The sequence below is a fragment of the Candidatus Chlorohelix sp. genome, from assembly GCF_037138995.1.
Classification (GTDB): Bacteria; Chloroflexota; Chloroflexia; order Chloroheliales; family Chloroheliaceae; genus Chlorohelix.
In genome coordinates this window covers 115,343-166,678 of sequence record NZ_JBAXHI010000005.1, presented here as the reverse complement: position 1 = coordinate 166,678, position 51,336 = coordinate 115,343, and the positions used below count along the sequence as shown (strand labels likewise).

Annotated in this window: 45 protein-coding genes, 1 tRNA gene, 1 pseudogene and 1 riboswitch (1 of these 48 running past the window's edge); of the genes and pseudogenes, 28 read left to right on the top strand and 19 right to left on the bottom strand. The window is 44.9% G+C overall.

The features are described from left to right. On the top strand, positions 1-1,328 hold a 1,328-nt coding region (locus WCK19_RS04325; protein WP_342396134.1), incomplete at its 5' end, for a SulP family inorganic anion transporter. 79 nt (positions 1,329-1,407) lie between these two features. Here WCK19_RS04325 and WCK19_RS04320 read toward each other — a convergent pair. Together WCK19_RS04320 and WCK19_RS04315 are read right to left on the bottom strand one after the other, a co-directional pair. Further along, on the bottom strand, positions 1,408-1,728 hold the full coding sequence (locus tag WCK19_RS04320) for a hypothetical protein (protein ID WP_342396133.1): 321 nt from the start codon (positions 1,726-1,728) through the stop codon (positions 1,408-1,410). A gap of 221 nt (positions 1,729-1,949) precedes the next feature. Further along, entirely contained in the window at positions 1,950-2,279 is a 330-nt protein-coding gene (locus WCK19_RS04315; protein ID WP_342396132.1) for a hypothetical protein, read from the bottom strand. Between the two features lie 436 nt (positions 2,280-2,715). Between WCK19_RS04315 and WCK19_RS04310 the strand changes: the two genes are divergently transcribed. The 5 genes from WCK19_RS04310 to WCK19_RS04290 all read left to right on the top strand — a co-directional run bounded on the left by WCK19_RS04310 (position 2,716) and on the right by WCK19_RS04290 (position 7,190). Further along, positions 2,716-4,305, top strand: coding sequence for an SUMF1/EgtB/PvdO family nonheme iron enzyme (locus WCK19_RS04310; protein WP_342396131.1), 1,590 nt, complete (start codon positions 2,716-2,718; stop codon positions 4,303-4,305). A gap of 444 nt (positions 4,306-4,749) precedes the next feature. Next, on the top strand, positions 4,750-5,034 hold the full coding sequence (gene rpsP / locus WCK19_RS04305; RefSeq protein ID WP_342396130.1) for a 30S ribosomal protein S16: 285 nt from the start codon (positions 4,750-4,752) through the stop codon (positions 5,032-5,034). 32 nt (positions 5,035-5,066) lie between these two features. Further along, positions 5,067-5,297 (top strand): KH domain-containing protein, encoded by a 231-nt coding sequence (locus WCK19_RS04300; RefSeq protein ID WP_342396129.1) that lies wholly within the window; start codon positions 5,067-5,069, stop codon positions 5,295-5,297. Positions 5,298-5,317: 20 nt separating this feature from the next. Beyond that, complete coding sequence (gene rimM, locus WCK19_RS04295) at positions 5,318-6,013, top strand: ribosome maturation factor RimM (protein WP_342396128.1); 696 nt, start codon at positions 5,318-5,320, stop codon at positions 6,011-6,013. Between the two features lie 283 nt (positions 6,014-6,296). Beyond that, complete coding sequence (locus WCK19_RS04290) at positions 6,297-7,190, top strand: alpha/beta hydrolase (protein WP_342396127.1); 894 nt, start codon at positions 6,297-6,299, stop codon at positions 7,188-7,190. Here WCK19_RS04290 and WCK19_RS04285 read toward each other — a convergent pair. The 3 genes from WCK19_RS04285 to WCK19_RS04275 are packed head-to-tail and all read right to left on the bottom strand — an operon-like array spanning position 7,180 to position 8,444. Further along, positions 7,180-7,887, bottom strand: coding sequence for a C39 family peptidase (locus WCK19_RS04285; RefSeq protein ID WP_342396126.1), 708 nt, complete (start codon positions 7,885-7,887; stop codon positions 7,180-7,182). The two genes, WCK19_RS04290 and WCK19_RS04285, sit on opposite strands and share 11 nt — an antisense overlap. Then, entirely contained in the window at positions 7,884-8,084 is a 201-nt protein-coding gene (locus WCK19_RS04280) for a hypothetical protein (protein ID WP_342396125.1), read from the bottom strand. The genes WCK19_RS04285 and WCK19_RS04280 overlap by 4 nt, the downstream gene beginning before the upstream one ends. An 18-nt stretch (positions 8,085-8,102) precedes the next feature. Further along, positions 8,103-8,444, bottom strand: coding sequence for a hypothetical protein (locus tag WCK19_RS04275; protein WP_342396124.1), 342 nt, complete (start codon positions 8,442-8,444; stop codon positions 8,103-8,105). An 868-nt stretch (positions 8,445-9,312) separates the two neighbouring features. Between WCK19_RS04275 and WCK19_RS04270 the strand changes: the two genes are divergently transcribed. The 4 genes from WCK19_RS04270 (at position 9,313) to WCK19_RS04255 (ending at position 13,398) form a co-directional block, all read left to right on the top strand. Next, positions 9,313-10,500 (top strand): extracellular solute-binding protein, encoded by a 1,188-nt coding sequence (locus WCK19_RS04270; RefSeq protein WP_342396123.1) that lies wholly within the window; start codon positions 9,313-9,315, stop codon positions 10,498-10,500. A 77-nt stretch (positions 10,501-10,577) separates the two neighbouring features. Next, entirely contained in the window at positions 10,578-11,480 is a 903-nt protein-coding gene (locus tag WCK19_RS04265) for an ABC transporter permease subunit (protein ID WP_342396122.1), read from the top strand. Beyond that, positions 11,477-12,259 (top strand): ABC transporter permease, encoded by a 783-nt coding sequence (locus WCK19_RS04260; protein ID WP_342396121.1) that lies wholly within the window; start codon positions 11,477-11,479, stop codon positions 12,257-12,259. Before WCK19_RS04265 ends, WCK19_RS04260 begins: the two co-directional genes overlap by 4 nt. Before the next feature lie 74 nt (positions 12,260-12,333). Further along, positions 12,334-13,398 (top strand): ABC transporter ATP-binding protein, encoded by a 1,065-nt coding sequence (locus WCK19_RS04255; RefSeq protein ID WP_342396120.1) that lies wholly within the window; start codon positions 12,334-12,336, stop codon positions 13,396-13,398. Between the two features lie 219 nt (positions 13,399-13,617). Here the strand turns inward: WCK19_RS04255 and WCK19_RS04250 are convergent, their stop codons facing one another. Together WCK19_RS04250 and WCK19_RS04245 are read right to left on the bottom strand one after the other, a co-directional pair. Next, positions 13,618-15,885 (bottom strand): glycosyltransferase family 39 protein, encoded by a 2,268-nt coding sequence (locus tag WCK19_RS04250; protein WP_342396119.1) that lies wholly within the window; start codon positions 15,883-15,885, stop codon positions 13,618-13,620. 79 nt (positions 15,886-15,964) lie between these two features. Then, positions 15,965-18,331: a glycosyltransferase family 39 protein gene (locus tag WCK19_RS04245; protein ID WP_342396118.1), complete on the bottom strand. Its 2,367-nt coding sequence runs from the start codon at positions 18,329-18,331 to the stop codon at positions 15,965-15,967. Positions 18,332-18,511: 180 nt separating this feature from the next. On the opposite strand from WCK19_RS04245, the gene WCK19_RS04240 reads away from it, so the two are divergent. Further along, entirely contained in the window at positions 18,512-19,189 is a 678-nt protein-coding gene (locus WCK19_RS04240) for a response regulator transcription factor (protein ID WP_342396117.1), read from the top strand. Positions 19,190-19,316: 127 nt separating this feature from the next. Beyond that, entirely contained in the window at positions 19,317-20,651 is a 1,335-nt protein-coding gene (locus WCK19_RS04235) for an ATP-binding protein (protein ID WP_342396116.1), read from the top strand. Positions 20,652-20,743: 92 nt separating this feature from the next. Here WCK19_RS04235 and WCK19_RS04230 read toward each other — a convergent pair whose 3' ends face one another. The 3 genes from WCK19_RS04230 to rpsO all read right to left on the bottom strand — a co-directional run bounded on the left by WCK19_RS04230 (position 20,744) and on the right by rpsO (position 23,666). Further along, positions 20,744-21,295, bottom strand: coding sequence for a 2Fe-2S iron-sulfur cluster-binding protein (locus tag WCK19_RS04230; protein ID WP_342396115.1), 552 nt, complete (start codon positions 21,293-21,295; stop codon positions 20,744-20,746). A 33-nt stretch (positions 21,296-21,328) separates the two neighbouring features. Then, the gene (locus WCK19_RS04225; protein WP_342396114.1) at positions 21,329-23,008 is read right to left on the bottom strand and encodes an NAD(P)/FAD-dependent oxidoreductase; all 1,680 of its coding nucleotides are present in this window, start codon (positions 23,006-23,008) and stop codon (positions 21,329-21,331) included. A 388-nt stretch (positions 23,009-23,396) separates the two neighbouring features. Beyond that, the gene (gene rpsO, locus WCK19_RS04220) at positions 23,397-23,666 is read right to left on the bottom strand and encodes a 30S ribosomal protein S15 (RefSeq protein WP_341468051.1); all 270 of its coding nucleotides are present in this window, start codon (positions 23,664-23,666) and stop codon (positions 23,397-23,399) included. Between the two features lie 407 nt (positions 23,667-24,073). Here rpsO and WCK19_RS04215 point away from each other — a divergent pair, with 407 nt between their 5' ends. Then, positions 24,074-25,831 (top strand): methyl-accepting chemotaxis protein, encoded by a 1,758-nt coding sequence (locus WCK19_RS04215; protein WP_342396113.1) that lies wholly within the window; start codon positions 24,074-24,076, stop codon positions 25,829-25,831. Positions 25,832-26,252: 421 nt separating this feature from the next. Here the strand turns inward: WCK19_RS04215 and WCK19_RS04210 are convergent. After that, positions 26,253-26,438: pseudogene (locus WCK19_RS04210) on the bottom strand (S-adenosylmethionine synthetase N-terminal domain-containing protein); the annotation flags it as partial. Between the two features lie 197 nt (positions 26,439-26,635). Next, positions 26,636-26,760, bottom strand: a riboswitch (SAM riboswitch). Positions 26,761-26,979: 219 nt separating this feature from the next. Here WCK19_RS04210 and WCK19_RS04205 point away from each other — a divergent pair. After that, the gene (locus WCK19_RS04205) at positions 26,980-27,870 is read left to right on the top strand and encodes an SAM-dependent chlorinase/fluorinase (RefSeq protein ID WP_342396112.1); all 891 of its coding nucleotides are present in this window, start codon (positions 26,980-26,982) and stop codon (positions 27,868-27,870) included. A 223-nt stretch (positions 27,871-28,093) separates the two neighbouring features. Here the strand turns inward: WCK19_RS04205 and WCK19_RS04200 are convergent, their stop codons facing one another. Further along, positions 28,094-28,288 carry a YezD family protein gene (locus WCK19_RS04200; protein WP_342396111.1) on the bottom strand — a complete coding sequence of 65 codons (195 nt, stop codon included), beginning with the start codon at positions 28,286-28,288 and terminating at the stop codon, positions 28,094-28,096. A gap of 569 nt (positions 28,289-28,857) precedes the next feature. Here WCK19_RS04200 and WCK19_RS04195 point away from each other — a divergent pair. Beyond that, positions 28,858-29,343 (top strand): hypothetical protein, encoded by a 486-nt coding sequence (locus WCK19_RS04195; RefSeq protein WP_342396110.1) that lies wholly within the window; start codon positions 28,858-28,860, stop codon positions 29,341-29,343. A 17-nt stretch (positions 29,344-29,360) separates the two neighbouring features. Next, a complete protein-coding gene (locus tag WCK19_RS04190; RefSeq protein ID WP_342396109.1) occupies positions 29,361-30,506 on the top strand; it encodes an FAD-dependent oxidoreductase in 1,146 nt (381 codons plus the stop codon). Positions 30,507-30,709: 203 nt separating this feature from the next. Here WCK19_RS04190 and WCK19_RS04185 read toward each other — a convergent pair whose 3' ends face one another. The 3 genes from WCK19_RS04185 to WCK19_RS04175 are packed head-to-tail and all read right to left on the bottom strand — an operon-like array spanning position 30,710 to position 31,765. After that, entirely contained in the window at positions 30,710-31,012 is a 303-nt protein-coding gene (locus WCK19_RS04185) for an integrase core domain-containing protein (protein WP_342396108.1), read from the bottom strand. After that, positions 31,009-31,479 (bottom strand): IS3 family transposase, encoded by a 471-nt coding sequence (locus tag WCK19_RS04180; RefSeq protein WP_342396107.1) that lies wholly within the window; start codon positions 31,477-31,479, stop codon positions 31,009-31,011. The genes WCK19_RS04185 and WCK19_RS04180 overlap by 4 nt, the downstream gene beginning before the upstream one ends. After that, positions 31,421-31,765, bottom strand: coding sequence for a transposase (locus tag WCK19_RS04175; protein ID WP_342396106.1), 345 nt, complete (start codon positions 31,763-31,765; stop codon positions 31,421-31,423). The genes WCK19_RS04180 and WCK19_RS04175 overlap by 59 nt, the downstream gene beginning before the upstream one ends. 168 nt (positions 31,766-31,933) lie before the next feature. Here WCK19_RS04175 and WCK19_RS04170 point away from each other — a divergent pair, with 168 nt between their 5' ends. Continuing rightward, complete coding sequence (locus WCK19_RS04170) at positions 31,934-32,293, top strand: transposase (RefSeq protein WP_342396105.1); 360 nt, start codon at positions 31,934-31,936, stop codon at positions 32,291-32,293. Positions 32,294-32,331: 38 nt separating this feature from the next. On the opposite strand, the gene WCK19_RS04165 is transcribed toward WCK19_RS04170, so the two are convergent. Beyond that, positions 32,332-32,718, bottom strand: coding sequence for a hypothetical protein (locus WCK19_RS04165; RefSeq protein WP_342396104.1), 387 nt, complete (start codon positions 32,716-32,718; stop codon positions 32,332-32,334). 202 nt (positions 32,719-32,920) lie between these two features. Beyond that, positions 32,921-33,349 carry an OsmC family protein gene (locus WCK19_RS04160; protein ID WP_342396103.1) on the bottom strand — a complete coding sequence of 143 codons (429 nt, stop codon included), beginning with the start codon at positions 33,347-33,349 and terminating at the stop codon, positions 32,921-32,923. Positions 33,350-33,628: 279 nt separating this feature from the next. On the opposite strand from WCK19_RS04160, the gene WCK19_RS04155 reads away from it, so the two are divergent. The 9 genes from WCK19_RS04155 (at position 33,629) to WCK19_RS04115 (ending at position 42,165) form a co-directional block, all read left to right on the top strand. Beyond that, positions 33,629-34,660, top strand: coding sequence for an alpha/beta hydrolase-fold protein (locus WCK19_RS04155; RefSeq protein ID WP_342396102.1), 1,032 nt, complete (start codon positions 33,629-33,631; stop codon positions 34,658-34,660). A 388-nt stretch (positions 34,661-35,048) separates the two neighbouring features. After that, the gene (locus tag WCK19_RS04150; RefSeq protein WP_342396101.1) at positions 35,049-35,630 is read left to right on the top strand and encodes a hypothetical protein; all 582 of its coding nucleotides are present in this window, start codon (positions 35,049-35,051) and stop codon (positions 35,628-35,630) included. A gap of 385 nt (positions 35,631-36,015) precedes the next feature. Next, a tRNA-Pro gene (locus WCK19_RS04145) sits at positions 36,016-36,089 on the top strand. A 193-nt stretch (positions 36,090-36,282) separates the two neighbouring features. Further along, complete coding sequence (locus tag WCK19_RS04140; RefSeq protein WP_342396100.1) at positions 36,283-37,347, top strand: hypothetical protein; 1,065 nt, start codon at positions 36,283-36,285, stop codon at positions 37,345-37,347. A gap of 52 nt (positions 37,348-37,399) precedes the next feature. Next, entirely contained in the window at positions 37,400-37,867 is a 468-nt protein-coding gene (locus tag WCK19_RS04135; RefSeq protein ID WP_342396099.1) for a hypothetical protein, read from the top strand. A gap of 50 nt (positions 37,868-37,917) precedes the next feature. Further along, positions 37,918-38,412, top strand: a complete 495-nt coding sequence (locus tag WCK19_RS04130; protein WP_342396098.1) for a carbon monoxide dehydrogenase subunit G — start codon at positions 37,918-37,920, stop codon at positions 38,410-38,412. Positions 38,413-38,433: 21 nt separating this feature from the next. Continuing rightward, entirely contained in the window at positions 38,434-38,910 is a 477-nt protein-coding gene (locus WCK19_RS04125; protein ID WP_342396097.1) for a (2Fe-2S)-binding protein, read from the top strand. Positions 38,911-38,964: 54 nt separating this feature from the next. Then, entirely contained in the window at positions 38,965-41,292 is a 2,328-nt protein-coding gene (locus WCK19_RS04120) for a xanthine dehydrogenase family protein molybdopterin-binding subunit (RefSeq protein ID WP_342396096.1), read from the top strand. A 12-nt stretch (positions 41,293-41,304) separates the two neighbouring features. Further along, positions 41,305-42,165 (top strand): xanthine dehydrogenase family protein subunit M, encoded by an 861-nt coding sequence (locus WCK19_RS04115; RefSeq protein WP_342396095.1) that lies wholly within the window; start codon positions 41,305-41,307, stop codon positions 42,163-42,165. Between the two features lie 108 nt (positions 42,166-42,273). Here WCK19_RS04115 and WCK19_RS04110 read toward each other — a convergent pair whose 3' ends face one another. Further along, the gene (locus WCK19_RS04110) at positions 42,274-45,375 is read right to left on the bottom strand and encodes an alpha-galactosidase (RefSeq protein ID WP_342396094.1); all 3,102 of its coding nucleotides are present in this window, start codon (positions 45,373-45,375) and stop codon (positions 42,274-42,276) included. A 453-nt stretch (positions 45,376-45,828) separates the two neighbouring features. Between WCK19_RS04110 and WCK19_RS04105 the strand changes: the two genes are divergently transcribed. Both WCK19_RS04105 and WCK19_RS04100 read left to right on the top strand, forming a co-directional pair. Continuing rightward, positions 45,829-47,775: a prolyl oligopeptidase family serine peptidase gene (locus WCK19_RS04105; RefSeq protein WP_342396093.1), complete on the top strand. Its 1,947-nt coding sequence runs from the start codon at positions 45,829-45,831 to the stop codon at positions 47,773-47,775. Positions 47,776-47,841: 66 nt separating this feature from the next. Further along, entirely contained in the window at positions 47,842-50,622 is a 2,781-nt protein-coding gene (locus WCK19_RS04100) for a cation-transporting P-type ATPase (protein ID WP_342396092.1), read from the top strand. A gap of 191 nt (positions 50,623-50,813) precedes the next feature. Here the strand turns inward: WCK19_RS04100 and WCK19_RS04095 are convergent, their stop codons facing one another. Continuing rightward, positions 50,814-51,336, bottom strand: the 3' portion of a protein-coding gene (locus tag WCK19_RS04095) for a class I SAM-dependent methyltransferase (RefSeq protein WP_342396091.1). It continues 248 nt past the right edge of the window; 523 of the gene's 771 nt are visible here — the last part of the coding sequence; the start codon falls outside the window, past its right edge; its stop codon occupies positions 50,814-50,816.

Genomic DNA, 51,336 nt, shown 5'->3' with positions numbered 1-51,336 from the left:
TTTTTGTAGGGCAGATAGATAATTTTCTGGGCGTAAAAACCAAAGGCGCGGATACCACAACGCTGAAAATCATCGGTTATTTCACCGAGACAATACCAAGCATAAACTGGTCTTCGATTGCATGCGGACTAATTGTAATGGCGGTGATGCTTGCGCTTCCCAAGGTAAAGCTTACCGCTAAAGTACCTGCCGCCCTATTGGGAATCGCGCTTTCCTCGCTTGTAGCTTGGCTATTGAACTGGAACGTGGCGCTTATAGGTAAAGTACCTGCCACTATCATTCTTGATGAACACTTCACTATTGACCCTAATCGCTTTTCGCAGATTGGCGAACTACTTGCTCCGGCTTCCGCCATTGCGGCGCTGGGTGCAATCGAGAGCCTACTGGCGGGGGTAGTAGCAGGGCGTATGACTGGAAAAAAGCTTGACGCGAATCAGGAGTTGATAGCGCAGGGTGTAGGGAATATGCTGCTACCTTTTGTGGGTGGTGTACCGGCTACTGCTGCTATTGCCCGTATTAGCGTGGGAGTTAAAGCGGGTGGCGTTACGAGAATGGTTAGCTTTATCCATTCCGCGACATTATTGGCAAGCGCCCTTTTACTGGGTAGCCTAATCGGTCAAATTCCATTATCTGCCCTCTCGGGAGTGCTAATGGTAACGGCATGGCGTATGAACGAATGGCATTTGATAAAATTCTACTTCAAGCGCCGCCTCAAAAGCCCTGCTCTGGTTTTGCTTGTTACCATGATTTCCACTGTAACTTTCGACCTTACGCAAGCAATTTTGATTGGTATAGTGTTTAGCCTACTGCTATTTATTAGCCAAGTAGCAAGTCTTGATATTGTACCTACTGACGTGGATTGGGAACGATTACGAGCTGCCGGGTTAAAGGTTAGCAACGAATTGAGCGGCATCAGGGTGGTTTATATCAGCGGCACGCTCTTTTTTGGGGCTGCCAGCCAGTTTACCGAACGCTTGGAGAACTTGTCGCCGAGTAGCGCGTTAATTCTCTCCATGCGTGGCGTGCCAGTTATTGATGCTTCTGGACTACATGCCATTGAGAATATCTGGCATGACCAGCTTAAAAAAGGAGGGTTGCTTTTTCTCACGGGCTTGCAACCACAGGTGCTACGTATGATGGAACGCGCCGGATTGGTTGACTCTATAGGGTCGGACAAAATTTGTTGGGGCGCGGATCAGGCTATCATAAAAGCGACCGAATTGCTTACCGAAGATCCTTCCTGTGAATGGCAACCCGGACGTAAAGTAGCTGAGAAGGAAGATGAAACGCAGGATGAGCTACCTTTTGGGGTGGTAAAACTGAAATAACCCTAGCTTTAGCTTAACGACAGGTCGAAGGATTTTAAAACCCTTCGACTTTTTGTTTTAAGAGTGCAATCCCTTAAAATCAGTTACGCTTACACTTATAGGATTCATCAATTTCTGACAGCAAATGGTCAAGCCTGTCAGGTATGCAATGACCAAGAATTTCTGCAACGATACGGGTACGTTCGAATATTTGATTGGAATAGGTGGTATTGCTCGACCCTCCCGCAGTCGCAGTAGCAAGCGCATAAACCATCATCGCAGTTATCAAATTACGACTAACCAGAAAGTTGAATTCCTGTTTCTTTAAGATTGCGACAATCGCCTTGCGATTATTCCCTTGCTCTACCAATTTGTTAATCAGTAATTGATACTCTTCCAGTTGCTTACTTGATGTAATCATGCCTGACAATTGTAATGGTGGCAGGCTTTATTTTGATTGTCTTTCTGCTATACTCCATTTGCCATATTGGGTTCTTAATATTAAAGACCCTTGAAGAGATAAAAAGAATGCAGAAAGAGCAGATTATCAGACAAAGCAAAAGTTATGCTGAAGCTGAAACGGATTAACCAATGCGACAAGGGACTGCACTTTGCCGATACAATCCCATTCATTATTGGCACTCAGTTGAGTGAGAAATTGTGTGCTAGATAAATTTCTGACAGCAAAATATCAAGCCTTTCTGGTATGCTTTGACCGAGTATATCGGCAACGACTCTAGCGCGTTCGAATATTTGGCTGGAATAGGTGGAGGCTTTAATGTCGCCCGAATCTCCCGCAGTTGCAGCAGCGAGTGCATAAACCATCATGGCGGTTATCAAATCACGACTAACCAGAGAGTTGAATTTCTGTTTCTTTAATATTGTGACAATCGAATTGCGAGTATTTCCTTGTTCTACCAAATTTTTAATCAGCGTTTGATATTCTTCCAGTTGCTTACCTGATATAATCATATCCTTATTTCCTTTGCGTTTGCTAAAACCATGTTACTAAAAAACTTGGAACATTTATTTTAAATGCGAAAAAATGGATGATTCAGGATTTCACTAGAAGAGAAGAGCATTATATAATAAAGACGCATAATTATTATTTGTTTGCGCAATACGTAGAGTTTCATAAAAAGGATTTAAATAATCATTAGCTTCATGTTATAATTCACAAGCAAACAAACTCATTCGCTCGCACAACTCGCACAGGCTGTTTGAATCGAACAGTTAATATAAGTATTGTCGCTAAATAATTAGCCAAACCCTTGATAATTCTAGTATATTTATCGAATATTTTCGACATTTTCATTCCAATCTTTGTTCCCTATTTTATTCCTTATTTCGTGCCTTATACTATATTCGGCTAAATCAAAGTTATTATTATTTTCATGCCTTGAGTAATATGCAAAATACTGATTCTAACTACAATAAGCTAAACGAACTTGGCAAACTCATACAGGACTATAGCGCGAAAGCAAATCTTAACAATACCGTTCTAGCGCGTTTAGTTGGCATGAAAGATACCAAATCCGTAAGCGGGTGGATTCATGGCAAATACGCGCCGGACGAAAAAAACACTTATAAATTGATCGGCTTATTTATGAGTCGCAAAGTCATCACAAGCCTAGTAGAAGCGGGGGAATTTTGGCAGTTAGCCGCCGAGCGGAATAACTACAGAGGCTACAGAGAACGGTTTGATGCAGAGCAAATACAGTTTGAAGAAACTAAAATCGAATCCACTACAACTGAAAAATCCGAGTCCGTTGCTATAATCAAAGCAGATGATTCTTTTCTCACCAAATCGTCTGATAGTGAATTTGGCAAAAGCGAACCGGAAGAATCCGAAGCGCAATCGAGCAGTATTTTAGTAGAAATCGAACCGGAAGAGACTGCCCCTTTATTCGAGAAAGAGCCAGAAACTAGCAGTTTTCTGTTGTTACGTCCAGAACCCGAACCAAAGCCTGTATCGCGCCGTCAAGATGTTTTTTTTATCCAGCGATGGGGCGTCACCCCAATTGTAATAATAACTGTCACGGTTCTTTTAGTAACAGCCTTGCTTGGTAGTCTAGCCTTGCTTTTAACGCCCGGTCTTGTCGCTAGTACGACTAACCCCCTTTCAGTTATCGTTGATAATATGGCGTTCATCCCGGAAGGAAACTTTATACAGGGCAGTACCCTTGAAGAATTACAAAAATTTGCCGCCCTTTGCAGTGTAATCCCTAAACCTGATTGCCAGATAGACTTTTTTACCGATGAACTGCTAGATGACCCTAAGCCGGGCTTGCCTCATCGTCAGGTATATTTAAGCGCGTTTTATATTGACGTTTACGAGGTCACAAACGCTCAGTTTGAACGCTTTGTAAAAGCAACCGGCTATGTTACTACCGCCGAAAAAGCCGGACAGAGCGAGGTATTCAATAATAATACTAATCAGTACGCAACTGTGAAAGGGGCTTATTGGAGTATGCCGGGCGGTCCCGGTACAACCTCAGTGACTCAGCCAAATTATCCAGTAGTGCATATTTCCTTTGAAGACGCGCAAAGTTATTGTGCTTGGGATAATAAAAAGCGTTTGCCCACCGATGCGGAGTGGGAAAAAGCCACACGTGGACCAGTAGGCAATCTCTACCCTTGGGGCAACGAGTGGAATCCCAATGCCGGAAATTGGGTTGAACTTCTTCCTAATGGCGATACCCATATAAAAGGGTTGAAAGAAGTTGGCAAATTCCCGGCAGGTAAAAGCTATTACGGGCTTTATGATACATTGGGCAACGTTTCGGAGTGGATTGCTGATGCCTATAATCCCGATTTCTACCGAACCGCGCCGCTTAGAAACCCGTTTAACGCGCCCATTGATGGGCAGAAAGTCCAGCACTCTAAGCGAGGAGGAGGTTGGGCAACTCGCCCCGGTTATCTCCATGTTGCATGGCGCATTGACCGTCCCGATTCCACCAACGATACTTTAGGTTTCCGTTGCGCCCGTAATCCGTAATACTTATATGTGAAATCTACCACAATGATCATATTTATTAGAATCCCCTATTATTTTTACAGGGCGGTTGCAAGGTCGGAAAGGGCAGGGATTATGCGTTTAGCTCAAACTTCTCGTATCGTGATACAGCAAGTGTATCAATTTAAAATAATTTCAGGTTCACTGTAAGGTCATTAGAGGGGGCAGCTATTTTCAAACGCATTTTCCCTGTCGGAAAGGTGGGGAGTGCCTAGTAATGCAGAGGTAGCATGCTATAATAGATTTTTGCTATTGTTAAGCAGCCTCAGATGTTTGGCAAAATTAAAATTCACCTCTTCCAAGATAGGCACACCCCGAATTTAGATGGAATTGACTTCAGCCAAACCATCGAGTATAATTAACGTTCGCAAGATTGCGTGGTTTTTTTATGTATAGGCATAAAGATTATCCGGAGGAAAGAATCTCGTGGTAAAAATTAGGTTGATGAGGTTGGGTCGTAAGAAGATGCCAGTGTACCGCTTGGTGGTCACTGAAAGTGCTTCTGCTCGTAACGGTCGCTTCATCGAAACAATCGGAACATATAACCCTATCGGCGCAACTGAAACTGTTCAGTTAAATGCCGAGCGTGCAAAATATTGGATTAGCGTTGGCGCACAGCCCACCGCAGCCGCCGCTGGTATTCTCCGCCGGAATGGTGTTGAGTTCAAAGGGCATCCCAAAGGCGAATACGTAGCCGCAGATTCCAAGTAATTAAATTTGCCCTAGTGGCAAGGAGATATCTGGTGAAAGATCTCATCCTTTATGTGGCACAATCACTGGTGGATAACCCGCAGGAAGTGCATGTCCGTCAGATTGATAGCAGCCGCTCGATAATTATAAAACTTTCAGTCGCGCCGGAAGATATGGGTAAGGTAATCGGAAAGCAAGGAAAAATTGCCAAATCTTTGCGTACCTTGCTATCAGTAGCGGCTGCTCGTGAAAACAAGCGTGCCACACTGGAAATCCAGTCCTAATCTTAATAACCGGAGTTCTGATGCCACAAAAAAAAGGGGCGCGCCCCTATTTCCATTCCAAAGCGAAACAGGGTGCGCCTCACCCAAAACGTGCTTCTCGTCCTAGCAACCGCCCTGCTAAGATTGAAGAAGCAATTTCTCCTAAACTTACCAATATTGTACCTGCCAAACCTGAAATCGAGCTTTTTAGCACCGATTTTATAACGATAGCACAAATCGTTGCGACTTTTGGCTTGCGCGGTGCAGTAAAAGCCAGCATACGCACCGATTTCCCGGAGCGTTTTGAACGCTTACAGGAAGCGTGGTTATTACCTTCCGGGGCGCTGCCGGATGCGCCTCGCACCGCTTATAAAGTTCTTTCGGCGCGTGTACAGAATGAAAAACAAGTGGTTATTCGCTTTGAAGGACTAACCAAAATCGAACAGGCTGAAGAATTGCGTGGCTACACTGTATCAGTACCACGCGGTGATGTAGTTCCGCTGCCCGAAGGCGAATACTACCTTTTCCAGCTAATCGGCTTGAAAGTTTATTCTGAAAAAGGCGAGTATGTGGGCGAGGTGATTAATGTATTGGAGTATCCTGCCAACGATGTTTACGAGGTAAAGGGTCCCTTATCACCAAATCCTGTGCTTATTCCCGCCGTTGAGGATTTCATCCGCGAGATTGATTTGGAGAACCAACGCCTAACAATCAACCTTATCGAAGGGTTAATCTAGCCGCATTATTCAGGTCTCCTGCCCTTATTGATTCTTCTTCGACTTATTCCTGTCGTGCTATTTTATTAATGCTGAAATAAAAGAAAAACAGTCCAAGCAAACCACCAATCCAACTATAACAATAGGGCAGGCGCGAATAAAAGTGCCAACACCAATATATACAAAAAAACTGCTTTAATTTTATCCACTTCTTGCGTAACCATCCTATTTATGGGTTATAATTTACTCTTAAAAGAGTGGGAATTCTTATACCCTAAAGATTATTTTAAGTGAGGCTTAAACCTTGATAGAATCTACACTTCCAAAACTAGACGATAGACTTGAAAGCAAATATATAACCCTGCAATCCGGCATTCGTACCCATTATATAGAAGCAGGTCCGCCAGATGCGCCCGTTGTTATTCTCACGCATGGGTTTTTAAGCTCGGTTAGAGATTGGCAAGCAAATCTGCTGCCTCTGGCGCAAAACTCGCCCAAACCTTTGCGTTTCATCGCGTTGGATTGGGCTGGATTCGGCTTATCCGATAAGGGTACTCGCGCCTACTCGTTATACTTCTTTGCCGACTTCTTACGAGATTTTGCGCTTGCGATGGAACTGGAAAACTTTGATTTGGTAGGACACAGCATGGGGGGTAAACATAACCTTGCCTTTGCAATCTTTTATCCGCAATACATTCGCAAGTTTGTATTGGTGGATACTGACGGTTTTATCACCGATACATGGCTGATGAATGCCAGCGGCAAGCCTTGGTTTAAACCCATTCAGGCAATTCAACTTAAAGCGCTCGGTAGCCCACGCTTGATTAAAACCTTCTTTGCTCAAGCTTATCATGATAAAAAGTTTTTGCCGGACGATGCAAAATTAAAAGAAGGTGTTCGTTTGCTGACAATGCCGGAACAAATCAACGCACTCAAAGCGTTAAACCAGAACTATCCTTCTTTAAGCATGCGTCTTACCGGCTTAATTGAGCAAGTTCCAGAAAATAAGAAGCCTACCTTGATTGTTTGGGGCAGACAAGATCGTATTATTAATATTAGCTGTGCCGAAATAGCCAAAGGGATGCTGAAAAACTCGCGCTTGCATATATTTGAAGAATGTGGACACATTCCACAACTTGAAAAAGCCAACGAATTTAACAAGCTTTTGCTGGAGTTTTTGAACGAAGCTAAGGTTTAGGAAAAAATGCGGCACTTCTTGGAGAACGGCTAAAATAGGTTTTCAGAGCAGACTGATTCCAATTCTGAATTACCGGACGACCCGGAAGAGGGTCAGGGTTAACCATGCTCACAGTATCATCGGAATTATAGCGAAATGCCGCAACAAAATGCCCGTTTGGAAAAAATTGTGCATCTATAACGTTGATTATTACGGGTATGCCGTTTTTCAAATTGGTAATAATAGAATTAAAGTGGCTGTTTAAATCTCCGCCCTCCCGATAATCTGTGCGTAAGTTAAAACGATCCCCAATCTTCTTGAACACGGAATAGTCGTACAAACCACTTTCAGGACGGATGGCATTATTTTCACGCATAATAGCCAGTACATCGCTAGTACGTATTGGCTTGCCAAGCCCATTGAGTAGAGCGGCAGTAGCAGTGGCAGAGCATGCGCTGGCGCTCCACAACTTATACTCATCCTCATTGAGATATTGTTGGCGATCACGTTGGGAAAAAGCCGGCAGCATTAACTCGCCCAAATCAGCAGATATTCCGGCTACTTGTGCCTGAAATAGTCCACCAGATTCACCGCCAAAAAAAGCAACTTTATCGCTTTCTTTCCGGTTCAACATACTGCTTATTATTAACAACGCCAGCCCTATAAAGCCCAGCAATATCAGCATATTTAAAAAACTGAAATTAGACTGGCGTTTCATTTAACCAAAAACCCCATTAACAGGAAAATCAGACCTAACACCACAATCATACCAAGACAACCTACCAGTAACCTGTCCTCAAAAGGGTTTGCTTTAGGTTGCTTGTCTAATTGGCGTTTGGTTTCAAAAAAACCTTTACTGGATGAAGACTTCTGGTTAAGTTGCTTCGGAGGTTGCCCTGAACTTTGCTTTGACATTTATCAGAATCTTCTATTTTAGCCGTTGCGGTAACGGTTCATAACACTACTGGCACGCATTGCCCCTTCGGGAGTAATTTCTATATGCCAATAGCGCATCACTTTTTTGTGGATGCGCCTACCCGTAGATGAATCTATATCGGTAGAATCATCGTAGGCGCGAATAAGTTTTGAATTCTTGAGTTGTGTCAGGCTATCCAGCACTTCACGCTCAGTAAGTGGGTAACCGTTTTGCTCCAGCGCCTTAAACACTTCCACACTATCTAGTTTATAGCCCTCATTCTTGCGAATGCGCTTGTGTACCATCAATAGTACAGTATCAACTGTATCGGCATCCTGTTCATCATCTAATGGCTGCATTGCCTGATTACCTTTCTGAATACATTTTTAGGGGAAACGTTCTCTTTTTGGTGATTACCTGAACATTGTAACCTTACAAGAACAATTTTTCAATAATTAGAGTAAAACGGCTCTGCTCCGGGAATAACTTGAGGTTTGCTCATTTTTGTCTTCTCCTCACTGAAAAATCTAATAGCGCCGATGCTAAAATCATACGAATTTTAGCATAAAAATGCCTCGAAATCTTAAATTGTGCTTTGTGAAGCTTTATGAATTGGGTGAATAATTAAGCCAAAGTTATTAATTTGTGTGGATTCACTTTCTAGAAACAGAAGGAATGCTGGGACTTGGGTTAGCTGACTGTGGAAGAAAACCAGTTACAGTGTGATCCACTGTTATTATCAGTATTCCAACCCACTTAAGAAATTCTGCAAAATTCAACGGAATAGAATAAGACAGCGCTCAATAACTTGTAAGCAGGCATCTGGAAATTGTGTCAGTCTATTCCGTTGTTGCTAAAGTGGGGTGAAACCCTGATTGATGTGCATGGACTAAAGAACGTGCAAATAGTATAGAATTTTACAACCTATTAAAACCCTATTAATTCCACGTTAACTACTACCAGTTATTATTACTCAGGTATGCTCTCTTTGAAGCCTATTTTTATTGCAAAATAGCTCGCTTTTTCAGGCTTGAAAGATACGGGTTAATTCGCTTCGGGAACCTGAAGTTTTCCCTGATGCAAAAACAAAGATGTTTTTTGTCTTCCGGCTGTTTAACGGAGTAGGAATTTTTGTTGTGCCAGTTTTCCGAGTTCTGATTCAAAAACTTGGAGACCTTCAAAGAATTTTTGTTGATTGCTTGAAATTGAACTCAGGAGGAGAAACAAGTGCTTAAACGCAAAGCCAGTCATTTGAGAATGACTCTGGTTCTTACCGCTATCTTGACTCTAGTTCTTTCAGCGTGTGGCGATAATACCGCAACTCCCGTTCCGGCAACCCCTGCTGCCGCTACCACCGCTGCCAAGAGTTCCGTAGCTGCCACCACCACTGCTGGAAATTTGGATCAGCTTATTGCGGCTGCCAAGCAAGAAGGTTCACTAACCACCATCGCTTTACCGCACGATTGGTGTGGTTACGGTGATTTAATCACCAATTTCAAGCAGAAATATGGCTTGCAAGTGACCGAGCTTAACCCCGACGGCAGCTCTGGCGATGAAATCGAGGCAATCAAAGCTAACACTCAGAACAAAGGACCCCAGGCACCGGACGTAATAGATGTCGGTCTAGCGTTTGGACCTCAAGCTAAAGCCGCTAACCTGATACAGCCCTACAAGGTTTCCACTTGGGCTACTATCCCCGACAGCGCTAAAGATGCCGAGGGCTATTGGTATGGTGATTATTACGGCGTGATGGCGATGTCTGTCAACACCGATGTCGTAAAGAACGCGCCTGCGGAATGGGCAGACCTACTTAAACCCGAATACAAGGGTAAAGTTGCGTTGTCCGGCGACCCACGCACCGCTGCTCAGGCTATCGCTGGGGTGTATGCAGTGGCTCTAGCTCAGGGTGGTTCCCTCGATAATGCCCAAGCCGGTATTGACTTCTTCGCAAGTTTGAACAAAGCTGGCAATTTCGTGCCGGTAATCGCTAAAGGCGCCACTCTTGCTTCTGGCGAAACGCCTATCGTACTGGGCTGGGATTACAATGCCCTGGCTGCTAAGGATTCGCTGAAGGGCAACCCGCCCATCTCCGTTGTAGTGCCTACCAAAGGCGTGTTGGCTGGAGTTTACGTGCAAGCCATTAGCGCATATGCCCCACACCCTAACGCTGCCAAACTTTGGATGGAATATCTCTACTCCGATGCCGGACAACTTGGCTGGCTGAAGGGCTATTGCCACCCAATCCGCTATAACGATTTGGCAAGCCGCAATGCCATTCCTGCGGATGTAGCAGCCAAGCTACCACCGGCTGCCAACTACGCCACCGCTCAGTTCCCTACACTTGATCAGTACAGCAAAGCTACTGCCCTGATTACCAAAAGCTGGGACAGCACTGTAGGCGCAAACGTAAAGTAGTTTAGCTCTCCATCTCCAAGACCTATTTATTTGATAGGTCTTGGAGATACTTTTTACCACAAAAATCAGGAAACTCAATGGTAGATAAAGTTTTAGAAAAAAATGTAAAGCAACCTGCCGCACGTCCTCGAAAGCGGAAGGTGCGCTTGGAATGGCTTGGAGTAGTGCCATTTCTCACCTTCGCCTTGCTTTTCCTAATCTTACCCTCGTTCAATTTGTTGATCGGAAGCTTTCAAGATGAGACGGGCAACTTCACTCTAGCAAACATCGGAAATCTGTTCCAACCATTCATCCTCAATTCCTATTGGTTGAGCATTCAGGTTAGCGCGGTTACAGCCCTTGGCGGCGTTATTTTTGGTTTTGGGCTGGCTTATGCCTCAATTAGAGGTGGGCTACCATCGTGGGTACGGGGCGCATTGATGACCTTCTCCGGCGTAGCCTCAAACTTTGCCGGCATACCATTGGCTTTTGCCTTTATCGCCACACTAGGACGTACTGGCTTCATCACAGTGCTGCTCAAGAATATGTTGGGTGTAAATCTCTACGATACAGGTTTCAGTCTCTATACTTTTTGGGGCTTAAGCCTGACCTATATGTATTTCCAGTTCCCTTTAATGGTATTAATTATTGCCCCCGCTATTGATGGGTTGAAAAGCCAATGGCGTGAGGCGGCGGAAAACCTAGGTGCTACATCCTTTCAGTATTGGCGCTATGTAGCCTTGCCTATTCTCGGTCCGGCGTTACTTGGCGCTGGTGTATTGTTATTCGGCAACGCTTTCGGCGCATATGCTACCGCTTTCGCGCTTACCGGAGGTACGCTGAACTTGGTACCCATCCAAATCGGGGCGCAAATACGCGGCGATGTGCTGCATAACCCCAATCTAGGCTATGCGCTGGCAATGGGTATGGTCGTGATTATGGCAGTGTCAATCGGCATCAGCATGCTGTTGCAACGCCGCACGGCGAGGTGGATTCAATGAAAAAACAGCGTTTCTGGCCCATTATGATGATTTTACTAGGCGCGATTTACTTTCTCTTGCCTCTGTTCGCCACCTTTGAATTTTCGTTACGGGAGCGGCGCGGCGAGTACAGCTTCGACTCCTACAATTACGTATTGAGCGACCCACAATTCCGTGATTCATTCGTCTATTCGGTAGCTCTAGCGCTCGCCACCATCGTTGTTAGTTTAATATTGATAGTGCCTACGGCTTTCTGGGTGCATCTCAAGCTGCCACAGTTACGCCCGGTGATTGAGTTCATAACATTGCTACCGTTTGTCATTCCACCGATTGTGCTGGTATTCGGTCTGATTCGCATCTATAGCCGCCCACCGATTGTACTGGTATCCACCCCGGCTTTGCTGGTTGCGGGCTATGTGGTACTTTCTTTCCCTTATATGTACCGTGCAGTGGACACCGGTTTACGCGCTATTGATGTGCGCTCGCTCACTGAGGCGGCGCAAAGTTTGGGCGCAAGTTGGCTGACTATATTGTTTCGTGTTATCTTTCCCAACTTGCGCGTTTCCTTGCTGAACGGCGCTTTTCTAACCTTTGCTATTGTGTTAGGCGAGTTCACGATGGCAACTATGCTCAATTGGCCCACCTTCGGCCCATATCTAGCGTTAATAGGTCAAAATCGCGCATATGAACCAGCAGCGCTCGCAATCATCAGCTTTGGTTTGACTTGGATTTGTATCGGTCTAATCCAGCTTTTAAGTCGCGGTTCGCAAGAACAAGGACAACTCGCTGGTACCCGTTAACAACGAATTTGCGCTTGAGCCACGCTTCTCAGTATCATTTTTCGCTTGGAAGCTTATAATACAGGATAACAATTATGTCTTTTCTTGAACTAATAAACATTCGCAAGAGCTTCGGAGCAACCGCAGCAGTTGAGCATTTTAATTTACAAGCAGAGAAAGGCGAGTTCATTTCATTTCTCGGGTCGAGCGGTTGCGGCAAAACAACAACTCTTAGAATGATAGCTGGCTTTGAACAGCCAACAGAAGGGGAAATTAGGGTTGGTGGAGTGAATATCACAAACCAACCGCCAAACCGTCGTCAAATCGGTATGGTGTTCCAATCCTACGCGCTTTTCCCCAATATGACCGTCGCCGATAACATCGGATTTGGGCTGCGGGTAGTCGGTAAACCAGCGACTAAAATCCGTAGTCGAGTTGAAGAAATGCTACACCTTGTCGATTTACCAGCATTAGGCAGACGCTATCCGCACCAACTGTCTGGTGGACAGCAGCAGCGAGTTGCTTTAGCACGGGCATTAGCTATCGAGCCACGCTTACTACTGTTAGATGAACCACTTTCCGCGCTTGATGCCAAGATTCGCATCTCTCTACGCAATGAGTTGCGGGCGATTCAGCAGCGGCTTGGTATTACCACAATCTATGTCACACACGACCAAGAAGAAGCGTTGTCACTTTCTGACCGTATAGTAGTTATGAGCAAAGGGCGGATTGAGCAAATCGGTACCCCTTTTGAAATCTATAACTACCCATCCACCAGCTTTGTGGCTTCGTTTGTTGGCACATTAAATATTCTGTCCGCGAAAGTAATAAACGCTGACAAGGGGGAGTTGGAAATAGCCGGACACCATGTATATACTGCTGAACCGCTTAACCATCACAGTGGAGTTGACATCAGCGTAGCAGTGCGTCCTGAAAACCTTGAAATTGGTTCTAATTTGGTGGAGAGCCACAATACTATCCCGGTTTCTATAAACCAAGTGTCATTTCTGGGAGCAGTGGTTCGGGTACGGTTGCAATTGGCTGATAAAACTTTGGAGATGGATATTTTTAATTCCCGCCATCTGAAGCTACCGGAGGTAGGAACTGAAATCCAAGTCTCTTTTCCAAAAGAAGCTTGTTTGGTACTGAAAGGTTCCTAAGAACCAATGTCAAACCTTTTACAAGCCGTGGCAAGTCAAAATATTCCAGTGTAGCTATATAATTTTTTGTTAGCGTTCATTATGAGTAGAATTTGGCGAATAAAAAAATGCCGTTCTGAATTACTTGGAACAGCTGAACTCCCGCATCGACCTACCTCCAACGTGGGTTTTAATTAGTATGGGCGTGGATGTACACGCCCGGTTTTCTGGCAATATCTATCAGGCAGCGCACTTGTATAACTGCCCCTGACTATTTACGCTTGTGCTGCCGGACCAGACCTGTGAACTTACTGTCGAGCAGTTTTGTTGTACCCAGCCTGTGACAGATTGGCTGCTGCTCCGTCCCAAGCCTCCGCTATTATCGAGCAGCACAAACCGAACCACATTGTTTTTAACCATTTGCGCGAATTGTTGCGCGGTTACGGTCTGGTCGCTACCCATAAAACCGCCCAACGCCATTACGGGCTGCCCGGTATTTATAATTATCGCTGATGCATTCTGGCTTGAAGTAGTGACAAGTAAATAGGCGCTATTACCCCGATTTGCCTCAAGATATGCCAACAATTGGTCGGTTGCTTTAAGTTCCATTGTTGGATTGCCAATCATACCTGAAGAAATCGGCGCGGCGTTAGTAGCCGAAGCGGGCGGTAACGCTCCGAATGATAGCGAAATACCCAGACTCGCTATTATTATCAGCGTGGCGATGGTTAGCGCTTTGCCGTAAGTCTGGAGGATTCTTGCGTTCTTGAGTGCAAACCGAACAAGCAACATTATAGTTACTAGACTTACCAACGCTACAACTAGAATAGTTAGCCACATATTCCAGTTTTTCAGCAAATTATTTAACAGGTTAATACCTCCGTTGGAAGTATTACTACCTGTGGGTACGGCAGTTGGCAAGGTTTCGTTAGTATAGGACTTATTCAGAATTGCATTTATAGACCATACTAGCGGTGTAGCGCAAAGCCCTGCAAACCCAACCCCTGCAATAATACTTGCCAATTTGTTTGAAAGTGGGCGAACCAATATCGTCAAGGCAAGCAAGGCTACCGCACAGATTAATTCTATGCCAAATACTGCCAGCGATAGTGTGCGATTCCAATCGGAATACAAACTCAAAATATTGAACTGGAATATCGCCGTTGCTAAAAATACCAATGGCAAAAGTAATCTTTGCCAACTACCCTTGCGGTAAGCGTACCATAACGCTTCTAACGCAATTCCGCCTAGCGCGGCTATTCCGGGCGACAGCATAACCAGATAGTAACTATGGAAGATACCCCCCGCCATACTGAAAACTGCCATGAAGGTTAGAAGCCAACCGCTCCACAGTAGCAAGTTCTGATAACGCTGCCTGCGGATTTGTCCGGCTGGAAATCTCCGCCGATACTGAATTGCGGCAAGCGCTATCCCGACGAGTGCCAGCGGTAGCAACCAACCCGCCTCTCCTGCCAATGAAGAATCGAACATTCTGAACGGTCCGGCTTGCCCGGCAATTACCCCGTTCATACCGCCACCGCCCGGTCTGGTGTTGCCGTTATTTACTGGGGGTGGGTTACCCCTAACGCCATCAGTAGGTTGATTGCCGCTCGGTTGGGGAAATCCTACTGGAGGATTGCCGTTTCTGTTTCCGGCGTTTCCTGCATTTTGGCTTTCAATTCGATTCAGCCCGTTATAGTCAAAAATCAGGTTCAAAACCGAATTAGTTGAGCTGCTACCGATGTACGGACGCTGGTCGGTGGGGGTTAAATCCACCACTACTGCCCAAGAGAGCGAAACCGCTGCCAAAATTATGGTTGGTAGCACAAGATGGATTATTCGTTTCCACCATTTAACCGGAGCAAGCAGCAAATATACCAGATAAAATGCCGGTAGCGCTATAAATGCTTCCAGCATCTTGATATTAAAAGCCACGCCTATCATTGCGGTGGACAGCGACAGCCATGCTATGCTGCCTTTTGCGGTTGCGCGGCTTAATGCCCATGCGCCTACCAGCATGAAAAATATTAACAAGCTCTCCGGGTTGTTGTGGCGACTCATTACTACAAAAACCGGAGTAATTGCCAGAATAAAAGCTGAGGCTAATCCGGCGATAGTTCCAAAATAGCGGCTAACCATGTGATAAAGTAACGCTACACTGCCAACCGCTGCCAAAGCCGATGGCAAAATTAGGCTCACCCCATTGTAGCCAAATAGCCATGCGCTGGAAGTTTGAAGCCATAAGGCAACCGGAGGTTTATCTATGGTTATGAAGCCGCCGGGGTCGTAGGCATTGAAGAAGAAATTATGCCAGTTTTGTAGCATGCTGCGTACTGCGGCTGAGTAATATTCATTGGTATAGTAATCGGCTTTTAGCAAGCTAAGGTTCAGGAGTGCGGAAAGAAGCAAGATTCCACCGAAACTAACCTGTTGCCAAGATATTGTAATATTGCGTGCAGTTCTTTGCCTAGCCTGATTTTCGATTTTCGTTTCTTGTAAAATGCTCATGTTTTTTCTCTGTTTATATAGGCAAGGAGCAACTCTCCCTGTCGGAAAATTGCCCCTTGATACTTTCTATAGCTCGATTTTAGTTGCCGCAAACATAGAGTTGCTCGCTGCCTCCCATTATCTTAATACCGTCAAAACTTATACCGCCGCCTGAACTCTGGCTGGTGTTACTACCAGAACCTGAGTATTGGCTACTACTTACAGCGGTGCATTTTTGCTGTACGTACTGAGTGACTTGAGTATTTCCGCCTCTCCCGTTATTGCCTCCCAACAGGAAGTAACGAACGGTATGGTTTGCTATCATTTGCTCCAGTTGGGTAGCGCTGGTTACAATATTGTCGCTACCACTAAACCCGCCTAGCGACATCACCGGTTTACCCGTTTCGATGATATAGGCTGAAGCTGAATTGGAGTCCGGTACTGCCATCAAATACTTGTAATCGCCCTGATTCGCTACCAGATATTGAACCAATGCGCTATTTGCCTTCTCCTGACCGGGACCACCGCCACCAATTTGCTGTAAGGAGAAGGCGCTATTTGTAGCGGGTTGTGCCTGCGCTGCATTAATCCACCATCCGGTACTACCCAGTAAAAGCATAACCAGTAACACACCGCTTATTACCGGACGATTGAACCAACGCTGTTGTTTCAACAGGTAGCGCAGTCCGAATACTGCTAAAAGCGCCCCGACTACTATCGCCAGAAGTATAAGCTGACCGCTTAGGTTGTTCCCTACAAAGGTTAGCCATGCTTGCGGGATTGCTCCGCTACTTGTGCTATTACCGCCGCCACCCTGAACACCGCTTGGAGTTGCCGAAGGAAGCGACCCGGTGATAGAGGTAAATACTGCCCTGATAGACCATACCGTCGGAGTAACCATCAAGCAAGCCATGCTTACCCACGTTACAACTTGCGCCAGTCTATTACCAAATCGTTCTGATTTCAGGACTCTGCCAAGTACCAAGCCTAGCAAGGAGATAACTCCAACTGCTACCAATGCCGGGCTAAGCCACCAGTTCCAACTGGTATAATCGCTTAAAAGATATGCCTGATAGAAAGCGGTGGCAGCAATACCAAGCGGGAGTAGGTAAGCCATCCAGCCACCTTTACGATACTGTTTCCACAACATTACAGTTGCAATACCGGCTAGGGCAGCTTCTGCCGGAGCCATAATATTTAGATAGTAGTTGTGGAAAACGCCTTTCGAGAAGCTGAACAAAACCCCAAAGGTCAGCAACCAACCGCTCCATAGTAATATTGATTGCAATTTACGAGAGCGTTCTTCCCCTTTAGCCATTCCAAAGAAGGAGTAAGCCCCCACAAAAACCATGCCTAGCATTGCAAAAGGAAAGAACCAGTTAAACTCTGCCCCATTTTGAGGAGTTAATAACCGAGTCGCGCCAGCTTGTCCACCAAAACCCGCGCCTCCGCCACCGGGTGCGCCACCATCCTGACCACCGGGTGCAAATCCAGTTGGTGGGGTAAAATTACCAGCGTCCGGTAATGCAGGAGGTGTATTACCGTCAAAAGCAGGTCGTTCTTGAGCTTGTCCATCCGCAGTATTATTAGACGGAGCAGCGTTATTTCCACCACTGGTTTGGTTGCCGCTGATACGACTTAGCCCGTTGTAATTCAGAATCAAATCTATTTCGCTATTAACCGAACTGCTATCTACATATGGGCGTTGGCTTGTTGGAGTTAGGTCAACTGCAACTGCCCATGACAAAGATATAACCGCTATAACCACACTCACTATTGCAAGGTGGATAATTCTTTTTAGCCAAGTTGTGCGAGCGAGTAGAAAGTACATTGCGTAGAAAGCTGGTAATACTACATAGGCTTCTAGCATCTTAACGTTAAAGGCTACCCCGACCAGTGCGCCTGCCAGCAACAGCCAGCGGAAACTCCCTTTATCGGCAGCCCGGAACATTGCCCAAGCCGAAAGCATTAATGTAAATACCAAAATGCTATCAGGGTTATTGTGCCTATTCATTACTACAAAGATTGGCGTAATTGTCAGCATCAGCGCCGATACCAGCCCGGCAGCTGTTCCAAATGCCCGTTTTACCATTATATATAGTAGGAAGACGCTACCTATTCCTGCGAGTGCTTCCGGCAAAAGAATACTGAACCCGCTGAAGCCCAGAACCTTTGCAAAAATAGCCTGTACCCAGAAAGCCACCGGCGGCTTATCAACCGTTACGAAACCTCCGGGGTCGAAGGATACGAAGAAAAAATTACTCCAACTTTGAATCATACTTTTAACGGCGGCAGCATAATAATTGTTGGAGTAGCCGTTAATACTCCAATTCCAGATACCAAGAAAACCCGATAGCAAGAGGATTGCGCCAAGCGGTAAAGATTGCCAACTCCAGCGAATTTTACCAAGCGGGTTTTGTATTATCTTGCTTTTAATCTCACTGATTGGTTCTAACATTGTATTCATAATTTGTAATTAACCTTTCTAATACTTCCCGGTCTTTGTGTACTACTACCAGCTTAATCAATTAGCATTAGGTTTTTATTGAAACTGTATGAGAAATTTCCAATAATTCCTCAATGTTCCTTTAATATAGCTATAATAAGCTTGAAGTGATTACTGATATAAAAGGAAGCTGGCTGAATTATGCACATCTTGGTAGTTGAAGACGAACAAAAAATAGCAAGGTTGTTGCGCCGGGTACTTACCGAAGAGCGTCACAATGTAGATGTGGCTTTTGATGGTATCTCCGGGCTGGAACTGGCAGAATCGGGTAGCTATGATCTGATTGTTCTTGACCTGATGCTACCCGGTATGGATGGGGTGGAGATTTGCCGCCGCATTAGAAGCGAGAGAATCGATTCGATTCTGCTAATGCTTACGGCGCGGGGCGCGGTTGAGGATAGAGTAATGGGTCTCAACGCGGGTGCAGATGACTATTTGACCAAGCCGTTTGCAATTTCCGAGTTGATGGCAAGGGTTAATGCTTTGCTCAGACGGCGGGATAGAGTGCCTGAAACGAGTAATGCGGTACTAAAAGTGGGTGACCTCACGCTGGATTTGATTCGGCACGAAGTAACCAGAAGTGGTCGCCATATCGAACTGACTGCCAAAGAATTTTCTTTGCTAGAATATCTTATGCGCCATCCCGGTCAAGTGCTTACCCGTACCCAAATTACCGATCAGATATGGCGTTATGATATGGAGGCACTCTCCAATGTAGTTGATACCTATATCCATTACCTGCGCGACAAAATAGACAAAGGCTTTTCTCCCCCCTTGCTAAAAACCATTCGGGGTATCGGTTATAAACTTGAAGCATAAGTAAGCAGCAATCAAAGCAAGCGTGTGAAATTTGATCGCAATATTCGGGAAAAATAAATCGGGAAAATCTGCGAAGTCTGAATCTTCTCAGGCGGGCAAGTACCTGTTTCGACAGGTAAGAATTCGCATGACCCTTTGGTATGGTGGCGTGTTGGCAATTGCCTTGCTTTTCTTCGGCTTGGCGTTATACTTCACCGCCCAGCAAAACCTCTTGCAACCTATTTTAGCTGAGATGAAAGCGCAAACTGCACTGTTAGAGCAGCAATGGCTACGCCAACCCCAACAAATCTGCCCTCTTGTTTCCACAACCAATAACCCTATTAAACCACTACTTGAGCCTCCACCGGGTGAAAGCAGGTTTAGAGCGCCATTTTATTTTGCCTGTTATGACAATACAGGGATTCTTTTAAGCCTTAACTCCCGCGCAACCGGAACCGAATTATTAAGTAATCCTGATATATATCTTAGCTCGTCACTTGCTTTGAAAGCATTATCGGAATGGAAGCAGAACGGGCAACGCGAAGTTACCGATACGGTTGATGGCGGTCAAAGCATTGGTCAAATTTATCGCTATGCCAAAGTAGTAACCGATATATCCGGTCAAAAAGTATTAGGTGTGGTGCAAGTAGGAAGAACGGTTGAGGATTTGCAATCGGCGTTACAGGTATGGCGCGATTTGCTTCTGGTACTTGGCTTTATTACATTACTGGTAGCGACTGCGGGCGGTTTGTTTCTGGCGGGTCGTGCTTTACAACCTACCCGTCAGGCTTTTACACGCCAACAGGTTTTTATTGCCGATGCTTCCCATGAGTTGCGAACCCCTCTCACCCTGCTAAAAGCCGATGCTGAACTATTACTACGTGGCTCGGAAACGCTCGACCCAGATGATGCTGAATTGGTGATGGATATTATGACTGAGGCAGAACATCTAAATAATATCGCTAACAATCTTTTACAACTGGCACGACTTGACGCTGGCAAGCAACACCTCGAACAGGATGTGGTTGACCTGAGTGAAATAGGGTCTGGAGTTGTGAAGCGCGTTAAGGCTTTTGCTACTGAAAAACGACTTGAATTGAAGGTAAATGTTTCTGCGCCCGTGCTGGTTATCGGGGATAAGCAACTATTGGAACAGGCAATCCTAATTTTACTGGATAATGCAGTCAAATATACCCCTGAAGGTGGCGCAATAACTTTGAGAACCGGTTCGGATGCAAAATGGGCATGGCTGGAAGTGGTTGATACCGGAATCGGTATTCCACCAGAGCATCTTGCTCATTTGGGCGAACGCTTTTACCGTGTGGATAAGGCGCGTTCTCGTGAAGAAGGTGGCACCGGGCTTGGCTTAGCGTTGGCAAAAAGTATTGCAGGTTTACATAAAGGTCGTTTACAGATTGAAAGTGAGCCTAATGGCGGTACAATTGCAAAGATTATCCTAGCGGTTGTAAGAGAGAGAAGTTAGTTAAATTCGGTCTCATCGAAATGCGCCCTTATTAGAACCATTCGATAACAAGGGGCGTAAGCCCCTTGTCTGGCAAACCGTTGACCCAGCCTTTATTTTGAATGTTTCGACCTGTTTAAGCCGATTTGGCGAAGAAACACCCGCTTGCTATCTTGCACCAAATTATTCAAATCTTTGAATGGGTTCACTGTATTCCAATCAGCCTTGCCTGCTTTAAAGCCTTTAACTACATATGGATACATTGTGAGATAATCCACTGAAACTTGCTTGATACTTCCTAACAAAGCTCCAAGTTGGTTATTTTTGCCCTCAATGGTAGGGGCTTTGAAAATCCCAATGAATTGTTGCTTCACTTCTTCAACGCGGGAAGTTACCCTGACTGTTCCTTCCTCAGCCTTAAACACTGCCCGACATGCCATCCGCGAGCCATTTTCTAGGCGTTCGGGAGAAAGGCGGGATTTTTCATTGCCGGTTATTGGATTTAATAGCTCTGCGCCTTTTTCAACTTTGCACTCGCAAAAGGTACAAATCCCCCTCTGGCTGCAAGTAAAACTAATATGTGCGCCATTGCGGCGGGCTACCTCCATTATAGTTTCGCCCACTTCGGCTTCAAATACCTCATTATTGATAATTAAATCAGGCATCCTTTGTCTCCTTTTTTCATCCGATGTGCTTCCTTATCTGTACTTTAGATCCGACAATACCACTCCGGCTGTATTGTAACCTGCCGCACCGCTTACGCCTCCGCCGGGATGTGTACTAGCGCCGGTTAGGTATAAGCCTTTAATCGGGGTATGATAATTGGAGAGTTCACCTAAAGGGCGTAGATGGAACATCTGTTTAAGGCTCATATCAACATGCATAAGGTTGCCGCGCAACATTCCACCAATTCTTTCAATATCCAGCGGACTCTTGATGTATTCAGCTATAACATTAGCTTTAATGCCCGGCGCATATTCTTCCACTACCTGAAGGCATTTATCGGCTTCCCGTTTTTTGATTTCGTCCCAGTTTTCGCCATTGGAAAGCTGGTAAGGGTGAGTTTGCGCCCAGAGATAGAGAACATTTTTACCGACTGGCGCAAGGGTATTATCAATAGCCGATGGTGTCATAGCGATTACAGCCGGGCTGGTTGGGGGTAAGCCCTTTTCGGAATCACGGTACGCCTGTTCCAGATGCTCGGTGGAAGGGCAAAGTAATTGCATCCCGTTGTGCGGTATCCCCGCTTGCACCTTGCCGTTTGCATCTGCGGTTGGTAGCGCAGTGTAATTGGGAAGGCTGTCGGTGGCATATCTTACGGTCATTCCGAACCCATTTTGCACCTTAATATTTTCCACTTTTCGGCGGAAGTTGGGTTGCAGCGCTTCTTCTGGTGTAAGTTTTAAGAGAGTGGTTTGGACATGGGCATTTGAAATGACAGTAGAGCTAAAGAATTTCTCGCCTCCATTTATTTCAACGCCTTTGACCTTGCCGTTCTCAATCAGGATTTGTGATACCTCAGCGCTTACCTTGATTTCGCCACCGTAATGTTCAAGGCAACGTGCCATAGCTTGGGTTAGCATACCGCTACCGCCACGCGGTCTTCGCACGCCCAAAAGATGATATAGCGATTGTTGCATTGCAAAGAGTTCGCCGCTGATAGGTTCATCGGGACCGGGTCCACTTTGCGCTCCTAACCAAGTAAGCGCTGCCCGCACCTCCGGCGATTTGAAGTTGTCCTTTATGACTTTCCCATATGAAGTAATGATTTCACGAATACTGCCTACTAAGGCACGCGGTGAGGAGTTTTTAATTGCTGCGAGAGTTTTATTCCAAACCGCATTAGTTAAGCCTTTGGTGGCAAGGTCCCCGATACCGAGCATCAGTTTTTCGGTTTCCTTGATAGTGGCTCTTATAGTCATAGTCGAAAGGGAAGGGGGATAGCAAAAAATATCCATCATCGTTTCGTTAAAGCGCATCCAGAACTGCATAAAGCGGCGATAAGCTTCGGCATCTTCTGGTGAAAACTTTGCAATAGTTTGGGCGGTTTTATCCACATCCCTGTAAAAAGTAATGTGGTTTCCGTTCGGGAAGGGCGCAAAAGCCCAAGGATCTACTTCAATATAGTCTAGTCCGAATTTCTCCAAATTAAGATCTTGCACAATCGGAGTTCCGTTTATCACAACATGAAAAGTGCTACAGGTATCAAGGCGATAACCGGGGAAAATATCAGTTTCGGTGATAACTGCGCCACCAACTAACCCACGTCGTTCTAATACCAGCACTTTATAACCAGCTTTTGCCAGATAACATGCACTTGTTAGACCATTATGTCCTGCTCCGATTACTATCACATCATAAGTTTGTGCAGCATTCACGGTTTAATCCTTCCTTTATATGTATATTTAATTTCCGATTATCCGCTGTACTACAAGCTAGAGTGAATGATACTTGGCATTTTGGCTATACCAACAGGGAAAATACCGATAAAAGTAAGATGGGTGAGCATGAATCCTATGAAGAGGCTAGAATTTTCAGTGATAAAAATTAAAAGTGAGGGGAAATTACCTTATATCCTAATATTTTAGGCTAGTGTAAGAAGTTAGTCAAATTGCTTACTATTATGTATTCAATTTTGGGGTAGAACAATTCAGCAACGGAGTAATTTACCCATGTTAGAACTTGTCATATTACATTAGCGAAAAAACTAAAAGACCTGCTATTTTTACAGGTCTTTCTGGTTTTTCCTGCTCAACACTTTTCCGGTTAGCGGCGAAGCCCTAATTTTCCGATAACAACTCGGTAGCGCTCAATATCTTTCTGGCTTAGATATACCAGCAAGCGGCGGCGACGACCTACCAATTTCAGCAAACCACGCCGTGAATGATTATCATGCTTGTGCGTGTTAAGATGCTGTGTAAGCTGTAAAATGCGCTCTGTCAATAGAGCTATCTGCACTTCGGGTGAACCGGTATCGCCGTTATGAACGGCATATTTCTCAATGATGCCGTCTTTTTCGGCTTTTTGCAGCGACATTCAAAAACCCCCTTTCGGTAGTTTTGTCCTCAAATCTATTTACCAAAATTAACGGGCTTTTGTGCCTGCCATCATAAATGTTATGGCACGCAACCCTAATGTTAAATACAGTGCTTTTTTGTTGCTCTTTGTTAACTGTACGCCGGACGTTTCCTGCGTTACAAGGTAGTATATGAGCTACTATACCTGTTGCACTTGCTCACGTAGTATAACATATCACACTCATCCATGCAATTTTTACCCATCGCAAAAAATCATTGCTAGTTTAATCAATATTTGGGCGTAAGATTCGGCTCATAAATTTTGGCTATCTAAGATTATTTCCCAAATGTGGTAAGGCTTTACAATTATGTTATTATTTCCCAAATGCAAGAACTTCTATCAGTTCAATCTACAAGGATCAATCTATGGCGAATAAACGTTTGTCAGTATTTTCTCTATATAGTCTAAGTGGTAGGATTTATTTTACCTTTTTCTTCATTCTTTTCCTTGTTACAGTGAATGGTTTGGCTTCTTTCTATCTGTTAGGACGTATTACTTCTAGCAGAGATATGGAAGCGCAAAGTAGGGAACGGGTAAACTATGCCCAAGATTTAGCATATTTATTGGATGAGCAGGCAGAATTCTATCAGATTTATGTTGATAATTTTAATAGCAACTTGCAACAGGCTACTTTGAAACAGGATACACGGATTGAAGAGCTACTTCGCGAAATAACGCCTGCTTTTAGCGATTCAAAAACTAATTCAGGTTTTCTAAAAATATTGCAAATCTATCAAGTTGTAGCACAAGATTACAATAAATTGCAGAATCTTAGCCTCAAACCTGAAGATGCAAGACAAATGCTTTTCAATTCGCAGACTACACGCAGACAACTTTTTGATGAACTAAAAAATTATACTGCTGAATTAACTAAAATATACGAAAGTATAGAACAAGAAAGTCGCGCCAATATAACAGTAATGCTCTGGATTTTTGGGCTTGTATTGATAGGAAGCATAGCATCAGTATTATTATTGACAGTTAGCATACCGCGTCTATTGTCACGTCCTTTGAGTGCATTAAATGCTAAGCTGAAGCTTACTGCCGAGGGCGATTTAACCCCTAAATTCCTAGTAGAAGGCTCTCAAGAAATAGTGGGGTTAAGCGAAAGCCTTAATAAGGCGTTGGCGCGTTTGAGAATGGTTATTGCTCGGATTCAATTGCAAGCTAATACCGTTTCTACAACCAGTCATTATCTTGAAGAAGCCAGTGCCAGACAGGCGAGTAGCCTTTCAGAGCAAGCGGTGGCTGTTTCTCAAGTTTCAGCAACCATTAATGAATTAAGCGGTACAAGCCAGCAAATTGCAGAGAGCGCCAGCAAGGTAGCCCAAAGCGCGAATGAGTCGTTAAATAGCGCAGAGATTGGCTATAACACTATGAATGCTCTTTCACAAAAGATGGCAGATATTACGCAGCGTGTGAACCTGATTGCAGAACGTATAATTGCTTTAAACTCCGTTTCACAGCGAATCCGCGAAGCCACCAGCCTGATTAGCACCCTCTCTGATGATACCCATCTGCTCGCTCTAAATGCAGCTATTGAAAGCGCTGGAGCGGGGGAAGAAGGAGAACGGTTTGCGGTAGTAGCTTCTCAGGTGCGAAAGTTATCGCAACGCTCGCGGCAAGCGGCAGTGGAAATCCAACAACTAGTTGGTCAAATTCAGCAAGCTACTACTGCCAGCGTAATGGCAACCGAAGATGGCATTAAAGTGGTGGCGTTGGGTCGTCAAATGGTTGAAGAAGCGTTAAGCGTTAATAAGGAAATTATTGAAGTGGCAAAACACACGAGTCAGCTTTCCTACGCCATTTCACTGGCTACCGATCAGCAGCGGGTTGCCAACACACAGGTTGCCGGTACTATGCAGGAAATGTCGCATATGATATCCAATATTAGCGAGGGCAGTAAGAGTTATCTTTCAAGCGCGAACGCTCTAACTGAAATTGCACTACAATTGAACACGCTTGTAGGCACATTTAAACTACGTGATGACACAGCTATAAAAAAATCTGGCGCTACTCGCACCTTCAAAATGAAATGGGTAAAAGCCAAAAATAATCTGCCTGAGTCGAAAAATGACTCATCCTCGCGACAAAACAGACAAGATACTGCCGGGCGTAAATAATTCAGCAGTTAGAGTCTATGGAGTGAAAAAGAAAGAATAGCGTGTGCAAGGAGCGATACCGCGAGGACGAGCAATTTAGCGCATTGTTTTCTGCGGAGCTATATCAGCGCTGCGTGTTATTCCAGTGTGGGGTGTGCCTATCTTGGAAGAGGTGAATTTTAATTTTGCCAAACATCTGAGGCTGCTTAACAATAGCAAAAATCTATTATAGCGTGCTACCTCTGCATTACTATGCACTTCCCACTATGTGACCTGCATTGCAACAGAGTTTCAGTCCCCTTCAACGGGGCAATTGGAATGTATATTAATATACTTTATTAAGATTATCAAGTATGATTTTGTTATTTCAAGGACTAGCAGATTTATATACAAAAGCGGGGGGAATTTTTGGCTGTTACTAATAATGGTTGGGAGTAGGAACAGTGGGAATTTCACCTGCTACTAGTATCAAGCCGGTAGTAGTGGCAGTTTCACAGGCTACGCGGGCATTCGGGTCCTGCTCCAATATGGCATCCGAAATTTGGTCGCAAAGCTTATCGGGGTGACCTTCAGTAACGCTTTCGCTTGTTAGAAAAAGCTTGGGTGAGGTGAGAAAGGTGTTAGACATTTTTTCTCCTTCTTTGCAAAATTGAAATTTTTAACTTTGAGCATAGTATTACTCTAGACTAGAGTTAATACGTTTTTATGCTAAAAGCTGTTTAGAAAATAAGCACCAGGCAAATAAAAACCCCGCTTATCTAAGGATAAGGGGGTCAGCACATTCATTTCTGCAAACGGATTAAATTCATGTCCGGGCAGATACCTCTCTTATCTTTCGATAACCTGACATTCAGATTATGTTGTAATTGGCACCATACGCGCATATTGTTTAGAAGCGTTGGTTGCCGAATTTCGAAGAACCTTATTCCTTCAACTTCTCTTGATAAGAGTTACACTATGTCTATATTCTATGATGATAATGAGGCACTTTTTTTGCCTAATATAGGCATAAGTTATTTTATCATATTTGTCAAGTATAAATATAAGCGTAGCAAGGCTGGGACGAATGATTGATTTGATAATCTAAATAAACTAAGTTATATTTACAGAAATATCAAGGCGAGGCTTTTAATTCAGCTCCACTAATCACAGCAGAGAATCGAGGCTTTATGACAATTGTTACCCTTACCACAGATTTTGGAGAGCAAGACGGCTATATCGGTATGATGAAAGGGGTGATTAACACTATAAACCCCGCCTCCTTGCTGGTAGATATTTCGCATCAAATAGAACCTCAAAATGTTTTGCAGGGTGCCTTTGTATTATATAATGCCCATTATCACTTCCCACCAAACTCAATACATGTGGCGGTAGTCGATCCCGGTGTAAGTACGGACCGCCGAACCATCTGTCTGAAAGTACCGGATGTGGGGGTATTTATAGGTCCAGATAATGGGCTTTTCTCCTACATCATTGATACTTACCCGAACATAAGTGTACGTGAGCCGCTCAATCAGTCTTTTCACCGTCAATTTGTAAGTAATACCTTTTTTGGGCGAGATATTTATGCACCAGTAGCGGCACACCTGTCTAAGGGAGAACCTTTTGAAAAAGTTGGACCCTTACTTGAAGTGGGGGATGTAGTATCATTTGAGGATCTCTGGCCCCAGTGGGAACAGGTCGGTAAGAAAAAGGTATTGCAGGGTCGTGTATTGCATATTGATCATTTTGGAAATATTATCAGCAACATCCATCGTCGCCAATTTGATCAGCTTACCGAAAGTGAAAAACGCAAGCTAAGGGTTTATGTGGAATATTACTCACCAATAACAAGTCGAAAAGTTCGTCTGGAAAGCGGTGGTATTAAAGCAAACTACGGGGATGGCTCACCTAACGAACTGATAACTCTCTTTGGGAGTAGCGATTTTCTCGAACTGGCAAGAGTAAATGGCTATGCGGCTTTTGATGTGGGAAACCCAACCCAAGATCAAACCTCGGTTAGGGTTATGTACAGACGCCCACAGGTTGAAATAGGAACTCCCTTCGTGGTAGAAATCTGAAAGAGACCGTTATGCAGAGCAACAGTTAATCGTCACCTATTTGATGTGGTTATGTAAGAGAACCTAGAAAATTTGCGGTTGCTTTTTCGTTTATTCTTGGATTGCGCTGCTCTGCCTTAATTAGTGCGCTGTTTCGGGGGGTATGCAAGATGCCCCAAAAATGCGTTCCCCCCAGAAACGACAACCTTATTGTTCAGAATACTAACTAGACTGAAGCAATCGGTTACTTACAATTGATACGCTGTTTTTCTGTGCGGTCAATTTGCACTACCTTAGCATCTTGAATAGTTATCTGGATATAGCCAAATTTAATTTGCCTGAGAGAGTACAATATTTGAGTAAGCACTTCAGCTTCTTGTGGGTTCAGGTTATTCAGGCAATTAGGCTTATAAGTTGGTTGTTGTTCTTCTTCTTGCAAGTACCAAATAACTCCACAAATATTTAAATAGATAGCGAAATAATCCTAACTTAGTTAATACAAAATGTCAAATATATTTAATCTGCCAATTTAGCCGCTCCGGCGAAAGCCGCCGGCTATTGCCCTAACTACGTTTTTGCAAATGCCCTATGACTACCGCAATAACTCTTGACAAAGTTTATCAACTATGTTATATATAAGTAAGCTGATATGAAATATAATATTGGTCAATATAAAGGGTTATTTATGCAAGAAGCTATTTTCAATAATCAGTTCCGAAATGTGCATAGTGCCACCGCGGAGGTTCGATAGACATTATGATTCTGATTTCTGATGCCCGCTCAAAAGTATCTTTTCCAATACCCAAAATGCCTATCAACCTCTTAATCGGTCGCTCCTCCTGCTGCGCTTCTTTCCTCTGTTGTAACTGTTAGCCTTCCCTGTTTTTTCGTCCATCTACAGCAAAATACATATGTTTGATTTGCATTTCGAAAACCGCTTTTGGAGCGATAGTTTTCGATAAATGTACGGCGACTGTTACATACTTACTTTAGAGGAAGGGCAAATAAATGGAACTTTATCTTGAGATATTCTTTTCCCGGATTGGGGATGACAAACTGCTATATATCAAACAACTTGTGGAAATTCAGGATGGTACATCTAATCCTGACAAACTAGTGTTTGACGCTTTTAGCCGTAATTTTCCTGACCAAACTACCAGCCATGAAAAACTGCTAATCCATTCTACCAGTTGGAGGCATGAAGAACCGGGCAAATTTATTTTAACTTATCTAGTTTATTCAGACGAATTGAACCTATCCAGTGGAGATACGCAGTTGATTCCTCTAACAGAGTTGCGAATAGTTAGGGGTTCAGATTCACGCACACCACGTCCGACTGTTATTAAAGAAAGTAATGTGGTTTCGCACGGTTTCAGGCATTTAAGTTTTCTGGCTAAGAACGACCCGGTAATAAAGAAAGTATTAGGCACAAACAAAGCTACTTTACAAGCGGTGGAAAGCATGTCAATGGGACTTTCAGGCTCGTTTAACTGAGAGGATAATTCTGAATTATGCGTAATAAATCTTATGATGTAATCGTGTTAGGGCTAGACCCTGTTGGAAGTGCCACCATTTACGAGTTAGCGAAGCGAGGATTGAAAGTGCTTGCTTTGGAAAATCCTGCCTCCAGAAAAGATACCGGTAATGACACCCGGATAATTCGTGAAAGTTATCACGAGGTTCCCGGTAGTGTGAAAATGACCCACCATGCTATCCAACTTTGGCGACAACTCGAAGCGGAATCTGGCATACCCTTGTTACGCATTACTGGTGGTCTGGTAATCGGCGCACCTGACAGCCCTCTAATACGAGGGAGTTTGCAAATTGCTCAGCGGCACAACCTTCTAACGGATTATATTTTACCTTCCGAACTTTCCAGCGCCTTCCCGCAATTTAGGTTGGATGATAGTTTCAGTGTTATTTTCGAGCCAAACAGTGGCGTTCTATTTTCCAATGCGGCTATATCCGCCTATCTTCAGGTAGCCGCTCGCTATGGGGCGCAAATAAAAAATAGTGAAACAGTTACACAATGGTACAAAACCAATGACCAGATTATAGTTGAAACCACTCAAGGTCTTTACCGTGCAAGCCAAATGGTTATCAGCGGAGAGCGTTGGGCGAGACGCTCTGTCCAGCGACAAGATAAGCCACAAAAATACCAGCGGAGAATTCGTTTACAACTACAGCCTGAGAAATCAGGAGATTTCATACCTGAGAAGTTTCCGGTTTTCACCCTTGACTTACCCGAAGGTCGCTTTGAAGGTTTTCCATTATTACCGGGGCAAGGGCTTAAAATTGAACTATATGAGAATCTGGAAGCAGAAGAAAGAGAAATTAATCAGGTTTCAAAAATCAAGAATTATATAGACAGAGTAGAAACAATCATAGCGCAATATTTGCCGGGCGCTTTTGAAAATCTAGCTAGTTCCCCAATTACCACCTACACTGTAAGACCTTATAAGCGCAGTTTGTTAGAACGGCATCCTGTTAATACCCGAATAATTCATGCTACCGGTTTATCCGAGCAAGATTTCGGTATTGCAAGTATGCTGGGTGAAGGGCTGGCGGAAATGGTGACGGAAGTATTTGCACCTTATTCTAGCGAGGTTAAGCAATTGTTCGGAACCGGAATTTTACCGTATCTGCCATGTGTATAGCTTAGATAAAGTGTACTGTTCGCCGGGTGCAGCACCCTTTCAATTCGTTTTACTGCTTGACCACCCCTCAGTGATTTCAGGATTTATAGGCTGAAGGTTTAACCCGATGAAGTGACCCAGAAAGTCAAGACAGGAAGAAAGGGATGGCTAAGGAGTGTAACCTCACTTTCACTAGCACAATTAGCAGTCTTGTAATTAGTTCTTTATATAAGCACAGGCGTAGTAGTAACGAAATAAACCTCTGCCGGTGTCCGATAATCCAAAGCCTGATGAAGCCGCTTGTGATTGTAGAAATTGAAATATTCGGCAATCCCCGCTCGGGCTTCTTTAGGGCTTTCGAAGTCGGCTAAATAGACACATTCGTATTTTAATGAGTGCCACAGCCTTTCGGTAAAAACGTTATCGAGAGCACTGCCACGCCCGTCCATACTGATTTTGACACCTGCTTCCAACACCATTTCAGGGTACTGGGGACTGGTGAAATGACTGCTTTGGTCGCTGTTCAAAATCTCAGGTTTTGCCTGTACCAACGCTCGTTATAGAGCCAACCCTGTTTAAGTCTTATATAAGTAATGTCTGTTCCGCATACCTCCCCTGTTCTGGTTATGGACAAATTCCGCAACAGGTAGGGATAAACTCGGTGTTGGTGTTCTCGTTTAGAGAGATTATGACCGGGATAAATGGCTTCGAGCCCCATTTCTCGCATATAACGTTGCACTGTTTTACGATTGAGCTGATGACCTTCTCGAATTAACTGCTGATGAACCCGCCGATAACCGTAAAAAGGGTAACCAGGGTAAATTTCATCAATCCGATGCTTAAGCCTGATTTCTCGCTCTGAAGGTTCAGTCGGACGGTAATACAAACTAGCGCGACTAATTTCTAACAACTCACTTTGACGGGATAGCGTTAATTCAGACTTGTCGCGTTCGATTAGTCCCAATCTGACCGATCTGGGCAAAGCCTGTTCCACTTTTTTTTTCTAACCACCTGAGTTGAGTAGTCAGGCGGTCTATTTCGGCGTAAAGTTGTTCTTTTTCTTTTTCGTGTTGTTCTAGCAAAGTCTTAAGTTGTTTTTGAGCCTTTTCATCGAAAGTATCGGGCATTTTTGTGAGTGCGGCACTTTTCCATTTAGTAATCACATTAGGATGGCTGCCCTGTTCAGCGGCGATCTGGGTGAGAGTTTTGTTTCCCTCCAGCACTGCCTGTACGATTTCGGATTTAAACGCTGGTGAATACTTTTTTCTTGGTGTTGTCATACCTTTTAGTATACACCTTACCCAAGCACTATTTTTTGTCTAAATTTTCTGGTTCACTATACTGGGCTCTTAAACTGGCATTTTCGGCTTCGCTCATATTTTTAGCTTATCATATTTGCAGCCCAACTTTTTTCCAATTTTCTTTACTGTATCTCTGAATTCATACCCTTGGGGTCAATTAGTGCTGACTTCAAAGAACTCTTAAAAGAAGGAGAAACGCACCCTGATAGGGCGGTAAAGAGTTTGTGCAAAGAGCTAAACAAAGCCGAATCCAGTTTGTGGGTATTTAGCGAAGAGGTCGGGGTGGAACCGACCAATAATGCCGCCGAAAGAGCTTTGCAACCTGCGGTAATTTGGCGAAAGACTTGTTTTGGGTCTCAGAGTGAAGATGGTTTGCGGTTTGTGGAGCGAATGTTGACGGTGGCAGCCACCCTCAAGCAGCAAGAGCGAGATTTGATTGAATTTGTGACCCAAGCTCTTCGGGTTAAATGGTTTGGTCTGCCTGCTTCTAGTTTAGTCCAAGCTTGAACCTAGAAATAGCCCCGTGAACGGTTACGATTAAATAGCTACTTTTTTACTTGCGCTTCCATTTCCTCTAGTATTTGACTTATAGTATTAGTAACCTCCAAATCATAGTGGTTGGTTTTAATTCTGTTTCGAATCAGTTCGAGGAAAATATGCACCCTGTCTCCTTCAATTTTGCGAGCTGCCAACAGTTTTTGTAACCAGCCCAATTCTGAGTTCACGAGGAAGGGCAACCCTACTTGCAAAGAGCTAATCAACACATCTCGGAAACTGTTAACTCCTTCAATAGAGAAAGAACGTATTTCTACAGGCGTGTACCGCTTGTAAATAGAAGGTTCATTGAGCATAGATTGGTACAGGTCTTCAATCAGGTCAGGAGTTATTTCAACTAACATTGTACTTATTTGATTAACTTGTGCCTCGTCCATAGGATAATTCCTCGATTTTAGAATATCACTTTAATATTCAAAAAACGGGCACTGCGTAATTATTACACCCGTTTTTTGAAAAATCGGAACGTTTTCTTAATTGCTGTAACAGGTCAGCGCACTAATACTTCGTAAAAGCATAATCATAACAAGCTTAACATGTTATTGTAAAAAAACATGTTTTGTAAGTTACTGATTATATTTATCCTACCAACTTGGCTTCCAGCAGAATTTCGACTCCTGCGAGCGCTCTTGAAACAATACAAGTTTTGCGCGTATTTTCGGCAAATTCTTGGAAAGTGCTATTATCCAATCCGGGTACTTCTGCTTCGGTTGTTAATTCAATAGTGGTAATCTTGAAACCGCCCTCCACCAATGCCAGATTCACTTTAGCTTCGGTGCGAACGCTTTTGGGAGTATGCCCCGCTTGGCTGAGACCATGCGCCAGTGCCATCGAGTAACATCCGGCTTCGGCTGCACCTAATAGCTCTTCAGGGTTTGTATCTCCGCTGCTTTCAAACCGGGAAATGAAGGTAAAAGGTCCTTCAAAGGCTCCACTTCCCACTTTCAAAGTGCCTTTGCCATCTTTCAGGTTGCCTTCCCATGTAGCGCTTGCTTTTCTAATTGCCATTATTATTTCTCCTTATCTTGTAAAAGTCTGTTGTTCAGAGCCTTTAGTTTATCCTATCTAAGCATACATAGTCCAATAATTTGCCTTTTAACTTTTATTTCGAGTGTGGAACCCATTTGATGGTTATTATAAAGTGTCGGAGTAATTATAAGAAATTTGCACTTCTATTGTAATAAAGTAGAGAATCTTACATCCAGTTTACTTACATTTAACAATATGGGGTTTTAATACTATTAGAAGATAATATTTTAGACTATTATTTTCAGGATATTTCTGCTTATGAAAAAGACTATTACTATTGGCATATTACTATTAATAATAATCTCACTGTTGATTTTAGCTTCTTGCTCTGACAAAGTTGCTGCTCCTATAACCGAGTCACAACTAGATGAGATATTAATACCTAAAAACACGACTCAAGCGAGTCTTCAAAATATTAGTACCCCGGTGGCGTTTCGCAACATCCCATTAGCTATAACAACTATTGCGGTTGCTAATCCTGATATTACGCTGCTCTCTTATGCAGTTCCATTTGAGTGGGGCAATAATCGTGGTGAGGTGTGGGATCAGTATTTCTACAGTGCAATTTTGAGCAAACAGATGAGCTACCGGATTTATCTGCCGCTGGATTACTTCCAATATCCCAACCGTCGGTACCCTGTACTTTATATGCTACATGGTCTTTCAGGCACATATCAGGAATGGGTGGACTACGGTTTGCTACCTGTCGCCGATGACATGATACAGGCGCGGCAATTAAACCCTTTTATCATTGTTTTACCGCTTGGGGAAAAGAGTTACTGGATGAACCAGCAAAATAATGGGCTACGTTGGGGTGATTATATGGTTCAAGAGGTGGTACAGAATGTTGATACCCACTATCGCACTCAGGCAACCCCTCAAAATCGCGCAATCGGCGGACACTCAATGGGCGGTCATGGTTCGCTTCAGATTGCTTTGAATAATCCTGACGTTTTCGGAATTGTTGGCGCACATAGCCCGACTCTTCGGACATTGGGGCAGGCTTTAGATTTTTTCAATGACCCCAATTATTATCCTAGTGTTGACCCTGTATCGTTGGTACAAACCAAAAATATATCCGATTATAAAATCTTCCTCGATATTGGAAACTCTGATACCGAGTGGCGACCTCGTTTTGAAGAATTACGCGATTTATTAATCTCACGCAATGCTAACCTTGAGTGGCATATTTGGAATGGCAATCACGGCGGCGAATATTGGATAGCGCATGTCAAGTATTACCTGAACTTTTACGCCAATGCCTTTGGTGTTTATCAAAACCTCCGCTAAATTATGGGATAAGAACGACCAAGCTAGAAAAAAAAGCTCGATAACGTCTTCACCGAAAGGCTATGGCAAAACGTTAAATGAGAAAAAGGATATCTGGCTATCCCAATCCGCACTCTAGCACAACTTTATATAGCCCTATTTGGCTCTCTTTACGCTTCAGAACTTAAATCTTACCAATGCAGAATCGCTTTTGTCCAAACACATTTCCCCTGCATTTGAGCGGGTGAAGGTATTGGATGAGCGGTGGGCAGTAACCAGAGCGAAACTAATACAGGATATGGTCCTAGCGAATGAGGCAACCAAGTTCTTACAATCCCAAGAAGCAAGTTTATGCCCAGAGTGTGGCACAAAATTAGTATCACGAGGACAGCAGCAGCGCAAATTAGTTATGCAACATAACCAAGAGGTGCATTTACATCGGAGTTATGGGACATGCCCTAGTTGTGGTGAGGGGTTTTTCCCCCTAGATAAGGAATTAGGCTTGCTGACCCACCACGCTTTCACCCCAGTTATAGAAGAAGGAATGGTGCGCTTAGGCAGTTGGATGCCCTTTGAAAAAGCACGGCAACAACTAGTCTTTTTTACGGGAACTTTAGTAGGGGAAGCGACAGTACGACGGTTAAGCGAGGTCAGTGGAGCGGCTTGCCAGGCAGCGCAAATGGCGCAAGTGGTCGCGCTACAAAAAGAAATGCCAGCCAGTCCTGCTGGAGTAAGCAAGGCACTAATGAGTGTGGATGGAGCCTTTGTACAACTAACCAAAGGGGAATGGCGAGAAGTAAAAATGCTAGTGCTGGGTGAAGTGGAAGAAGGGGTAATGGAGGGAGGGGAAGCGGTAGTACATAGCAGAGCCTTAAGCTACTTTTCCCGTATGGCAGGGGTTCGAGAGTTTGAGGAAGCGGTCACACTGGAAATCCACCAATGCCAGAGCATTTGGAAGGTCCAGTGTTACCAGCCCCAAAGACCTCTTTAGCTGTGCTAAATTCTGGTAACGATACTGCCCGAACAGTTGAAATGCGAAAGGTGAGCAAAGCCTTATACAAACCTGCTGCTCATCATCCCTGGCGTAGAATGACCATCGGCAAGGCTACTACTTTTCCCTTTGCAAAAATCCGTAACCGTTCACGGGGTCCGGAAAAGTTGTATGGTTTAGGGAAAAGCATACCATATGTTGTATAGCTAACCAAAAATAAGATTTGGTGCAACCTAATTAAATCAATATGTTGTGGTTGTTCTATACTTGATACCACAAGAAAAACACCTCCTGTGAATGGTTACAAAAATTCTTGCCACACCCCATTATTTCAGTCACCTTGACTTTTGTGGCAGGTTGCATTATCCTAAGCGAACCGAATATTCGGGGCGTAGCTCAGCCCGGTAGAGTGCTTGCTTTGGGAGCAAGAAGTCGGAGGTTCGAATCCTCTCGCCCCGACCTTTTTATTTTATATAGCTTCTGCCATTATTGGATGCTTTTTAGAGCTTGCTAATCGCATTTAGCTTTACAAATCGACATACATCTGCTACTATCCTGACCACAAGTAGTTAACGGAGAGAACCAATCAAGCAAATGAATCCATCTGTTTTTTAAATAGCATGACAATTTACCGGCGAAGATAGGCGGGAAATTGGAAGTAATTACTTTGCAGCTTGAGCTTATAGATGCTGTCCCTCTTGAACTTGTTTTGCCTGAACTGCAAAATAAAGTTGTGGCTGCTAATATTCCTGATTTCGGTAAAGGTAGTGGTTATCTTTTCCGCAAGGGTCAAATATTATCGGATAATGCTGAAACCAGAGCAGCAATAATGAGTCTGACAACTAATGCCCCAAAAGGCTACGAACTGCACCTAATTGTACCGGGAGTAGGCGATGTCAGCGAAGATGCAGCAGCCTTGGCGCTTGCACAAATGGTGGCAGGTATAGGAGTCGAACTATCCGGTCCGCGTGAAAGCCGCTATAATTTGCTGGCTAAAGTACGTGGGTTGCTGAGTATTGATTTGGATAGACTGGAACGCTTGAATGAACTGCCCGGAGTAGCAGTTTTTACCCTTTACAATCATATGGCAATTGAAGTCGGGAGAGAGGTAGCGGGTGCTAAAGTTACTTCGCTGGTTTATCCCAAAGTGCAATTGCAAGCAGCGGCACAACTTTGTGAAGGTGCGCCAATTATTGATGTAAAACCCTTCTTGCCACGAAAAATCGGGGTAATTTACCGGGAAATTCTTAAAGAATCGGTGCAAAAACGCTTTGTAGATTCTGTCCGAGGCAAATTAGATTGGTTTGGGGCAGAAAACTTGGGTGTACAGCAAGTGCAAAATCACCAATCCGAATTAGCGGAAAGACTCAGGGCATTTAAGCAGCAAGGGGCAGAACTGGTATTACATGTGGGTGGTCATTCTTCCGACCCGCTCGACCCCATCTTTGGCGCTTTGCAAGAAGTGGGGGCGCGGATGGAACGTCAAGGAGCGCCCGCCCATCCCGGAACACTATTTTGGCTGGCTTACTGGGATGAAATGGCAATATTTGGTCTGGCAAGCTGTGGCATGTTCTCGGAGACTACACTAGGTGATTTGTTTCTGGCTCGATTTTGTGCCGGAGAACGGTTAACTAACCGAGATATTGCACAGATGGGTCATGGCGGGTTGTTTATCCGCGAAATGGCTTTTCGCTTCCCTGATTACGGGCGCAAATAGTGGTTTAATTAATACTAATCATGGTAATTAAATACCAAAAAGAACTACGGTTATGGAAATCAACGGTAACGTTCCTATGAAAATTGACCGCGAAGAAGTGTGGAAATCACTTTTTAGCGCGGAAGTATGGAAAAATGCGGTTCAAGCAGAAAAATTCGAGCAAGTTGGCGAAGCCCTATACGATGTCGCAGTTATGGTGGACTTTGCAATATTAAAAGGGTTGCATGATGCCCAACTTATATTCAATGATATAATTCACAATCATAGTAGCAATTTTAATGTTGAGAATAAGCTGGTTAAAACAGTTGAAGGAACCTTCGAGCTAAAACACCCGAACGAAGTTATGCCGGAAGAAGGCACAGATAGCCATCCTGAAGGCACTAGAACTATTCTCAACTATCGGCTCAACATGGATGCTGGTAATCCCCTCTTTAATGCTGCCTTTGAAGGTTTTAAGCAAAAAATTAAAGAAGCATTTGAAGAAATCTTGGCACGTCTGGAGATTGCCGTTCATCATTAATTCTGTTTTTTACAAAATAACCCATCAAATGCTTTAGAGGGTTTTATCAGGTGGAAATCAACGGCGATTATAAATTAAAAGCGCCTCCTGAGCTTGTTTGGAGCAAGATTATGGACAGAGAAATTCTGGAGAAAGCTCTGCCCGGTTGCGAAAAACTGCTTCAAATTTCCCCTGAAGAATATGAAGCCACCTTGAAAATAGGGGTTGCTTCTATTAAAGGAACCTACAACGGAATACTTCGCCTTACCGAAGTTCAAAAACCTTTCCACTACATTTTATCAATAGAAGGTGGCGGCACGCATAGCCACCTCAATGGGCAGGCTGTTTTTGATTTTGAGGAATTTGACGCAGGCAATAAGCTCTACACCTTAGTTAAATACAAAGGGGTGGTGCATATAGGTGGGAAACTTGCCGATATTGGAACGCGCATGCTCTCGCCACTCGCCAAATTGCTAATCGGAAACTTTTTTAAAAGTATCGAAAAGCAACCTTACAATCAAGATACGCTTAATAAAGAAGCAGTAAATCCTGGTATTCAATCTTAGTTAGTAAGAGGAGTAAAACTCGTGAAGAGGACTATTACATTGACCGTAAACGGGACTACTTATACTCGTGACGTTGAACCACGCACTTTGTTGGTTCACTTTTTGCGAGAGGAGTTAGCATTGACCGGAACCCATATCGGCTGCGATACCAGCCAATGTGGCGCATGCACAGTTCTTCTAAACGGTAATAGCATAAAAAGCTGTACTGCCTTTGCGGTTCAAGCCGATGGTGGGGAAATTACCACCATTGAAGGTTTGGCTGAAGATGGGAAACTACATCCTCTTCAGGAAGGTTTCTGGGAAGAACACGGCTTGCAATGCGGTTATTGCACACCGGGTATGATTCTATCCAGCGAACAGCTTTTACAACGCAATCCTGACCCCTCTGAAGAGGAAATCCGCAAGGGTATCGAAGGTAACCTGTGTCGCTGCACCGGCTACCAGAATATTGTAAAAGCAGTGCAGCATGCTGCTAAAAATTCCACCGCCAAAGCCTAAAGTAACATCGTAGTAAAACCTGTTTTCAAAATAACGAGGAGGTTATAAATATATATGGGAGCTATTTCCGGTATGGTCGGCGCACGCATTAAGCGCCGAGAAGACCCCCGCCTCATCACCGGTAATGCCAGTTATACCGATGATTTCAAGTTTGTAAATATGTCCTATGCTCACTTCTTACGTAGCGATTACGCGCATGCCCGTATCAAGAACATTGATACCTCTGCCGCTAAAAAGCACCCCGGTGTTCTGGCGGTGTTAACAGGCGAAGATTTGAAGGGTAAAGCGGGGGAGATGGTTGCAGTGCCGTTTGGAGCTAATTGCATAATTCCACCCCACTCTGCCATTACCAGTGATAAAGTTCGCTATGTCGGTGAAATAGTAGCGGTGGTAATTGCCGATGACCGCGCTACTGCTCGTGATGCTTCCGAACTTATCAACGTGGAATATGAAGAACTTCCGGCAGTAGTTGATGTTGAAGAAGCGGCGAAGGGCTTACCCGTGCTGGTACATGATGGCATTCCCAACAATATAGGCGCGACTCTCGAATTTGGCGATGCTGCCAAGACTAAAGAGGCTTTTGCCAATGCGGAAGTAATCGTTGAGCAGCGCTTTAACAACCAGCGCCTTGCCCCAAGCCCAATGGAAGGGCGAGGTTGTGTAGCGGTCTGGCAAAAAGGCGAGGATGCGCTTACCCTCTATACCAGCACCCAGATTCCGCACTATACCAGAACTTTCTTAGCATTAACCTTGAGCATTCCCGAACATCAGGTGCGTGTGGTTGCGCCGGAAGTGGGCGGAGGTTTTGGCGCAAAACTTAATTACTACCCCGAAGAATTGGTTTGTGCCTATGCCGCTCGCAAACTAGGTCGTCCGGTAAAATGGAGCGAAACTCGCAGCGAATCTCTAGCTTCCATGATTCATGGGCGCGGACAAATTGATTATGTGCGTATCGCTGCCAATAAAGACGGTACGATTCTCGGAATTGATATTACCGCTTATCAAGATATAGGCGCATATTATCAGGTGCTAACTGCCTGTATTTCCGCTCTCACCGGCTTGATGGCAACCGGCGCTTACGATATACCAGCCGCTTATTTCAAGGTTTACAACGTTTTGACCAACAAGGTTTCAACGGATGCGTATCGAGGTGCTGGTCGCCCGGAAGCAACCTATTTCATTGAGCGTATCGTCAATTTGTTGGCGAATGAAATAGGTATGGATCAAGCAGAAATCCGCCGCAAAAATTTTATCGCTAAAGATAAATTCCCCTTTGCTACTCCAGTTGGGCTTACCTATGATAGCGGCGATTATGATATTGCGCTGGACAAAGCGTTGGAAATGTTTGATTATGCCAATATGCAGAAAATGGCGGCAGATGCTCGCGCACAAGGTCGTTATGTTGGTATTGGCATGAGCAGCTATTCTGAAGTCTGTGGAATGGGTCCTAGCAAGGGAATGTTCACCGGAGGCGGATGGGAGTCTGCTACCCTGCGTTTTGAGAAAACCGGAAAAGCCACTGTATTCAGCGGCGCATCCCCGCATGGTCAAGGGCAGGAAACAAGCTTTGCCCAGATGGTCGCAACTGAGTTCGGGCTGGATTATAACGACGTTATCGTTAAGCACGGTGACACAAGCAATACATCCTATGGTTTAGGAACCTACGGTAGTCGTGGTACTGCGGTTGGTGGTGCAGCGCTATCGTTGGCAATCGAAACCGTTAAAGAAAAAGCTAACAAAATAGCCGCTTCTATGCTGGAAGCCAGCGAGGAAGATGTTGTATTCGATGCCGGTAAATATACAGTAAAGGGCGCTGCTGGCGGCAAAAGCGTGACGATTCAGGAAGTGGTATTCCGCGCCTACGTGAACCCGTTCGATGGTATTGAGCCGGGTCTGGAGTCCACCCGCTTTTTTGAACCCGGCAACTTTACTTTCCCCTTCGGTACACACATTTGTGCAATAGAAGTGGAAGCTGATACTGGAGAAGTAAAATTCCTCAAGTATGTGGCAGTGGACGATGTCGGCAACCAAATCAACCCCATGTTGGTGGAAGGACAGGTGCATGGCGGACTAGCGCAAGGTATCGCGCAAGCTCTGTATGAGGAAATAGTATATGATAGCGATGGTCAGTTGGTAACTGGTACTTTGATGGATTACACTGTACCTAACGCTGTCGAATTGCCGCACTTTGAACTCGGTAGCACTTGTACCCCTAGCCCGGTGAATCCGATGGGAGTAAAAGGCGTAGGAGAAGCTGGTACTATCGCCAGCACTCCTTGCGTGGTGAATGCGCTAATGGATGCTTTGATTAATACCGGTGTAAAAGATATAGATATGCCGTTGCGCCCTGAGAAGCTGTGGCGCGTAATCCACGGAAAATAGGAGAGAAAATAGATGATACCCAGCACATTCGATTATTTTGCTCCCGCCGCTTTGGATGAGGCTCTTTCGCTTCTCTCCGAACATGGCGATAATGCCAAAATCTTGGCGGGGGGGCATAGCCTTATTCCGGCTATGCGCTTGCGCCTTGCTCAACCGGGCGTACTGATTGACATAAAAGGCTTGCGTAGCCAGCTTTCTTACATTAAGGAAGAGGGTGGCCGAATTAAACTCGGCGCAATGACCAATTACTACTCGCTTGAAACTAGCGACCTGCTCAAGCAGAAAGCCCCTATCCTACCGGAAGCCGCCAGCACTATCGGCGATGTTCAGGTGCGGAACTGGGGTACAATCGGCGGCAGCACGGTACACGCCGACCCTTCTAGCGACCTTCCGGCAGTGCTACTTGCGCTAGATGCCAGCGTTACTCTCAAGAGTAGCAAGAGTGAGCGGGTAGTAGCTTTGAGCGATTTCTTCGTATCTATTCTGACCACTAGCATTGAACCGAGCGAAATCCTTACCGAAATTAGCTTCCCTACTCCGGCGGGTAAGAAGACAAGCTACAAGAAGCTTGCCAACAAAGCCAGTCACTTTTCGGTGGTTGGGGCGGCAGCAATTATCGGGGTGGATGGCAATGGAGTTTGCACCAGCGCCGCGATTGGCTTCAGCGGTCTGGCAGCGGTTCCAATGCGTAGCGCAGTAGTGGAAAATGCTTTAGTCGGAAAGAAACTTGACGCTGCCACCATCGAGGCTGCTTGTAGCGGAAGCGCCGCTGATGTGGACGCGCTTTCGGACTTGCATGGTTCACAGGAATATCGCAGGGCGATGGCGGATGTGTTTGCTAAACGCGCTATCAAAGCCGCTCTGGCAAGCTAACATAGCGAAAAATTCAAAAAGGGACGAACCTTGAAAGTTCGTCCTTTTTTATAGCCTTCAGAATTACGCAAAAATCATTTGACCAGAAGTTCTGAAATTTTGGCAAGATTAGTTGGGCCAACCTTCTATCTCTATACCGATAATCTTGACATTGCGTGGCGGTATGGTGATAGGCACGCCCTCTCCGGGTTTTGCTTCTCCCTTTCCCTGCGCTCCTGTCAGGCTACTCCAGTCAAAGAGTCGATAACTATGATTGGGGTTAAGCTCAAGCTCAGGTGCGCTCAAGGGTAGCGTGGTTTGCACCTCTTTGGTGGTGGGATTATTGAGAATAATAAAGCCTTTCCCATTAATGATATGACCCTCCCCAAAAATTTGAGAGTCGGATGGGAAATCAAGAATATGCTGATACACTTTGAAATACGGCTCAAAACTCTTGCGCCAAGTAAAAAGCTTCTTGATATAGTCCAGTAAATCTTGTGGGGCTTTAGTAAGGTCAAGGCTGGCTCCGGCATTAAACGCGCCTGCCCCAATCATACTTGCTTCTGCGTATATAAGTTCCTGCGGAGCTTTCGTTAGATTATTATCGGAATTTTCACGGTAGCTAATACTGTACCAGTCACCCCAAATTGCATAATAGGGCATGTGATAAGTGGCAGAATAAAATTGTTGCAAGCGCGTTAGTTCGCTTTTACCGAGCGGTAAGTCCCATTTGTCTGAAAGCTGCAACTGTTCCACCGCACCTAATAAATGCACATTAACGGTGCTATTCCACGCCACAATAACAAGCTCCGGGCGTATGGCTCGTAGTTCATCAGCCAACGCGCTGAGACGCTTTAAGCCCTTGATTCTTTCAATCCGGCGTTGGTCTTCGGTTAGGTTAGGTACTTCGGAATCGGGGATATTCCAATCTGCGCCGTCCCAATAAATAACCTTGACATTGTAATTTTTAACAAGGTCTTTGAGCTTATTACTCACATAGGCATAGTAATCGGTATTAACCCCATATTTTCCGCTGGTGTATAGTTTCCCTTCTATCTGTTGCTCTGTGCCTTTCAAGCGCCATTCAGGATGGGTTCGATACAAATCAGTATAATATACATATTTGCTGTAGCCATTTGAGAAAGGATTAATCCAAATACCCAAACCCATACCTAGCGCGGCGGTTTTATCTGCTAGGGGCTTTAGTCCTTGCGGAAATTTCTGTGGGTCGGGTTCGAGTGGCATACCGCCCTCCCAACCTGCATCTAGGTGCAAGACATCGTAAAAACCCAAATCCTTGATTTTCTCAAATTGGGTGTTCACAACATCTTGGTTTATCTGGGTGGTAAAGGGATACCAAGTGCTGTACCATACCGGTTGCCATTTTGCGCCAATTTTACTGTAATAATTTTGTAGATATTGGCTAAATTTTTTATAGCCCAATTCTTTCCGCCCGGAATATACTCCTAACACTGCTTTACCACTGGTAAAACCACTTCCAAGCGATTGGTTATCCTCTTGCATTATGGTGATGCCCTGCTTCGTGGCATATTCACCACCCAACGGATTAGCAGAGAAGAAATATAGACCGCCATCGCCCGATTCGTGTACCATCAGGTCGGTGAGGATTGCGCCCGCGGGTACACTGCTGGTTTTTTCAACCGGAACAAGCATGGGCAGGGTCTCTTCTTCCGGTGTTGGTATTGCCGACGTTAGGCTTTTTTCAACCTGCGAATCCTCAATTGTGGCAGAGCGCACCCGGTAATCTTTCAGTTTATCGTTTGATGTTAGCTCAACCCATTTTTCAATAAAATCTTGTCCGGCTAACGCCCGGTAGTGTAACTTAAGTTCTAAAGTAGCTCCGAGGAATGAAAATTGTCCGTTTAATACCAGTTCCTTTTCCGTATCACTCCATACCGGCATACTAAACCCGGTCAGGCTAAAATCGTCACCTTTTATTTGATAGGCAGCTTGATTTTGCCCCTCTAGACCAATTGAGAATCCGCTTATATTTACAAAAGGTTTCAAGTCGGCATATACTTGCCCATTTATCCGGTTTATCAGCATGTTGCGGCTCATGCGCCCATTTTCAATATTTATAATCCGCATTATGCTTTCGTTACCGATTAACAGCCTTGCCCCTGTGGGAGTTGGCGATGCCCCTTGCGCTTTGATGTTTTGGGTTGTATCGCTTACAAACTCGTTTCCGGCATAGCGCCATTCGTAGTAATGCTGCCCTATATTAGCAGTATCAACTCTAAGTTCCGGCTTGACGGAGGGATTGTAGATTAGTATTTGGTTTTCAAAGACCTGAATTAGAATATCTTGATTTCGCTGGTTGATAAGAGCTTTTATCCAGTAAGGTTCGCTGAGTGGCATTCCAAACTGTTGTGACCAGTTATACAATCGCTCGGTGGTATTCACACCGTTCTGAGAAATAGAGCCGCTGCGGTTCAGGAAATCCCAGAAAACATTGGGGATATTATGACTGGTTTGCTCCACATAATTAACGTTTTTCACGTTATATAAACCCAACGATACGTCGGCGCCGCTTCCAACCTGCCCAACCTGATTTAACGTTGCATTTGCTATCAGCCCAACTTGCTTTTCAGCTCGGTTAGTTCCGGGCTTCAGGCTGGTTATACTAGAAAGAGATTTATAAGTAGGAGCAGGGTTATCGCTACTGACTTCACCATAAATAGGAGTTTTACATCCGGCAAGTTGCAGCGTTTCTTTATCGCCCATACGCACCTGTCCACTGATTAATTCGTAGGCAAGGGGCGCTATTACAATCGAAGCGGTGTTGTCATTTTCCAGTTGCATCCGACCCTTTTCCCAATATTGCACCATCTTGAGATTTTGGTTATCGGAGTTATCGGAATGGTACTGTTCGAGAAAAGCAGGTCCGGGGTTATTACCAAATGTATAGGCTCTTTGCACTTTGCCGGAATTAATTGGACCGTCAAGCCGTTGCCATGGGTTATAAAAAATTTCGTAGGAATAACTGGCAGTGGGATAATTACCCCGCCCGGCAGAATCAGGCGCTATAGGTGTGCCGCGTACTAAATAACCCGCATCGTTAGCTAGTGTATCTCTGGGCATACTACGGTCACGTGACTCTGAAGCTAGAGACGGCATCAGGTAGAAACCCAGAATGACTAATAATGCTGGCATTGAGAGCATTAAAAGAAGTTGCCAAAGGCGTTTGTTTTTACGCCTCCGGTAACTCACGCTTCTATGCTGTTTATATCTATTATTTCCACCAAACAAAGTTGTTTACACACTCAGTTTCAAGGCAATCATTTAACTTGTTTGGCTTATTATAATCAAATAAATAGAATAGTCCAACTATATAATGGCTTATGCCTAAGGCAGTTGTATAGAAGGGCGGTTGCAAGGGGTGTCCCCTTGAACTTATCCTCTTCCCTCTGGCGGGTGCCTCAGATTTTTGTCAAGCTTTTGACTATGTAACAGCCCTGATGCTATTACGGCGTTATGCTTATAATGCTAACAAATAGTGGTAAAATATTAATACTAGTCAAACTTGGTGGAGGACATGGCTTTTACGGTTATACACTATTACCCGCGCTGGAAATGGCGCATAAAGTGTATAACTTCAACATCAGGAAATCGAGTAGGGCGTTAAAATTGAGATAATCGAGTCTTGAAGATAGAAATTATTTTATGAAGGAGAATCTTGTGGTTCAGATAGCGCCTTATGGCAGTTGGAAATCTCCTATAAGCACCGATATGATTGTTTCTGATGCGGTTAATCTGGTGGATATTGCATTTGACGGCACGGATATTTACTGGCTGGAGGGTCGCCCCAAAGAAGGCGGGCGGGTTGTATTGGTTAGACCTGATGCTTCGGGTAATGGAATTGATTTAACCCTAGCCCCCTTTAACATACGCACTCGCGTACATGAGTACGGCGGCGGCGCATTTCTGATTAATGATGAAGTTATCTACTTCTCAAACTTTGCCGACCAACGTTTGTACCGTCAGGTTGAAGGGGGCGTACCGGAAGTGCTTACCCCTGCGGTTGCTTTGCGCTATGCCGATTATATATATGACCAACACCGCAACCGCTTGATTACTGTTCGCGAAGACCATACAGCGGATGGGCATGAACCTGTCAACACCATCGTGAGCCTAAGCCTAAGCTTGAGCAGCGAGAATGGCGGTGAGGTGCTGGTATCGGGCAAAGACTTTTATGCTTGTTCGCGTCTTAGCCCGGACGGTACAAAGTTGGCATGGTTAGAGTGGAGTCACCCCAACATGCCGTGGGTTGGTTGCGAACTTAGGTTAGCATCGGTGTTGCCGGATGGTACGCTAGGCGAGGCTGAACTGGTGGCGGGTGGTTTGCGAGAGTCCATTTACCAGCCCACTTGGTCGCCGGATGGCTTGTTATATTTTGTATCAGACCGCACCGGATGGTGGAATCTCTATCGGGTAAAAGATGCACAGATTGAGCCGCTATATCCGATGGAAGCCGAATTTGGACGACCCATGTGGGTGTTCGGTACACAAACCTATGGCTTTACTCCCGATGGGAACATAGTCTGCGCCTTTACCCAGAACGGCTTTTGGAATCTTGGCATTCTCGATCTTCAGAGCAAAATCCTTTCGCGGGTTATCCAGCCCTACAATTATATCGCTAATCTTAAGGTAAGCGGCAACCGGGTTTTGATGATTGCGGGCGGCTCAAACAAAACGACGGCAGTAGTTGAGTATAACCTTTCAAGCGGTGAAATGCGGGTACACAAGCTTGCCTCCACTCTTGAAGTAGATTCCGGTTATATTTCCAGCCCGTATGCGGTTGAATTTCCTACTAACGGTGGGCTTAACGCTTACGCCCTTTATTATCCACCTGCCAACAAGGATTTTCGCGTCCTTGATGGCGCCCTTCCGCCCTTGGTGGTGAGGAGTCATGGGGGACCTACTTCCGCTTCGCCCGCGTTGCTTTCGCTTAGCTTTGCCTATTGGACTAGTCGAGGATTTGGGATTCTAGATGTGAACTATGGGGGCAGCACTGGCTATGGGCGCGAATACCGCGAGCGGCTCAACGACAATTGGGGTGTTGTGGATGTGGATGATTGCGTAAATGGGGCATTGCATCTGGCACAACAGGGGTTGGTTGATGAAAATCGGCTGGCTATTCAGGGCGGTAGCGCGGGAGGTTATACCACACTTTGCGCCCTAACCTTCCGAAATACTTTCAAAGCGGGGGCAAGCTACTATGGAGTCAGCGATTTAGAGGCACTTGCTCGTGACACGCATAAATTTGAATCGCGCTATCTGGATAATCTCATCGGCGCATACCCAGAGCGATTGGATTTGTATCACGCCCGCTCTCCGATATACCACACCGAAGGGTTGCGTTGCCCAATAATTCTGTTTCAGGGACTTGAAGATAAAGTAGTGCCACCAAATCAGGCTGAGACGATGTATGAGGCAGTCAAGCAAAAAGGCATTCCGGTTGCTTACATCCCGTTTGAGGGTGAGCAACATGGTTTCAGGCGGGCTGAGAATATCAAGCGCACGCTGGAGGCTGAGTTTTATTTCTATGCAAAAGTTTTTGGTTTTGAAGCAGCAGACCAGATTGAGCCATTTGAAATCGCCAATCTATAGAATTTTCAGGGGCGTTGGCTGTCGCTAATAATTGCCAAAGACTTGGAAAGGCGAGAAGTGATTTATATGCAGCTTCTTGTTGAAAGCAGGAAGGATGGTTCTCAGTTATCCCTCCTTCCTGTTGACGAGGTTTACAAGGCTTTTAATACGTCACCGCAGGGCTTAACACAGGCTGAAGCGCAAGTTCGACTGGAGAAATTCGGGCGCAACACGCTCAGCGAAGGACATAAAACTCCCCTTATCTTGAAATTTCTGGCAAATTTTACCCACCTAATGGCGCTTTTGCTATGGGCAGGCGGTATTGTCGGCTTTTTGGCAAATGCCCCTCAACTTGGAATCGCCATCTGGACGGTCAACCTGATTAACGGGGTTTTTAGTTTTTGGCAGGAATACAAGGCGGAGAAAGCTACCGAAGCGCTCAAACGGATGTTGCCCAATTATGCCAGAGTGCTTCGAGAGGGTAGCGAGAGCAAGATTCTAGCGGAGGAACTGGTTCCGGGCGACCTGATTTTGCTGGAGGAGGGCGATAATATCTCCGCCGATGCCCGTATCATTGCTGAGTCTGACCTTCGGGTTGACCAATCCACCTTGACGGGTGAGTCGCGTCAGGTTCGTAAAACCAGAGAAGCATCTTTGCACACCGAATTAGGAGTCGCAGATATTGCGAATCTAATTTTCGCCGGAACGGGTGTGGCTTCCGGTAGAGCTACCGCTGTTGTAACTGCAACAGGTATGCAAACTGAATTTGGCAAAATCGCCCATCTCACACTAAATGTAACCGATGAGCTAAGCCCGCTCCAGCGCGAACTAGGTCGCGTCACCAAAATTGTTACAATGCTTGCCACCGGGATTGGCTCTCTCTTTTTTGTACTGGCAATATTTCTAGCTAAAGTTGACCTTGCCACCAGTTTTATCTTTGCGATGGGCATGATTGTAGCGTTTGTGCCGGAAGGAATGTTGCCAACCGTTACGTTGGCGTTGGCGTTGGGTGTTCAGCGTATGGCAAAACGCAAGGCGCTGGTCAAAAGGCTTTCGGCAGTGGAAACGCTTGGCTGTACCACTGTAATCTGCACCGATAAAACCGGAACGCTGACTCAGAACGAGATGACGGTTACACATCTGTGGTTGCCGGGACACATGTATGAGTTTACCGGAACAGGCTATGCCCCGCAAGGACATATTGTTGAGAATGGTCAAAAAGTAAATACTCCAGTGACCGGAGACCTTCATCTTGGTTTGAAGATTGCCAGCTTATGCAATGATGCGCGGTTACTACCCCCTGATGATGGCTCACAGAAATGGCGCGAATTGGGCGACCCCACCGAAGCTTCGCTGGAAGTAGCAGCGTTGAAGGGTTGGATTGATTTGAAAGCCGAAGCTACCGAGAACCCACGTATTCGCGAGTTACCCTTTGACTCGTACCGCAAGCGTATGAGTACCATTAATCGGCAGGGTGGGGCGCAGGTGGCTTATGTTAAAGGCGCTCCCCGCGAGGTACTAGAGCTATGCAACTTTATCCAGCAGGAAGAAAAAATATCGGCAATAAGCGAGAGCCAACGCCTTGAGGTGATGCAGGTAAACGATAGTCTGGCGCGAGAAGGCTTGAGGGTACTAGCGCTGGCATATCGCATTTTGCCTGATAGTGCGGTGGATTTTACCCCTGAGCTTGTGGAACGCGACTTAATTTTTCTCGGTCTGGTGGCAATGCGCGACCAACCAAGAGCGGGAGTCGGTGAGGCAATTGCACGCTGCCATAAAGCCGGTATTCGGGTTGTAATGATAACCGGGGATTACGAATTGACTGCCGCCAGTATTGCGAAGCAACTCGGTATAATTACGGGTGATGATTTCAAAATAATTACCGGCTTGCTGCTAGATAGAATGAGCGATGACGCCCTGAAAGCTATTTTAAAGGATGAGCAGGTAATTTTTGCCCGTGTTACACCTGAACACAAACTCAAGATTGTTACTGCTTTTCAGGAATTGGGTCATATCGTAGCGGTTACAGGCGATGGCGTAAATGATGCGCCCGCACTTAAAAAAGCCCATATCGGGGTGGCGATGGGTCAAGCCGGCACAGATGTGGCAAAAGAAGCCGCTGATATGGTGCTGACGGACGACAATTTTGCCTCGATTGTAAATGCGGTGGAAGAGGGTCGTGCCATTTACAGCAATATCCGCAAATTTGCAATGTATGTGTTTAATAGCAATATGGCGGAAGCAGTTCCTTTTGTAGCCATGCTTTTTTCGAGAGGGGCTATACCGTTGCCGCTAACTGTAATGCAAGTGCTGGCGATTGACCTCGGTACTGATATGGTTCCGGCAATCGGTCTAGGTACAGAACCGCCCGAAACAGGGGTTATGGAATTGCCGCCCCGCTCTCAGAAAGAGCCATTGCTCAATCCAAGGTTATTGGCACGGGCGCTATTGTGGTACGGGCTAATCGAATCTATAGCCTCAATGTCGGCATATTTCTTTTTGAACTGGAGGTTTGGCTGGCCCGGTGTTCCGCTGGCAGCCGAAGGAACCGAAATATACCGACTCGCTACTACTATGACTCTGGCGGGGGTTGTAGCTACACAGGTAGGCGCGGTTTTTGTGTGCCGCACCGAACGCAACTCTGTTTTCAAAATTGGTTTTTTCAAGAACCGACTGGTGCTTATAGGAATAGGGGTTGAGCTTGTTTTGCTGATTTCGTTGGTATATTTACCATTTATGCAGGGTCTATTCAATACCGCTCCACTAGATATAATTGATTGGCTGTTTGTATTTGCGTGGACTCCGGTGATATTTTTCGCCGATGAAATACGCAAGTTCTGGTGGCGTAAGCGAAACCTAAATTCCTGAGCAGTCTATTGAAGCTGTGGAAAAGGCGTGGCATGTAGCAATTTCAGGACAGTTACAAGAAACGTTTTTAGAGTGCAAATCATAGAGAAGGAAGGGGAGATAAGTTCAAGGGAACCTCCCCTCCCTTGCGACCCTTATAGTTGTAGGTTTTATGACTTTTTAGCAATACAAGTTACAAATCCTATTTGGTTTTACTTATGGCACAAAGCCAGCAAGATTGGCGCTTCTTCCAAAGTCTGCTCACTGAAAACGAAATCATCCTCGCTGAGGTATGCGTGACCTTGTCGGAATGGTTTTCTTGAACAGTTCACATCTCCGATATTTAAACCTTCAGTTATGGTTGGAATATGAAAAGACCCGCCACTATTAGTAAGTTGCTCTATTTCAAACTGACCATAAATCTGGTAGGGTGGTTTGAAATGGCGAGAGAGTATTTCTATCAACTCAGGGGGAGTAAACCCTCGTCTCAAGTACAGTCTATGGGCATATCCATCTGAAAAACATTGTCGGTTGTGGCTGGAGATTATCAAAGTGCCATCTCTGCGTAAAACGCGGTGAAATTCTTTGAGAAGCCTCTCCGGGTCGGTTACTTGCTCGATAATATCGAAAGCCACGATAACATCAAAACTAGCTTTGGAGAAAGGCAATTTCTGGAAATCGGCTAACTGGTAATGTAGGTTGGAAGCGGCATAATGCTGACGGGCGCTTTCGATT

What these genes read in the sequence shown, in the direction of transcription:
- WCK19_RS04320 (WP_342396133.1), bottom strand. Translation starts at nt 1,728, where the DNA reads ATGATTACATCAAGTAAGCAACTGGAAGAGTATCAATTACTGATTAAC.
- WCK19_RS04315 (WP_342396132.1), bottom strand. Translation starts at nt 2,279, where the DNA reads ATGATTATATCAGGTAAGCAACTGGAAGAATATCAAACGCTGATTAAA.
- WCK19_RS04310 (WP_342396131.1), top strand. Translation starts at nt 2,716, where the DNA reads ATGCAAAATACTGATTCTAACTACAATAAGCTAAACGAACTTGGCAAA.
- rimM (WP_342396128.1), top strand. Translation starts at nt 5,318, where the DNA reads ATGCCACAAAAAAAAGGGGCGCGCCCCTATTTCCATTCCAAAGCGAAA.
- WCK19_RS04285 (WP_342396126.1), bottom strand. Translation starts at nt 7,887, where the DNA reads ATGAAACGCCAGTCTAATTTCAGTTTTTTAAATATGCTGATATTGCTG.
- WCK19_RS04280 (WP_342396125.1), bottom strand. Translation starts at nt 8,084, where the DNA reads ATGTCAAAGCAAAGTTCAGGGCAACCTCCGAAGCAACTTAACCAGAAG.
- WCK19_RS04275 (WP_342396124.1), bottom strand. Translation starts at nt 8,444, where the DNA reads ATGCAGCCATTAGATGATGAACAGGATGCCGATACAGTTGATACTGTA.
- WCK19_RS04265 (WP_342396122.1), top strand. Translation starts at nt 10,578, where the DNA reads ATGGTAGATAAAGTTTTAGAAAAAAATGTAAAGCAACCTGCCGCACGT.
- WCK19_RS04260 (WP_342396121.1), top strand. Translation starts at nt 11,477, where the DNA reads ATGAAAAAACAGCGTTTCTGGCCCATTATGATGATTTTACTAGGCGCG.
- WCK19_RS04255 (WP_342396120.1), top strand. Translation starts at nt 12,334, where the DNA reads ATGTCTTTTCTTGAACTAATAAACATTCGCAAGAGCTTCGGAGCAACC.
- WCK19_RS04250 (WP_342396119.1), bottom strand. Translation starts at nt 15,885, where the DNA reads ATGAGCATTTTACAAGAAACGAAAATCGAAAATCAGGCTAGGCAAAGA.
- WCK19_RS04245 (WP_342396118.1), bottom strand. Translation starts at nt 18,331, where the DNA reads ATGAATACAATGTTAGAACCAATCAGTGAGATTAAAAGCAAGATAATA.
- WCK19_RS04240 (WP_342396117.1), top strand. Translation starts at nt 18,512, where the DNA reads ATGCACATCTTGGTAGTTGAAGACGAACAAAAAATAGCAAGGTTGTTG.
- WCK19_RS04235 (WP_342396116.1), top strand. Translation starts at nt 19,317, where the DNA reads ATGACCCTTTGGTATGGTGGCGTGTTGGCAATTGCCTTGCTTTTCTTC.
- WCK19_RS04230 (WP_342396115.1), bottom strand. Translation starts at nt 21,295, where the DNA reads ATGCCTGATTTAATTATCAATAATGAGGTATTTGAAGCCGAAGTGGGC.
- rpsO (WP_341468051.1), bottom strand. Translation starts at nt 23,666, where the DNA reads ATGTCGCTGCAAAAAGCCGAAAAAGACGGCATCATTGAGAAATATGCC.
- WCK19_RS04215 (WP_342396113.1), top strand. Translation starts at nt 24,074, where the DNA reads ATGGCGAATAAACGTTTGTCAGTATTTTCTCTATATAGTCTAAGTGGT.
- WCK19_RS04205 (WP_342396112.1), top strand. Translation starts at nt 26,980, where the DNA reads ATGACAATTGTTACCCTTACCACAGATTTTGGAGAGCAAGACGGCTAT.
- WCK19_RS04195 (WP_342396110.1), top strand. Translation starts at nt 28,858, where the DNA reads ATGGAACTTTATCTTGAGATATTCTTTTCCCGGATTGGGGATGACAAA.
- WCK19_RS04190 (WP_342396109.1), top strand. Translation starts at nt 29,361, where the DNA reads ATGCGTAATAAATCTTATGATGTAATCGTGTTAGGGCTAGACCCTGTT.
- WCK19_RS04175 (WP_342396106.1), bottom strand. Translation starts at nt 31,765, where the DNA reads ATGACAACACCAAGAAAAAAGTATTCACCAGCGTTTAAATCCGAAATC.
- WCK19_RS04165 (WP_342396104.1), bottom strand. Translation starts at nt 32,718, where the DNA reads ATGGACGAGGCACAAGTTAATCAAATAAGTACAATGTTAGTTGAAATA.
- WCK19_RS04160 (WP_342396103.1), bottom strand. Translation starts at nt 33,349, where the DNA reads ATGGCAATTAGAAAAGCAAGCGCTACATGGGAAGGCAACCTGAAAGAT.
- WCK19_RS04155 (WP_342396102.1), top strand. Translation starts at nt 33,629, where the DNA reads ATGAAAAAGACTATTACTATTGGCATATTACTATTAATAATAATCTCA.
- WCK19_RS04150 (WP_342396101.1), top strand. Translation starts at nt 35,049, where the DNA reads ATGCAACATAACCAAGAGGTGCATTTACATCGGAGTTATGGGACATGC.
- WCK19_RS04135 (WP_342396099.1), top strand. Translation starts at nt 37,400, where the DNA reads ATGGAAATCAACGGTAACGTTCCTATGAAAATTGACCGCGAAGAAGTG.
- WCK19_RS04120 (WP_342396096.1), top strand. Translation starts at nt 38,965, where the DNA reads ATGGGAGCTATTTCCGGTATGGTCGGCGCACGCATTAAGCGCCGAGAA.
- WCK19_RS04115 (WP_342396095.1), top strand. Translation starts at nt 41,305, where the DNA reads ATGATACCCAGCACATTCGATTATTTTGCTCCCGCCGCTTTGGATGAG.
- WCK19_RS04105 (WP_342396093.1), top strand. Translation starts at nt 45,829, where the DNA reads ATGAAGGAGAATCTTGTGGTTCAGATAGCGCCTTATGGCAGTTGGAAA.
- WCK19_RS04100 (WP_342396092.1), top strand. Translation starts at nt 47,842, where the DNA reads ATGCAGCTTCTTGTTGAAAGCAGGAAGGATGGTTCTCAGTTATCCCTC.